Origin of the sequence: Microbispora sp. NPDC088329, from assembly GCF_040685655.1 — a bacterium.
GTDB lineage: Bacteria > Actinomycetota > Actinomycetes > Streptosporangiales > Streptosporangiaceae > Microbispora.
In genome coordinates this window covers 170,395-228,065 of sequence record NZ_JBFBIP010000011.1, presented here as the reverse complement: position 1 = coordinate 228,065, position 57,671 = coordinate 170,395, and the positions used below count along the sequence as shown (strand labels likewise).

The window sequence follows — 57,671 nt, the reverse complement described above, 5'->3', positions numbered from 1 at the left end:
CGTCCAGCGAGCGCAACTCGGCCCGCTTGGCCTCGATCAGCCGGTCCACGCCGTACAACGCGACCCGCCGGTAGTCGCCGACGATGCGCCCGCGGCCGTACGCGTCCGGCAGCCCGGTGATGATCCCCGCCCGGCGGGCGGCCCGGATCTCGCGGGTGTAGGCGTCGAAGACGCCGTCGTTGTGCGTCTTGCGATACTTGGTGAAGATCTCCTTGACCCGGGGGTCGAGCGTGTACCCGTAGGCTGCCAGTCCGTTCTCGACCATCCGTAGCCCGCCCGTCGGCATGATCGCCCGCTTCAGCGGGGCGTCGGTCTGCAGGCCGACGATCAGCTCACGGCCGGAGTCGACGTAGCCGGGCCGGTGCGAGGTGATCGAGGAAGGCGTGGCCGTGTCCACGTCGTACACGCCGCGCCGGCGCTCCTCGGGGAACAGGTCCGACACCTTCGCCCAGACCGCGCGGGTCCGCTCGGTCGGGCCGGCCAGGAACGACTCGTCGCCCGCGTAAGGCGTGTAGTTGGCCTGGATGAAGTCGCGCACGTCCACCCGCCTGCGCCAGGTCGCGCCGCGGAAGCCGCGCCATGCTCCATGTGCGGTCGTTTGTGCGCCGACCTCTGTGACCGTCATCGCCCACCCCTTCCGTCGGTGTCCGCCTCCACTGTCGTCTCCACTGTCGTCTCCGCCGTCGCCTGCCTCTCGGAGCAGAGGTCACCGATCACGGGGACCAAAGTCATCCGCGCGATGAAAGGGGACGGGCGGGAGCCCGGCCGGCTCCCGCCCGTCTCGTCCGCCCTCCGGTGATCGCGAGGACCTGTCTTGCGGTCAGCTACCGGTTCGACCGGAGCGGCGGCGCAGGGGCTGTTGCGCCTCTGTCTCCCGGCACTTACGCCTCTACGGCCATCCCCGCGGACCCGCCCGGCGGCCGTGAACATCTGGCCGAAGGTCCCTCGCCCGGATGCCTTTGGCCCACGGTCTCCCCGTACGTCCGGGTGATCTGCTGTTGAGCATGGAGACCACCGTGCGGGAGCCGATCGGCCTGAGCGAGAAGACGGCATCGGAGCGGCTGGCCGAACACGGGCCGAACGAGCTCCCGCAGCCGAGGCCGCCACGCCTGCCCGTCCGCGCCGCCCGCCAGCTCGCCGACCCCATGTCGATCCTGCTGCTGATCGCCGGGCTGGTCACCCTGGTCGTCCTGGGCGAGGTGCCCGAGGGCGCGGCCATCCTGATCATTCTCCTGGTCAACGTGGTCATCGGGGTGAGTCAGGAGGCGAGGGCCGATCATGCCGTACGGGCGCTGCGCACCCTCACCGCGCCCATGGCCAAGGTCGTCCGCGGCGGCGTCGTACGGAGGATTCCCGCCGCCGAGGTCGTACCGGGTGATGTGGTGCGGGTCGCGGCCGGGGACCGCGTCCCCGCGGACGCGCGGGTGGTGCGGGCGGACGCGCTGGGTGTGGACGAGGCCGTGCTCACGGGGGAGTCGCTGTCGTCCGACAAGCGGGCCGGGGGAGCGGACAAAGCCGGCGGCACGCTCGCCGACCGCCGCACCGAGCTGTTCGCCGGGACGCTCGTCGTCCGGGGCTCGGGCGTGGCCGAGGTGACCCGGACCGGCGCGGGCACCGAGATGGGACGCATCGCCTCCGCGCTGGGCGCCGGAGTCAAGGGACCTCTGACGACGGAACTCGCCCGGGTGTCGCGGCGGATCGGCCTGGTCGCCGTCGTGGCGGGCGCCGTGATGATCCTGATCGGGCTCACCCGGGTCCAGCGGGGCGAGGCCGCGCTCCTCGACATCATTCTGGCCGGGGTGGCGCTGGCCATCGCCGCTGTGCCGGAGAGCCTGGCCGCAGCCGTGACCACGGCGCTGGCGCTCGGCTCACAGCGCATGGCGCGGCTCGGCGTGATCGTCCGGCGGCTGCCGGCCATCGAGGCGCTGGGCGCGACCACCGTCATCGCCACGGACAAGACAGGCACGCTGACCACCGGGCACCTGACCGTGACCGACCAGGTGACGGTGTCAGGAAGCGACCTCTGGCGGGCCGCGCTGCGGTGCAACGACGCCCGCGACGGGCTGGGGGACGCGGTCGACGTGGCCCTCGCCGTGGCCGCCGGCCGGCAGGGCGTACGGCTGCCGCCCGGAGAGGAACGCCTGGCCGCCCGGCCGTTCGACGCCGGCACGCGCTCGATGGCCGTGATCACGACGGCGGCCGGGGGCCCGCCACTGCTGACGGTCAAGGGCGCCCCGGAAGTGGTGCTCGCGCGCTGCGTTCCCGGCCCGGAGACCGAGCGGCTGGTGCGAGCGGTGCCCGGTCTGGCGGACCGGGGCCTGCGGGTGCTCGCGCTCGCCGGCAAGCACTCAGACGACCCGGACGCGGCGGGACTGCGTCCGCTCGGCCTGGTGGCGCTTCGCGACGAGATCCGCCCCTCGGCGGCGCGGGCGGTGGCGGACTGCCGTGCCGCGGGCATCCGCGTCGTGATGGTGACCGGTGACCACGCCGACACCGCCCGCGCCATCGCCGGGGAGGTGGGCATCGACACCGACCCCGTCGTGACCGGCGCCGCGCTCCGGGACCTCGCCGAAGCCGACGAGCCGGCCGGACGATCCGCCCGGCTGCGCGAGGCGGCCGTGCTGGCCCGCGTCGACCCCGTCACCAAGCTCGACCTCGTACGCGCCCTGCGCGAGGACGGTCAGGTCGTGGCCATGACCGGCGACGGAGTGAACGACGCCCCCGCCCTGCGCAACGCCGACGTGGGGGTGGCCATGGCCGGGGAGGAGGGAACGGACGTCGCCCGGGAGGCGGCCGCCGTGGTCGTCACCACCGGTGATCTGGGCACGATCGTCGCAGGAGTGCGCGAGGGACGACGCCTCCGGCACAACGTGGCCTCGATGGTCGGATATCTGCTCACCGGCAACCTCGCGGAGATCCTGATCGTCCTGACCGGCCTGCTCGCCTGGCCCGATTTGGTTGTGCCGCTGCTCCCCGTGCAACTGCTGTGGATCAACCTGGTGCTGGACGGCATTCCCGCCATCGCGCTCGGCGCCGACCGGCCCGCCGGCGACCCCCTGGCGCTGCGCCCGCACACCGGAAGCCTGCTCTCCTGGCCGGTCCTGACCCGGATCGCGCTGCGAGCGGTGGCCGTCGGCGCGCTCGTCTTCGCGGCCGTCGAGGCCGCCCGCCGCCTCGGCTGGAGCGAGCAACAGGTCCGCAGCCAGGCCGTGCTCGCTCTGGTCTTCGCCCGGCTGACCCTCGCTTACGTCGTCCGGGCCCGCCGCCGGACCTTCGAGCGCGACTGGTGGCGGGGCCGGACCGTACTCGTCGCGGTGACCGCCACCGCGGCGCTGCAGGCGCTCGTGACGGTGGTCCCTGGGCTGGGCGCGCCGCTCGCGCTGGTGCCGCTGCCGCCCGCCGGCTGGGCGATGGCGCTGGGCGCCGCCGCACTCGCGGCACTGGCGTGCGACATGGTGCGCTCACCCGCGAACGGCGGCTTCGCCACGCGGCGCCGGCTCCCTCAACCATGACTTCTAGCGAAGACGGCGCCGGAAGGGGGAGGGGAGAGGCGGAGCGGGTGCGAGCCGTACGCGCACGTCCACGGCCACCGCTGAGTCCGGCGTGACGATGACGGGGTTGAGGTCGAGTTCGGCGATGTAGGGCTGGTCGTCCATGAGGCGGCCGACGCGCACGATCTGATCGGCCAGCGCGCGGATGTCGGCCTCCGGGCGGCCTCGGTAGCCCCGCAGGAGCGGCGCGCAGCGCAGCTCGCCGATCATGCGCCCGGCCTCGGCCCGGCCGATCGGCGGCACACGGAAGGCGCGGTCGGCGAGCAACTCCGTCGTCACCCCGCCGAGCCCTGCCATGATCAGCGGCCCGAACGTCTCGTGCGCGACGCCTCCGATGATCATCTCGACGCCCTCGGCGGCCATGGCCTGGACGATCGCGCCGGTCATGGCGGAGCCGAGGCGGGCGGCCATGTCCCGGTAGGCCTGCCGGACCTGCTCGTGTGTCCGCAGATCAAGCCGGACGCCGCCGACGTCGGACTTGTGGACGATCCGGGGTCCGGTCGCCTTGAGCACCGCGGGCAGTCCGGTGAGCGCGGTGGCCTCGGCCGCGGCCTCGGGCCCGTCGACGGCGACGGACTCGGCGACGTGGACGCCGTAGGCCGACAGCAGGCGGGTCGCGGTGCGTTCGTCCAGCCAGCGGCCCCCGGGATGGGCGGCCAGGTCCGCGGCGACGATCCGCCGGACGGCGGCGAGGTCGATGCCCGCGACGTCCTCCGCGGGGCGTGCCGGCCGGGCCCGCCATGTGGCGTGGGCGGCGGCCCGGGCGAGGGCGTGCACGGCCTGCTCCGGGAAGGCGTAGGCGGGCACCCTGCCGTCGATGAGCGCGTCGTGCCCGGCCAGGCAGGCGAGCACGGGCTTCCCCGTGCCCATGGTCGCGGCCGTGATCGCCCTCCTCGTCGCGTCCAGACCGGACCCGAACGGCGGCGTGTAGACGATCAGGGCGGCGTCGGCGCCCTGGTCGGCGAGGACGGCCGAGATCGCGAAGGCGAAGTCCTCGGCGCCGGCCTCGGCGGTGAGGTCGACGGGGTTGCCGACGGCCGCGGCCGGGCGGAGCCGTGCGCGAAGCGCCTCCATGGTGGCGGGGGACAGGTCCGGCACGACCAGGCCGAGCCGCTCGCAGGCGTCCGCGGTCATCGCCTGCGGGCCGCCGGAGTTGCCCACGATCGCCACCCGGGGGCCCTCCGGAAGCGGTTGGAAGGCCAGCAGCCGGGCGGTGTCGAGCAGGTCCTGGACGCTGTCCTCCCTGATCGCGCCGCAGGCGCGCAGCAGGGCGTCGACTGCGACATCGGGGGTCGCCGCGGCGGCGGTGTGCGAGCGGACCGCCCGGCTGCCCGAGGCGCTGCGCCCGCTCTTCACGACGATGATCGGTTTGCGGGCGCTGATCCTGCGGGCGATCCGGGCGAACCTGCGAGGGTTGCCGAACGATTCGAGATACAGGGCGATGACGCGCGTGTCCGGATCGTCTTCCCAGTATTCGAGCAGGTCGTTGCCGCTGACGTCGGCCTTGTTCCCGACCGAGGCGAAGGAGGAGACACCGAGGCCGAGCCGCCCGGCGCGTTCGATCATGGCGGCCGCGACCGCGCCCGACTGCGACATCAGGCCCAGCGGACCCGCGGGCGGGCGTCCGGGCAGGAAGCCGGCGTGCAGGCGGGCCGCGGTGTTCACCACGCCGAGGCAGTTGGGTCCGATCAAGCGCATGCCCGCCTCGCGGCAGACGCCCAGCAGTTCCCGTTCCGCATCGCGGCCTCCTGCTTCGGCGAACCCGGCGGTGAGGACCACCAGGGCGCGCACCCGGTGACGGGCGCACTCGCGGGCGACGCCGAGCACGGCGGGGGCAGAGACGGCGATCACCGCCAGCTCGGCCGGGCCGGGCAGCGAGGCGACGTCGGGGTATGCGGGCAGGCCACATACCTCGTCGGCCCGGGGATTGACCGGGTAGACCGGCCCGGGGAAACCCGCGTCGACCAGGTTGCGCAGCACCCGGTGCCCCACGCGGGCCGGATCGCGGCTGGCCCCGATCACGGCCACCGAGAAGGGGGCGAACACGTGTGCCAGAGAGTTGCGCTCCGCCTCGTGCGCCCGGGCCTCGATCTCGGCCACGAGCCTCTCGGTGGGGCGCGTGGCGATGCGGACCTCGACCTGCCCCTGCTCGTAGCGCCTCTCCACCGGCAGGCCGAGATCGTTCAGCACGCGCAGCATCGCCCGGTTCTCCGGCAGGACGGTGGCGACCAGGTCCTCGACTCCCGCGTCCGCCGCGTCCAGCGCCAGGTGTTCGAGCAGCAGCGTGCCGAGCCCGTGGCCGTGCACCACGTCGTCCAGCAGAATCCCGACCTCGGCCTCCCGCCGGTCCGGGCCGGGAATGCACTCGGCCACGCCGACCACGAGGCCGCCGACCAGAGCGACCAGGGCCTGCCCCGGATAGCAGGGGCCGGTGATCCGGTCCATGTACGCATGCGCAGAGGCGGTGCCACCGGTGAAGAACCTCAGATACGCCGAGCGCGGGAAGGACCTGGTCACCAGCGCGTGCAGGGCGTCCCGGTCGGTCGGGCACAACGGGCGGATGTGCGCCACCCCGCCATCGCGCAGTAGGACGTCACAGGCCTCGGCCACGGTTCGAGCCATGCGTCCAGCCTCGTCGACCGTCTGGCACGTCATCAGGGGCGTCCTTCCCTTTCCGCCGGGACCCTGGTCCCGAACCATGCCGCAGCTCTCCGGGGTGCGAGTGACTTTGGTCCCCCATGCGTAGGGAGTCCGTCACTGCCGGGCAGGGGCCCGCATGACCAGGATGGCGGTATGAGCGAGACCACGGCCGAGGTGGACACGGCGTGGCACGTGGAGGTGCGAGGTGTGGTCCAGGGGGTCGGGTTCCGGCCCTTCGTGTACCGGCTCGCCACCCGCCTCGGTCTGCGCGGTGACGTACGCAACGCGGGCGGACACGTGACCATCACGGTGGCGGGGGCGAGGACGCGGCTGGAGGACTTCGTCGCGGGGCTGCGCACCGGCAAGCCCGAGGCGGCGGTGGTCGACGACGTCGCCGTCACTCCCGTCCACGGGCTCACCGCTCCCGCCGGGTTCCGCGTCCTGGAGAGTGTTCCTGACTCCGCCCGGCGCCGGGGGATCCCTCCCGACCTGCGTACCTGCGCCGACTGCGTACGGGAGCTGTTCGATCCCGCCGACCGCCGTCATCGGTATCCGTTCATCAACTGCACGGCCTGCGGTCCCCGGGCGACGATCATCGAGGCCCTGCCGTACGACCGGGAGCGGACGACCATGCGGCGCTTCCCGATGTGCGCCGGCTGCGCTCGCGAGTATCGCGATCCGGCGGACCGCCGCTTCCACGCCGAGCCGATCGCCTGTCCCGAATGCGGTCCGCGGCTGCGCTGGGGCCCGGTGACGGGGGAGGAGGCCCTCCGCCGTGCGATCGCCGTGATCTCCGTCGGCGGCGTCGCCGCGGTCAAGGGCCTCGGCGGTTACCAGCTCGTCTGCGACGCCACACACGAAGGGGCCGTCACCCGGGTCCGCCGGGTGAAAGGACGGCGGGCCAAGCCGCTGGCGGTGATGGTCCCCGGCCTCGGCTGGGCGCGCCGGCTCGCCCGCCTCACCCCGGAGGATGAGAGGCTGCTGAGCGGCATCGTGGCACCGATCGTCCTGGCGCCCGCCCTGGACGCGCACCTGGCGACCGGCGTGCGCTGCGGCATGCCGGACATCGGGCTGTTCCTTCCCTACACTCCGCTCCACCACCTGCTGCTCGCGGCGCTGGCCGGGCCGGTGGTGGTGACCAGCGCCAACCGGGCCGACAGCCCGATGCTGACCGAGGACGACGAGGCGATCGCCGTCATCGGCCCGCTCACCGACGGAGTGCTGGCGCACGACCGGGTCATACTCAACCGCTACGACGACTCGGTGTCGCGGGTGGTCGCCGGGCGCACCACACTGATCCGCAGGGCCCGCGGCCAGGCCCCGGCGTCGCTGCCGCTGCCGGTGGCGGCACCGGAGCCGCTGCTGGCCGTCGGCGCCCAGCTCAAGAGCACCTTCACGCTCGCCTCCGGAAATCTGGCGGTGCCCGGTCCGCACATCGGCGACCTGGAGGACGCGGACACGCTCGAGGCGTTCGAGACGGCTCTGGCACGGCTTGCGGCCGTGCACGACATCCGTCCCCGCCATGTGGCCCACGACCTGCACCCGGCCTACCTGTCCACGACCCTCGCCCGGACCCTGGCCCGCCGCCTGCCGCCCGGGCGCCTGCTGGCCGTGCAGCACCACCACGCCCACATCGCCGCAGTGGCGGCCGAGCACGGGCTGACCGGACCCGTCCTCGGGGTGGCCTACGACGGCCTCGGGCTGGGCGACGACGGCACCTTCTGGGGCGGAGAGCTGCTGCTCGCCGGCTACACCGGTTATCGGCGGCTGGGCCGGTTCTCCCGCGCGCCGATGCCGGGAGGCGCCGCGGCCGTACGACGGCCGGTCCGGATGGCCCTGGGCTACCTGTTCGGCGCCGAGCGGTTCGGTGCCGGGTGGTTCGGGGCCGGGGCGGACGCCCTTCCCGATCTCGCGGACGGCATGGTGCGGCGCATCCCGCCCCGGGAGGCCGAGCTCGTCCTGCGGATGATCACCCGTGGGATCAACAGCCCGACGGCGTCGAGCGCCGGTCGCCTGTTCGACGCGGCGGCGGCGCTGCTGTCGCTGTGCGACGACAACGGCTTCGAGGGAGAGGCGGCGATGCGGCTGGAGCAGGCCGCCGAGGGTCACCCGGGCACCGCGCCTCTCGCCTGGCGGGTCGAGCGGCGGGAGGGACTGTGGGTGTACGACGCCGCTGTCACCCTGCACGACCTGCTGACCGCGCGGGCGGACGGCGAGCCGGGTGGACGGATCGCGGCGGCCTTCCACGCCACGATCGCGGCGGTCACCGCGCTGCTGTGCGAGAGAGCCGCCCAGGAGACCGGGGTGAGCGTCGTCTGCCTGTCCGGCGGGGTCTTCCAGAACCGCCTGCTGGCGGCACAGGTGCTGCGGCGACTGGAACGGGCGGGATTCGACGCGTACATCGGGGAACGGGTGCCGGTGAACGACGGGGGCATCAGCTACGGGCAGGCGGCCGTCGGGGCGGCTCGCCTGGCCGCCCTTCGGCCACCACGTCATCAGGCTCCCCGGTCCGCAGGGAAGAGCAGGTGAGCCATGTGCCTGGGCATTCCCGGACGGATCGTCGAGCTGGCCGAAGGGCCGCCTCCGATGGGTGTGGTGGACTTCGACGGCGTGCGACGCCAGGTGTGTCTGGCCTACACCCCCGAAGCTCGCCCCGGCGACTACGTGATCGTCCATGTCGGTTTCGCGATCTCCCGGGTCGACGAGGAGGAAGCGGTCCGCACCCTGGCGGTGATCAGAGCGATTCCCGGGGGCATGGATGAAGTATCTGGATGAGTACCGCGATCCCGATCTGGCCCGGCGCCTCGTCGCCGAGATCCGGGCCGTGGTCACCCGGCCCTGGTCGGTCATGGAGGTGTGCGGCGGACAGACGCACACCATCGTCCGCCAGGGCATCGACGAGCTGATCCCGGTCCGCATGATCCACGGTCCGGGCTGCCCGGTCTGCGTGACCCCCCTCGAGATGGTGGACCGCGCTCTGGAGATCGCGGCCCGGCCCGAGGTCGTCTTCACCTCGTACGGCGACATGCTGCGCGTTCCGGGGACGACCGCCGATCTCCTGGCGCTCAAGGCGCGCGGCGCCGACGTGCGCGTGGTCTACTCCCCTCTGGAGTCCGTACGGCTGGCTCGTGAGCACCCCGACCGCCAGGTGGTGTTCTTCGCGGTCGGGTTCGAGACCACCGCCCCGGCCAACGCGATGGCCGTGCTGCGCGGCGCCGAGGAAGGGCTGGCGAACTTCAGCGTGCTGGTCAGCCACGTCCTCGTTCCACCCGCGATGACCGCGATCCTCGATTCCTCCGGCAACGAGGTGCAGGCGTTCCTGGCGGCCGGACACGTGTGCGCCGTGATGGGCTGGACCGAGTACGAACCCCTGGCGGAGCGATACCGGGTCCCCATCGTCGTCACCGGGTTCGAACCTCTCGACCTGCTGGAGGGCGTCCTGATGGCGGTCCGTCAGCTCGAAGAGGGCCGCTTCGAGGTGGAGAACCAGTACGCCCGTGCCGTACGGCGCGGCGGCAACCCCACCGCGCTGCAGACCATCCGGCGGGTCTTCCGGGTGAGCGACAGAGCATGGCGCGGAATCGGTGTGATCCCCCGCAGCGGGCTCGAACTGACCGCCGAGTTCGCCGCCTTCGACGCGGCGGCCCGGTTCGGCGTCGCGGACGTCACCGCCAGAGAGCACCCCGCCTGCATCGCGGGCGAGATCCTGCGTGGCACCCGGCTGCCCACCGACTGCGTCGCCTACGGCACGCTCTGCACGCCGCGCCATCCCCTCGGCGCCCCGATGGTGTCCGCGGAGGGCACCTGCGCCGCCTTCCACAACGCCGGCCGCGCCGCCTTCCACAACGCCGGCGCCCTGGGCCCCGGCACACAGCGATCGCAGGGAGGCCCGCGATGACGCCGATGCCCGACCCGCAGGCCGCCACCTGCCCGGCGCCGCGCGCCGAGACCGAACGCGTCCTGCTCGGCCACGGCTCGGGCGGGCAGCTCATGGCCGAACTGCTCGGCGACCTCACGCCACGGCTGGGCATGAACGTCCTGGAGGACGCGGCCGTCGTGCCCGTGGGCCAGGACGAGATCGTGGTGAGCACCGACGCGTTCGTGGTGACCCCGCGGTTCTTCCCCGGCGGAGACATCGGCTCCCTCGCCGTGCACGGCACGATCAACGACATCGCCATGATGGGAGCCCGGCCGGTCGCGCTGAGCCTGGCCTACATCGTCGAGGAGGGACTGTCGCTGGCCGAGCTGACCGCGGTGACCTCCTCGGTCGCGGCCGTGGCCGGAGCCTGCGGCGTCCCGGTGGTCACCGGCGACACCAAGGTGGTCGGTCACGGAGCGGCCGACGGCCTGTACGTGATCACCAGCGGGTTCGGCGTCCGGCTGCCCACCGCCCGCCCGTCGGCCACGGGCGGCCGTCCCGGCGACGCCGTCCTGCTGTCCGGCCCGATCGGCCTGCACGGGGTGACCATCCTGAGCACGCGCGAGGGACTGGGCTTCGACACCGAGATCGCCTCCGACACCCGCCCGCTGCACCGGCTGGTCCACGCGATGATCGACGCCGGCGGACCCCACGTCCATGCGATGCGCGACCCCACCCGCGGCGGCCTCGCCAGCGCCCTCAACGAGCTCGCCACCGGCATCGGCGTGGAGCTGGACGAGCCGGCCATCCCCGTGCCGCACCAGGTGGCCGCGGCCTGTGAGCTGCTCGGCCTGGACCCGCTGCACGTGGCCAACGAGGGCTGCCTGGTCGCCTTCGTCGCGCCCGAGGCGGCCGGCCGGGTGCTGGCCGCGATGCGCGCCACACCGGAAGGGGCGGCGGCCTGCCGCATCGGCGAGATCGTGGCCGGCCACCCCGGGCGAGTGACCATGCGGACCGTCGTCGGGTCGACCCGGGTGGTCGACATGCTCATCGGAGAGCAACTGCCGCGCATCTGCTGACACACGAGGGTGGGTGACGATGACGCGGGGCAGGGCGCCGCTCCCGCTCACGGTGCTTCCGCTTCCCGAGTCGGCCCGGTCGCCGGTGAGCATCACGACCCGCTCGATTCCGGCGGCTCGGAGCCGCCGCAGCGTACGGCCCGCATCCCCGCGGACGGCGTCGCGCAGCAGGATCACGCCGCTCACCTGGTCGTCCACCGTGATCCAGACGGTCATCGCGCCGTCGAGGGCGGCGCGTGCGCGCTGAGCGGCCTCCCAGGGGGAGGGGCGCGCGCCCGTGGCTTTGCCCACCTGGACGCGGCGCCCCTTGACCAGCGCCGATGTGCCCGTGCCCGGCACCTCGGACACGTCCTCGGGAGCGGGCAGGGCCAGCCGCCGCCCGTGTGCGGCGCGTACGATGGCGGCGGCCAGCACGTGTGAGGACATCTGGTCCACCGCGGCCGCCAGTCGCAGGACCTCGTCGGGGTTCCCGCCGGGGACCGCGGCCACGTCCACCACCTGCGGGCGGCCCTCGGTGAGGGTGCCGGTCTTGTCGAGGACGAGCGTCCGCGCCCGGCCCAGGGTCTCCAGCGCCCCGCCGCCCTTCACCACGACACCTTGCCGCGCGATGCGCGACAGGCCGGAGGCGATGGCCGCGGGCGCGGCCAGCAGCAACGGGCAAGGAGAGGCCACGACGAGCACGGCGACCGCCCGCACCGCGTCCCCCGAGATCAGCCAGGCGCCTGCGGCCGGCAGGAGCGTGGCCGGCAGGAACCAGGCCGCGAACCGGTCCGCGAGCCGGACGACCGGGGCGGAGCCCGCCTCCGTCTCCCGCGCCAGCCGCACCACCCCCGCGTAGGCGCTGTCGCCGGCCGTCGCCGTGGCGCGCATGTCGAACGCCTGCCCGGCGTTGACCACGCCACCGGCCACGCTTTCCCTCGTCCGGCGCTCGACCGGCAGCGACTCGCCGGTGAGCGCCGACTCGTCCAGCAGCGCGGTGCCGGACTCGACGACGCCGTCGACCGGCACCAGCTCGCCGCCGGGCACCAGCAGCCGATCACCCAGGCGTACCTCCCCGGCCCCGATCAGGCGGGGGACGCCCTCCTCGTAACGTCGGGCGGACCGCGGCGCCCGCTCGTACAGGGCGGTCAGATCCCGGCGTGCCCGGCGCAGCGCGTAGTCCTCCAGGACCCTGCCGCCCGCCAGCATCACGGCGATCAACACTCCGGCGAGGAACTCCCGTACGGCGAGCGCACCGGCGAGGGCGAGCACCGCGATCGCGTCGACGCCGAGCCGGCGGCGCGCAGGGCGGAGGCCACCCACCAGGCGGCGGGGGCGAGCGCCAGGACGGTGCCGCCCGCCCAGACGGCGTCACCCGCGGGGCCGGCTCCGAGAAGGTGGAGCACGCCTCCGGCGATCAGGGCGCCGAGCGCGCCTGCCAGAAGGGCGATCCGCTTCACCCGGTCAGACTCTCTCCGAACGGATGCCGGATGTAGGGTCCCTGTTCCCTGGGACAGGGCCGAAAGACCGTGCCCGGCCGTCCATGTCTCTGACCGGCGCGTCATGTGGGATCTTGCCGGAATCTCTCCTCCAGCTCCCGCGCCAGAGCGTCGATCGCGGACAGCACGGGCGGCGTGATCGGTGCACCGGTCGTGAAGTCTCCGCCCTCGACGCCGATGACGATCAGCCGAGCCGGCATGCGGCCGAGCGCGCGGCCGAGATCGACGGCGTCGCCCAGGCCGAAGGAGTGTGAGCTGCCGTGCCAGGACGCCCTGTCCGCGACGCCGGCCCGGCGATGCACCGTGCCCGGCGCCACGCCGGAGGAGACGGCGTCGATCACGACGACCAGACGGGCACCGGTCCAGGCCTCGACGAGCTGCGCGGGATCTCCGGCGCTCTCCACGATCGCGACGGACGGCGGGAGACAGGCGCGCAACCGCCGTGCGACCTCGATGCCGGCCGCGTCGTCGCCCCGGCCGTCCCCGCCGAGGCCGATCACCACATCCTTACCGCGCGTCGACATGGAGGTCGAGGAAGTGCGCCGAGCAGGAGATGCAGGGATCGTGGTTGCGGATGGCGCGCTCACACAGCGCGGCCAGCTCCTCCTTGGGCAGGTCGAGCCGGGGCTCGATCAGGTGCCGTAGATCCGCCTCGATACGCGCCTGGTTCTGCGAGGTCGGGGGCACGATGCCGGCCTCGCCGATCAGGCCGCCGGTGTCGATCCGGTAGCGGTGGTAGAGCGTCCCGCGCGGGGCTTCGGACGCGCCGTGGCCGGTGGCGGCGCGGGGCTCGACGGCCACGTACGGCGCGTCGGGCTCGGCCAGATCACCGATGATCCGCAGGGCCTCGTCGCAGGCGTGCACGATCTCCACCGCCCGCACGACGATGCTGCGGAAGGGGTTGCGGCAGACGGGCCCGAGATCCGCCGCCGCGGCCGCCTCCCGCGCGAGCGGCGACAACTGGGCGGAGCCGAGGCTGTAGCGGGCCATCGGCCCGACCAGGTAGCCGGGAGAGCCGTCGAGCCGGGCGTGCAACGCCGTCGAGTGCGGCACCTGCTCCTCGGTCACGTGCTCGGGCCATCGCCGTACGTCGAAGCTCCCGCCGTCGCTGGTGATCACGGCCCCGGACAGGATCGCGTACTCGCCCGGATGGTGGAGGGCCAGGAAGCGGTAGTCGTGTTCGACGTCGGGGAAGTCGAATCCGGCGACCCAGGAGACGGTCGCGAGGGCGATCTCACGGGCACGGCGCAGCCTCTCGGCGACCGGGGCGAGCTCGCGGCGGGAGGGCACTCGGTAGAAGCCGCCGACGCGGACGTTCACCGGGTGGATGGGCCTGCCGCCGATGGCCGCGACCAGGTCGTTGCCGGCCTTCTTCAGCGCCAGCCCCCGCTGGACCAGGTCCCGGTGGTCGGCCGCCATCGCGATGCCGCTGTCGTAGCCGAGGAAGTCGGGCGCGTGCAGCAGGTACACGTGCAAGGTGTGCGACTCGATCCACTCGCCGTAGTACAGCAGCAGCCGCAGGTCACGCAGCGGCCCGGACACCTCGGCCCCGCAGGCGGCCTCGATCGCCTGGCAGGCGCTCATCTGGTAGGCGACGGGGCAGATGCCGCAGATCCTGGCGGTGATGTCGGGCGGCTCGGTGTAGGACCGGCCGCGCAGCAGCGCCTCGAAGAACCGCGGCGGCTCGTAGATCCGCAGCTCCAGGTCCTCGATGCGCCCGTCGTGGGCGCGTACGAGCAGGGCGCCTTCCCCCTCCACCCGGGACAGGCCCCCGACCGTGATCGTCTTGTGGCTCACCGCCGGCCTCCCCGCTCCTCGCCCGGTGCCGTGTCGCGTTCGAGCAGACCCGGGTCGGCGTCCTCGGCGGCCTGCCGGAAGGGTTCCTCGGTCGCGTTGAAGGTCCGGTAGACCCGCACCAGCTCGGGCGTGCTCATGCCCAGCTCGCGCAACTGCCGGTTCAGGGCACGCGCGTTCGGGCTCTCCATGGGCCCGAAGCAGCCGTAGCAGCCCCGGTTGAACGCCGGGCACAGCGCCCCGCAGCCGGCCTGGGTGACCGGGCCGAGACACGGCGTGCCGTGGGCGACCATGACGCAGGCGTTGCCCCGGGCCTTGCACTCCACGCAGACGCTGTTCGGCGGCACGACCGGGCGCCGCCCGGCCAGGAACGCCGAGACGACCTCCAGCAGTTGCCGCCTGTCGATCGGGCAGCCGCGCAGCTCGAAGTCCACCGGCACATGGGCCGAGATCGGCGTCGAGCGGTCCAGCGTCGCGATGTAGCCGGGCTGGGCGTACACGACCGAGAGAAACTCCCGCACGTCGGCGAAGTCCCGCAGCGCCTGGATCCCGCCGGCCGTGGCGCAGGCCCCGATCGTCACCAGGCGTTCGGACACCCGGCGTACGTGCCGGATGCGCTCCAGGTCGTCCGGTGTGGTGATCGATCCCTCCACCAAGGAGAGGTCGTACGGGCCCGGGCCGGGGGCGCTGGAGGCCTCGAGGAAGTAGGCGATCTCCACCTGGGCGGCCACCGACAGCAGTTCGTCCTCGCAGTCGAGCAGGGTGAGCTGGCACCCGTCGCACGAGGCGAACTTCCACACCGCCAGCCGGGGCGGCGCGGCGCCCCGCTCGCCCGCCGGCGTTCTCCTCCCGGGCGCGCCCATCACAGCTCCTCCACGGCCAGCAGGCGTGCCGCCCGCTCGTAGTCCAGCACCGGGCCGTCCAGGCAGACGAACAGCGGGCCGAGCTGGCAGTGGCCGCACCAGCCGAGGCCGCACTTCATGTTCCGCTCCAGCGACAGCTCCACGCGGCGAGCGGCCACCCCGCGCCGCACCAGGTCGTCGGCCGTGGCCCGCATCATCGCCTCGGGGCCGCATACGAAGGCGAACGTGCGCCGTGGTTCGAAGACGATGCGGTCGAGGAGCCGGGTGACCAGGCCGACCTGGCCCTTCCACACGTGATCGGGGTGGTCCACGGTCACCTGGACGTCGACGCCGTGGCCGCGCCAGAGCGCCAGCTCCCGCGCGTAGACGAGGGTCGTGGGCGTGCGGGTCCCGGCGATCACACTGATGCGCCGGTACCGCGCGCGATGGCGCACCAGCTCCCGCACCAGGGGGCGCAGCGGGGCCAGACCCAGCCCGCCGGCGGCGACGACCACGTCCATTCCGGCGGCGGCCGGGATGTCCCACCACGTGCCGTACGGCCCGCGCACCCCGACGACGTCTCCGGGGCGCTTGCCGCACAGCGCGCCGCTGACCGCGCCGACCGCGCGGATGGTGTGGACGTATCCACCGGCGCGCGCCCAGCCGCTGATCGACATCGGGACCTCGCCGACGCCCGGGGCGTACAGCATGGTGAACTGGCCGGGACGGTACGGCGGGCACCGGCCGCGCACGGGCGTGAGCCTCAAGGTGACCGTGTCCACCCGGTCGGCCCGCCGCGATCGCACCCGGTACAGCTGCGGCGTCATCGGGCGTGCCTCGTCGCTCACCGGACCGTTCGCGGGGCCTGGGGACGAGCCGGCTCTCGCCCGGCACGGTTCGTCCGGCTCGGCGAGCGGCTGGCGCGTCCCGGCCTTCATGGCAGGTTGGCCAGTTCCTCGGTGACGTCGATCCCGACGGGGCACCAGGTGATGCACCGCCCGCACCCCACGCAGCCCGAGGTGCCGAACTGGTCGAACCAGGTGGAGAACTTGTGCGTGAGCCACTGCCGGTAGCGCGCCGCCCCCGACCCCCGCACCGGCGCGCCGCCGGCCTCGCTGAACCCGAGCGTGAAACAGGAGTCCCAGCGTTCGATCCGCTCGGCGGCGCCCTCGGCGAAATCCGTGGAGTCTTCCACGGTGGTGCAGAAACAGGTGGGGCAGACCATGGTGCAGTTGGCGCAGGTGAGGCAGCGGGAGGCCACCTGCTGCCAGCGCGGCGAGTCGTGGGCGCCGGCCACCCGCTCCTTGATCCCCTCGGTGTCCACCCGCCGTCCCATGTGCTCGGCGGCCGTACGGGAGACCTCCTCGGCCGCGTCGAGATCGGCCTGTGCGGCCGGAACGCGGGGGAGCGCCCGCAGGATCTCCGCGCCGTACGCGCTGCCGGCCTCGGCGACGAACCGGTGGGGCCCGGCGAGCTCGGTCAGCGCCAGGTCGTAGCCGGCGGTCGCCTTCGGACCGGTGCCCATCGACACACAGAAGCATGTCCCTCCGGGCACGGCGCAGTTCACCGCCACAAGAAACAGCGCCTCCCGCCGTTTCCGGTAGTCGGGATCGGGATGCCTGCCCCCCAGGAACACCCGGTCCTGTACGGCCAGGGCGGCCAGGTCACACGCACGCATGCCCAGCAGGGCGACGCGCGGCGCCTCCGCTTCTGGCTCCTCGACGGTCTCGCCCCGGATCCGGAAGAGGGTGCGGCTGGACGGCTGCGTGTAGCGCTTGGCGGAATCGGGACTCGCCGCGAAGCTGAACAGCATCTCGTCGTCGCGCTCGCGCAACCGGTACCGGCCGGGCGCCTGCTCGTCCCCATGCCCTCTGGGCAGCTCGCTCTCGGAGACGATCTCATCCATCCGGATGACCTTTTCACGGATCTTCGGCGCGGCGACCGTGAAGCCTCGCGCACGCAACACCGCGATCAGCGGCTGCAGCGATCGGATGACGACGGCTTCCATGGGCGACCCCCCTCGCCCTGTGGGCGCCCCCCCGGGCGCGTCTCCTCCACGCTACGCCGATGCCGCCGTCCGCGTGTCAACGGACGCACCGGGATGGGGAACCCCTGGGTGACCTGCCGGGAACGCGGCGCTGCCCCGCCGTCGAGTACGACGGTTCCTCCGGTCCGTTCACGGCGTACCGATGCGCCGACGGGGCCACGGAACAGGGGCGGAGGAACAGTGAGAGGATTGCGAAGGTGACGGCAAGAACCAGTGACATCGAGAAGGCGGCCGGGGTGCTGCGCGCCGGAGGCCTGGTGGCCTTCCCGACCGAAACCGTCTACGGCCTGGGCGCCAACGCCGAGGACCCCGCCGCTGTCGCGCGCGTCTTCCAGGTCAAGGGGCGCCCGCCCTCCCACCCACTGATCGTTCACATCGGCGGCGTGGAGCACCTGGGCGACTGGGTGGAGGACGTGCCCGCGACGGCACGCCTGCTGGCCGAACGCTTCTGGCCGGGGCCGCTCACGCTGGTCCTGCGGCGCGGCCGCCGGGTGCCTCTGGAGACGACCGGTGGCCTGGAGACCGTGGCCGTGCGGGTGCCCGACCACCCCGTCGCCCTCGCGTTGCTGTCGGCCTTCGGCGGCGGTGTCGCGGCCCCGTCCGCCAACCGCTTCGGCTCGGTCAGCCCCACGACGGCGGGTCACGTCCGTGCGGAGCTCGGTGACGCCGTCGACTTCGTGCTGGACGGCGGCTCCTGCGAGGTCGGCGTCGAGTCGACCATCGTCGACGTCACGGGCGGCACCCCGAGCGTCCTTCGGCCCGGCGGGGTGACGCGCGAAGACCTCGAAGCGGTGCTGGGGAGCCCGCTCGCGGTCCCTTCGACGAGCCGCATCCGGGTGCCGGGCCAGCATCCGTCGCATTACGCGCCGCGCGCGCGGGTCGTCCTCGTCGAGCCCGAGAAGGTCGTCGCCGAAGCGGAGCTCGCGCAGGAGCTCGGGCACCGGGTGGGCGTCTTCCTGCCCCCCTCCTTCGCCGACGCCGAGGTGAAGGCGCACGCCGTGGTGGCGCTCCCGGATTCGATGGCCGCCTACGCGCACGGGCTGTACGGGTTCCTGCGCGAGCTCGACCAGCGGGGGTGCGACCTCATCGTCGCGTCCCTGCCGGTGGAGGAGGGTCTGGGACTCGCGATCGCCAACCGGCTGCGCCGCGCCGCCGGGCCCCGGCCTTCCGAGTGACCCGCACCGGCGCCTCGCGGCTCTTCCAGCCGATCAGGGCCATGGGCTGCCGCGGGACAGGCGGCCTCGAGCGGGGGAGGCCCGCCGGAGCTCACCCGCCGGTCCCCGCCTCCGGCGTTCCGCCGCGGATGCCGTTCTCGAGACTGCGCAGCACCGAGTGCAAAGCCTGGTGGCGAGGGACGCGCCCCTTGTGCACCGCGTCGCAGCCGGCGTACAGAAGGGCCCAGAACACGCCCTGAATCCAGGCGCCGCTCACCTGCGGGTCGAACGCCCCCTGGGCGCGGCCCCGCTCGATCAGGTCGGCGACGGGGTCGGCCCCGGCGGCCGGTTCGCCCAGGCTCTCGAAGGTGGCGCGCACGCCCGGATCGCTGAAGAGGAACAGCAGATGGTCGCCGACGTCGAGCATCACGGCGACCAGCCGGCGCATCGCCTCGACCGGATCGCCGTCGTCGAGCCTGGCGTCCCGCACCGCCCGGCTGATCACGCTCGCGGAGTCCCTGACGACCGCGTTGATCAACGTCTCCCGGTCGGGGAAGTAGCGGTGCAGGCTGGTGCGGCCCACGTCGGCGGCCTCGGCGATCTCCGCGAGCGTCGCGGCGCGGTTCCTGGCCAACAGGGACGCCGCCGCCGTCAGGATGGCGCGACGGGTGCGTGCGCGGACCCGGGACTCCGCGGGCGTCGCCTCCGGGGACGTGGTGCTCGACATGACCCGAGCCTAATAAGTGACCGCTGTGGCGTTCCCGCCGCTGTCCGCCAGAGCCGCGCGGGGCCGGCGCAACCCTCGGCGCCGCCCCGGAGATCGGGTCGCGACCCTCCTCGACGGCGGGCCGGACCCAGGGCGTGCCGGACACGACGCGGGCGCCGGGCCGATGTCAACGGAAGTCGTGGGCATGGTCCCGCGCCCACTGCGCGAACGTCCTGGCGGGCCTGCCGGTGACCGCCTCGGTCGTCGGCATCTCGACCGGGGCCTCATGCCGCCACTTCCCGTGGGCGTCGGAGGGGTCCACCTCGACACCCGAGTAGTCCTCGAACCCGAGCAGGAAGCCGGCGTTGGCCGCCGCGAACCCGCCCTGCTTCCTGTAGATCTCGCGGGCCCGGTCCGGGGTGACCCGCTCGAAGCGGATCTCCTCGCCGAGGGCCTCCGCGATGACGCGGACCTGCTCCCGGTTGTCGATCGGCGCGGGTCCGCACAGGGTGTAGGCCCGGCCGGTGTGCCCGTCCTCCAGCAGGGCCGCGGCGGCCACGTCCGCGATGTCCATCTCATGGGTGGGGTATCCGGCGGCCATCGGATAGGGGTCTCGTACGACCCGTTCAGCCCGGATCGAGGGTCCCCACAGCCAGAGCTTGTTGAGCGCGAACTCGCCGGGACGTACGTGGGTCCACTCCAGGCCGGAGGCCTCCACGGCCCGTTCGACGGGGAGATGGAAGCCGGTGTCGTGACCGGTGGTGACGGCTCCGGAGGAGAGCACCACGATCCGCCGTACTCCGGCCCGCTCGGCCAGGCCGACGACCTCGCGCGCGGTCCGCGCCACGGGGAAGAGGTACATGCGCCGGACACCGTCGAGCGCCTCGGTCAGGCTTTGCGGCCGGCTGAGATCTCCGGCGACGACCTCGACGCCGGCGGGAAGGGCCGCGGCGTCCGGGTCGCGGGTCAGCGCCCGTACGGTCACTCCGGCCTCGACGAGCCGATCGACCACCAGGCGGCCGACGTTGCCCGTCGCTCCTGTCACGAGGATGGTCACGCCATCTCCCCTCGCCGGCTCCCGAAGAGCCTTCGACGTCAGCATGTCGCTTCTCATAATGGGACGTGGGCGCATGATTTTGGAATACCAGTGTTCCATATCAGCCCACCGCGACGCGCGGAAGGGCCGGGACGGCCGGTCTCATGCGGTCCGCCGTCCCCGGCCTCGCGGCGATGCGCCACAGGCGATCGCGGGTGCTGAACGTTTCAGCGGCAGGTGCGCGTACGAAGCGGGACGGGACACGTGTGCGCTGATGGCGCGGGGTGTAAGAGGCGAGGTCCATGCGGAAGGGCGGGGCGTTCTTGACGGGCCGGTCCGTGTCGTATTTGCTCCGCTGCACCACCATCGGGCTGAGGGGACGCCGAGAAGGGAGATTGTTAACGCTAACAATACGGGGGTGCCCGCACACAGCATCCGCATCCTGGAGGGCCGAAATGAAACCGCCCAACCATCCGAAGCGACCGGGCCGGTCACGAGGCCGCGCCCGCGGTCTGGCCGGCGGTCTGGCCGCCGCCCTGGCCGCGGTCACCGCCGCCGCGGTCGGCCTGGCGATGCCGGCCCAGGCGGCGTCCACGCTGAAGGCGTCGGCCGAGGCCAGGGGGAGATACTTCGGCACCGCGCTGACGCGGGGCGACCTCGGCATCAGCGCCGAGGTCAACCTCGCCGCGGCCGAGTTCGACATGGTGACTCCCGGCAACGAGATGAAGTGGGACGCCACCGAGCCGTCCAGGGGCTCGTTCAACTTCGGGTCCGGTGACCAGATCGTCTCCTTCGCCCAGTCCCACGGGATGCGGGTGCGCGGGCACAATCTGGTGTGGCACGCCCAGTTGCCCGCCTGGGTCGGCGGCGTGCAGCTGAACCAGGTCCAGGGCGTGATGGAGAACCACATCACCACCGTGGCCACCCACTACAAGGGCAAGGTCTACGCCTGGGACGTCGTCAACGAGCCGTACAACGAGGACGGCACGCTGCGCCAGGACGTGTTCTACAAGGCGATGGGCGCCAACTACATCGCGAACGCGTTGCGGGCCGCGCACGCCGCGGACCCGAACGCCAAGCTGTACATCAACGACTACAACATCGAAGGCATCAACGCCAAGAGCAACGCGCTCTACTCGCTGGCTCAGTCGCTGCTGTCCCAGGGGGTTCCGCTGCACGGCATCGGTTTGGAGAGCCACTTCGTCGTCGGGCAGGTTCCCTCGTCCCTGCAGGCGAACATGCAGCGCTTCGCCGACCTGGGCCTGGACGTCGCCGTCACCGAGATCGACGACCGCATCCCGATGCCGGCCGACAGTTCCGAACTGCAGCAGCAGGGCGCCGACTACGGCAAGGTCGTGAACGCCTGCCTGGCGGTCTCCCGCTGCGTCGGCGTCTCACAGTGGGGCGTCGACGACGGCCATTCCTGGATCCCCGGGACGTTCCCCGGCTATGGCGCCGCCATGATGTGGGACTCCGGCTACAAGCCCAAGCCCGCCTATACCGCGGCCCTGAACGCGCTCAACAGCGGAACCTCGTCCCCGTCGGCCTCTTCGTCGCCCTCCTCCTCACCGTCCTCCTCGCCGTCCGCGTCTCCCTCCAGGTCTCCGATCGGTGGCGCGTGCTCGGCGACCATCAAGACGGTCAACAGCTGGGGAGGCGGCTTCCAGTCGGAGGTGACGGTGCAAGCGGGCAGCGCGCCGGTCAACGGGTGGACGGTGAAGTGGACCTGGCCGGGCGGGCAGACCATCAGCAGCCTGTGGAACGGCACGCAGAGTGTGTCCGGCTCCTCGGTGACCGTTCGCAACGCGTCCTACAACGGCTCCCTCGCGGCCGGAGCGTCCGCCACCTTCGGCTTCACCGCCAACGGCGCCGCCGCCACCCCCGCCCTCACCTGCGCCAGCCCCTGACCCTCTTCGCGGAAACAACGCGAGCTCGGGCCGGGACCCCCATCCCGGCCCGACGCGGTCACCTCGCAACGCCGGGGACCGGGGGGTTGATCTCTCGGGCGCAGGCGCCGCCCCACCGGTGGCGGCCGCGTGCGATCGCCTCCGTCGGCCGGGCCCCGGCGACAGGTGAACAGAGTGGCGGCGTTCTCGCCATCGTGGCGGCCTCGGTCACCGTCGCGACCGGCAACTGACCGCGTAGCGACGGCGGCGCCGGCTACAACCTCGTGTTGTTTCCCCCGATGTACTGTGCCGCCTCGGCCCTCGCCATACGTCCCCTGCGCCGCAACTTCAGGAAGGTCTGAGAAGGCGGTCAGGAAAGCCGGTCCTCCGGCAGTCCACCGCTGTCGCCTCAGCTGAAAGACGCCGCTCCACGGCCGCGGTAGTAGTCGTGGATGCCGTCGTAGTGCCGGCGCCAGAACAGGAATTTCTGCTCGAAGGAAGGCTTCGGAGTGAGTAAGCCCAACTCGACGGCGAGATTGAAGAAGCCGGGGCCCGCATCGGGGGAGTCCTTGTAGAGAACCAGCGCCGAAATCATCCATCCGGTCTCGGGCCGGTTCCTCTCCACGATCTTCCCGAGGAGATGGCCGATCGCGGCGCGCTCGTCTATTCGCTCGAAATCGAATCCCGGCAACCCGGTGCGCTCGACCAAGGCCGCGTTCAGATCGGTATAGGTGGTCGTGCCGCCCTTACTCGCGACCTCGGCCAGGAACTCGAGCCCCGCATCGACGAGCAGATCCCAGGTTTCGTCGTCTCGCCCGTACATCGCCATCCCATCGCCTCCGCTCGGAGGATAACCGACGTATTCCCTGCTCGCAGGGAAACGCGGTGCATGCCGGGCCGGCGGCGCGGTCGGAGCGCGAGACCACGGCATCCCGGTGCGTCCGAAGAAACCTTCCGATCATCGCCGAATTCAATTATCCGTGGTGGGCGTGGTCGTCGCCGTCCGGGCCGGGGCCGTGGGAAACCACGCCCCGCGGGAGAGATGGATCAAAAGCTGGGCTGTATCCCTCTGCCGGCCGCCCGCCCTTGCGCTTGTTCAATCCAGCGAGATCATGACGTAGCCCCGCGAGAATCGACCGCAGGCGTTGTTTCACGGCACTGACCTCCTTGCGAGCGCCCTCCTGGAACCGTACAGGGCTCAGCGCCGGTTGACGTCCGGATGTTCCTCGACCCCGTCGGCCTCCAGGCCGCAGACCGTGATGTCTCTGCGGTCCGCGCTGCCGAGTCAGCCGGGCCGGCTGCGGATATGTGCGATATGTACACTTGTACGTATGATGCCTGACGCGGACAGCCGGTCGATGCGCGAGCGGATGCTCGCCGGTGACCTCTACATCGCCGACGACCCGGAGCTGGCCGAGCACCACCTGCGGGCAATGGACCTGATGGAGGCGTTCAACGCCACCCCGGCCCGCGACTCCCGGGAGCGCCGCAGGCTGCTCGCCGAGTTGCTCGGGGAGATCGGTGCGGACACCTTCATCCGGCCGCCGCTGCGGGTGGACTACGGCAGCCACATCCGCATCGGCGCCCGGTCGTTCGCCAACTACGGGCTCGTCGCCCTCGACGTCGCGCCGATCACGATCGGCGACGACGTGCAGATCGGATCGAACGTCCAGCTGCTCACCCCGACGCACCCGGTGGATCCGGAGCTTCGCAGGGCCAAGTGGGAGGCGGCCGAGCCGATCACCATCGGCGACAATGCGTGGCTGGGCAGCGGGGCGATCGTCCTGGCCGGGGTCACCGTCGGGGACAACGCCGTGGTCGGCGCCGGTGCGGTGGTCACCCGCGACATCCCGGCGAACGTCGTCGCGGTGGGCAACCCCGCGCGGGTGATCCGTACGATCGGGCCGGACACGGCGTGAGCGGTCCTGCCACCCCGCGGCAGCCCGTCCCGAGGCGGCCTCGCCGCCACGACCCCGGACGACGGGACCGGCTCATCGACGCCGCACTCACCGTCATCGCGGACCGGGGCGTCGCCGGGACGACGCATCGGGAGATCGCCCGTGTCGCCGACGTGCCGCTGGGGTCGATGACCTACCACTTCACGTCCCTGGAGGAGGTGCTCGCCGAGGCGTTCACCCGGCACGCCGAATCGGTGGCCCGCGTCTTCGACGAGCGCATGCGTGCCGCCCACGACCGGGAGGCGGCGGTCGAGGCCGTCATCGCGCTGGTGTCGGACGATCTGCTCGGCTCACAGCGCGACCTCATCCTCGCCGTGGAGCTGTACCTGGCCGCGGCGCGCGAGCCGGCCCTGAGGGCCGTCACCCAGGCGTGGATGGCGCGCAGCCGCCGGGCGCTGGAACGCCACTTCGACGCCACCACCGCCAGGGAGCTCGACGCGCTCATCGAAGGGCTCGTGCTGCACAGCGCCCTGTCGACCGACCCGATGACGCCCGCGCAGATCCGCCACGCCATCCACCGATACCTGGGCTGACGCCGCCCCCACCCCTCCACCGCACCACTGTGATCGGAAAGCCCATGTCCGCCGCCGTCCCCCTGACCGCACCCACCCGCCAGGTACGCCGGGCCCGCGCCGCCGTCGCCGCGCTGTTCCTCACCAACGGCGCCGTGTTCTTCAACATCGTCCCGCGATATCCGCAGATCAAGGCCGACCTCGGCGTGAGCAACGCCGTGCTCGGGGCGGCGCTGGCCGGGACTCCGATCGGCGCGTTGCTGGCCGGGCTGCTGGCCGGCGCCGCGATCCGCCGGTTCGGTTCGGCGCGCGTGGGCGCGTTCGGGATCGTCGTGACCACCGTCGCGACGCTGGTCGTCCCCATCGCGCCGAACTGGATCGCCCTGGGCGGCGCGCTGTTCGTCGTGGGCGCTCTCGACGCGGTCGTGGACGTCGCGCAGAACGCCCACGGCCTGCGGGTGCAACGCCTTTACGGGCGGTCCATCCTCAACTCGCTGCACGGCCTGTGGAGCGTCGGCGCGGTCATCGGCGGCCTCATGGGCTCGGCCGCCGCCGGACTCCACATTCCTCTCGCGCTCCACCTCGTCATCTCCGCGACGGTGTTCAGCATCGTCGCCCTCGTCGCCCACCGGTTCCTGCTGCCCGGTCCCGAAGACGCCGAACGTGCCGCCGAGGCCCAGGACCTCGCCGCCGCCGACGGCCACGCGGCCGCCCCGCCCGCCCACGGAGGCCGGCGCTCGTTCACCGGCTCCGCCGTGCGGATGCTCGCCGCGCTCGGGACGCTCGCCGCCTGCGGCGCTCTGGTCGAGGACGCCGGCGCGTCCTGGGGCGCCATCTATCTCAGCGCTGACCTGCACGCCGAAGCCGCCACCGCGGGCCTGGCCGTCGTGGCTCTCCAGACCGCCATGACCGCCGGCCGCCTCACCGGCGACCGCGTCGTGGACCGCTTCGGCCGGCGCGCCGTCGTCCGCGCCGGCGCGGCCCTCGCCGCGCTCGGCATGGGCGCCGCCCTGGCCGTGCCGTCGATCGCGACCACGCTGGCCGGCTTCGCCCTCGCGGGGCTCGGCGTCGCCACCCTCGTCCCCGCCGCGATGCACGCCGCCGACGAACTGCCCGGGCTGCCCGCCGGCACCGGCCTGACCATCGTGAGCTGGCTGCTGCGCGGAGGATTCCTGCTGTCGCCGCCGCTCGTCGGCTTCGTCGCCGACCTCGTCGGCCTGCGCGTCGGACTGCTCTCCGTGGTCCTGGCCGGGGTCGTCACCGTCGTCCTCGCCCGAGTGCTCGTGGACCGCACGCCCGCCTGAGTGAGGAATCGTCAAGCGAGATGCGCGCGGGCCACCCAGTGATGGTCGTGGGGCGGGCAGAGACGTCCGGGGGGAGAGGGCAGCCATCCGCACGCGCCCGCGGAAAGCTCCCTCAACGTGTACGCCTCCGCCTGCCAGCCGTGCTCCCGGAGAAAACCGCCGAAGTCCTCCAGCCCGAGTTGGAACGCCGATCCCCGCGACTTCATGAACGTCAGGAACCTCTCGTTGGCCGGATCCCGGTAGAAGTCGGCGTGCGGTGCGTCGATCAGCAGGATCGAACCACGGCTCGACATCTTCGTGACGTTCGCGATCAGCCCGGTGAAGTGGTCGAGCCGCAGGTACGGAAGCAGTCCTTCGATGATCCACACAGCGGGTGAGCCCGGATCGTAGCCGGAGGCCACCAGCCGCCGCGGCCATGTCTCCTGCCGGAGGTCCTCCCCGAGGCAGACGCGGCGGCAGGTGAGCCGGTCCTCGACCGGGGCGAGCAGCTTCTCCTTGGCCTCCAGCTGGCCGGGCAGGTCGACCTCGAAGAACCGGACGTGCGAAGGGAGACCGAGACGCCAGGCCCGCGTGTCACCGCCCGCCGCGAGGCAGACCACTTGTGCGATCCCTTCGTCGATCGCCCGGGCGAGCGCGATGTCACCGAAACGGGCTCGCACGATCACGGACCCGATCGTGCCGCCGGCGGCCAGCGCCTCGTCCGCCATCGTCTTCGACCGGGGCGTGACCAACAGCGCGGCATAGGGATCCACCACGTACGGGTCGGCGCGGTCGTTCTCCATGGCTCGGATGGCGGCGGTGATGAAACTGGTCTCCTTGACGGCCTCGGACCTGTCGTCCCGCCGAGAGGTGTCTGTCACTGTGCACTCCAGGTTTCTCGCCGCATGTCCGGCTCATGACGTCGGTGGACAGTCAGTGAGGGCCGTGAATTGACCCAGTCCTGATCGAACTTCCCCGTCTGGGCATAGCCGCGGGATATCTCCGCGAGTTCCTCCTCGCTGAACACGTCCCGTACGTCGTCGAATCCCCGCGGAGCCCTCTCGTGGGCCAGGGTGATGACTCTTTCCGGCCCCATGGAGCGGTTCGCCTTCTGGAGTTCCGTCATCTGCGGCCGGCGTTCGTTCTCGTACGCGCGCAAGGCGTCGCCCGCGTCCGGATGCCCGGCGAGATGCCAGGCGAGCACCCGGGCGTCGACGACGGCCTGTGTGGCTCCGTTGGATCCCGCGGGATACATCGCATGGGCGGCGTCGCCCACGAGCGTCACGGTCCCGAACGTCCACCGCGGGAGGGGATCTCTGTCGATCATCGGGTATCGGTGGATGTCCCGCGTGTCGTCGAGCAGGCACGTCAGGTCCAGCCCGGGGGGCGCCCAGTCGCCGAACTGACGCAGGACGGTCGTCCGCATCTCCGCGGCACCGTCCGAGGACGGCCGGCGCCTGTCGTCTTCTCCCTCGGGGAAGGCGGCCACCCAGTTGATCAGGACCTTGCCCGCCGCCTCGTCCCTGTCTATCGGATACAGGACGAGCCGCCTTCTGTCGTCTCCCAGCACGGCCATCGAGCTTCCGGTCAGGAACGGGTCTCCCCACGCGGTTCCCCGGTACATCGTCACGCCGTTCGTCGGGGGAGGGCCCTCCTCCGGGTAGAGCGCCGCACGCACGGCCGAATGAACGCCGTCCGCGCCGATGAGCACGTCCGTCTCCACGGTCCGTGTGGAGCCGTCCCGGCCGGTGAACACGCCGCACGTCGTGCCGGGCTCGACGCGCAGCCCGGTGAGCCGGGTGCCGGTGACGACGGCTCCGGCGCCCAGGCGGCGCCGCACCTCCGCGGCCAGGACCTCGACGAGCGGCGAGCGGGATATCGAGAGCTGGGGCCATCGATAGCCCGCCACAAGCCCGCGATCCTCCCGCCACACGAGATCGCCGTGCGGGTTGTACATCGCCAGTTCCCGTGTGCGGACGGCCCGCTGCTGCAACTCCTCCAGCAGTCCGAGTTCGGCGAGCTCACGGACGGCGTTGGGCAGTATGTTCAGCCCGAGCCCGAGCGAACGGATCCGGGAATCGGCCTCGAAGACGGTGACGTCCTCGAAACCGGCCGCGTGAAGACTGACCGCGGTGGCCAGCCCGGCGATGCCGGCCCCGACAATCGTGATTCTCATCGCCGGCATTCCACTCCTGTAGGTCACGTCACGACATCCGGACTCATCGCGGGGTGGCCGCGGTTATCATGGCTCCGTTTTGTCTGGTGAGGGCGAGAATCTCTTCGAGCAGTTCGACCCGTGCTCCGCCGCTGCCCATCTCGTAGAGCCGGATCTCCTCGTGATAGGCGCGCCGCGCCATCACCAGATGTTTTCCGCGAAACGAGATGAGCGACCGCAGGGCCTGCCGCAGACCCCGTGCGCTGGACTCCGCGTTCGCCGCCTCGGCCGGCGATCGGAAACCGTCGAGAGCCGCGGTGACACGAGAGGTCACGGACGGCGTCCTCATCCACTCGGAACACCATTCCTGCCAGTGCGGGAGAGTGTGCGAGGCGAACTCCTGGCAGAACTTCAAATATTCTCCGCTGCTTCGGTCGGACGCCCACAGCAGTACGTCGACGAGGAAGATCGGAATATGGGCCGCCGCCGGGCCCATGTACGTGTGGCCCGCTATGTCGACTTCTTCGAAGAACGGCCTGAGGACCTGTGCGAAGAATTCGGGTGTGACCTGGGCGATGACATCACCCATTGCTCTGTCTGCCGCCGCTATGTACGATGCGAGAGAGAAAATCTTGTCGGAATAGGAAGAATCGGCCGGATCCTCGCCCTGTAATGAGCGGCCGACTTCGACGGCATATGCCAGATCCGGCACGCATGTGCGTATCGCATCGATCAGGCAGCGCTCCATCTGATGCCCGGTGTAGAGCCGCTCACGTTCGCCCACGGGGTTCCAGCACGTGTAGTGGTAGACCGTGTCACGCGGAATCATCCGGGTGCGCTGCCCCAGCAGCTCCAACGACCTCGCGGCGCCGGGGACGACGTCGAAGGGGGACACGCCGTGCCTCTTGATGCTGCCCAGATACATGCCCAGATCGCGCATGGCGGCGAGGCATTCCGCCGGGGTGAATCCGGCGACGCTCTCGTCGGAGGGGACCGCCCCGCCGAGGACTCGCGCCAACGCGGCGACGTCCGCGGTCTCATTCATTTTCGGCAGTGCCCGGAGGTCTTCGTCCAGCCGCAACGGGTCAAGCCGCCTGACCTTCTCATTGCGTTCCTCGGAGGTCACATCGATATCTGCCCTGCCGCGCATGTGAACCAGCTCTTCCGGTGAGGATCCAATTTCACTTGACGTCGGAGAAGTGAGGAATCAGCCATACGGAATCCGGTCGCCGCGCCGAGCGGCCCGGCGGGAGGCGACGGCCGTGCCGTTCGGCGCTCCCGGCCCGCGGTTGCCCGGGGGAGCTACCGTTCCGGTAGCGGGCGCCGCGGTAGCGATCGGCGAACTCGGGCGGCCACGGCAGGACCCCGTCCACCGTGCGTTCTCCTCTGCTGCACGCCCTCAGGTTCGGGCAGGAGCGCAGAAACTGGGTCGAGTCCGACAGAGTTTTGACAGATTGCCGCGTACGCACCGAGAGCCGCGGTGCGGCTCGGTGGTGAACCGCGGACGAATAGTGACCGTGTTCACCGGAATTTCGCTGTCGGCCGGGTCGGGAACGCGAAAAGGCCGCCATCACGATCGCGATGGCGGCCTTTGCCGGCTACGCGCGGCCCTTCACCCGCCCGTGCCCTTGACCCTTGCCCTGCACCGGCGGCCGGGTCCTTCGCCGCGCTCCGGGCCACGCGCGCGGCGCCCGGGCGGCCTCGGTCAGACGAGCACGAGCTCGGCGGCCGCGGTGACGGCGCCGGGGTCGCCCGCGTACGAAGCGGCCTCGATCACGGCGGCCGGCGAGGCGGGGACGAACCCGGTGGCCGTCCACCTCCGCAGGGGCCGGATCGAGGCGGGCACGGTGACCCGGGCCGACGCTCCGGCCGCGAGGTCGACGGTCGCGAAGCCGAGCAGGACCCGAGTGGGGAAGTCGTCGGCGACCGCGTCGACGCCCGTGGGCCGTCCGTAGAGCTGCACGACGTGGCGGCCCGCACGCGAGCCGGTGTTGGTCACGGTCACGACGCCCGTGAAGGAGTCGCCGTCGGGAGCGCCGACAGTGAGGTCGGCGAGGGCGAAGCCGGTGTAGGACAGCCCGAACCCGAGCGGGAAGGCCGGCGCGTGGCCGTCCCGGTCGAGCAGCCGCTGACCGAACCACTTGTCGTAGGTGATGGCGGTGGCGTCGCGGTCGAAGTACGGCAGGTGCTCCTCGGCGGCCGGGATCGCGTACGGCAGCCGCCCGGCGGCGTCGGCGTCGCCGAGCAGCACGTCGGCGAGGGCCCGGCCCCCCTCGCAGCCGGAGTACCACGAGATCAGCACGGCGGGCACGGCGTCGCGCCACTCCTCGGTGATGACGGCTCCGGCGGTGACGATCACCACGACGGTGCGGGGGTTGGCCGCCGCCACGGCCCGGATGATGTCGGCGTCGACGGGCCGCAGCCGCAGGCTCGCGCGGTCGCCGCCGGCGCTTCCCCCGCTGATGGAGTCCACCGCGCCGGGCTCGGCCAGGAAGGCCGCGAACGACCGCCCCGCGGGGTCGTCGCCCGGGGGAGGGAACAGCGCCAGCAGCTCGGGATCGGCCAGCACGTCCCCGCCGACCCACTCGCCCTCGTCCGCCGCGGTGTAGCCGGCGACGACGACGGCGACGTCGGCCTGTGCGGCCGCCGCGGCGGCCGCGGCCGGGTCGTCGCCGGCCACGTGGGTGATCCGGGCGTCCGGGAGCGCCTCGGTCAGACCCCGCAGCGCGGTGATCACCTCCGGGGCGCGTACGTCGGAGGAGCCGTTGTCGCCGGTGTTGGGCATGTCGGCCAGGCGGCCGATCACCGCGAGGGAGGACAGGGCGTCGCGGTGCAGCGGCAGCAGGGGCGCGTCGCCGACCGGGTCGTTCTTGAGCAGCACCATGCCGCGGGTGGCGACCTCGCGGGCCAGCGCGCGGTGCTCGGCGCTGAACACCACGTCGGCCGCGGGCTCGTCCCCGGCCCGTGTGGCGTAGTGGCGCAGCTGTACGGCGAGGATCCGGCGAGCCGCCCGGTCGACGTCGTCCCAGCTCGCCCGGCCCGCGTCCAGGTCGGCGGGCAGGTGCTCGGCACGCTGCTGGCGGAAGGGCTCCTCCACGTCAAGCCCGGCGCGCAGCGAGGCGGCCGCGTCGCGCAGGCCCCAGATGAAGTCGGAGACGGTGACGCCCTCGAAGCCCCACAGGCCGCGGAGCACGCCCTCCATCAAATGCTCGTTCTGCCCGGCCCACTCGCCGTTCACGGAGTTGTAGGCGGTCATGACGCCCGACACGCCCTCTTCCACCACCCGCCGGAAGTGCGCCAGGTAGACCTCGTGCAGGGCCGCGTCGGCGGCGGTGACGTCGACCTTGAAGCGGGCGTTCTCCATGCTGTTGAGCGCGAAGTGCTTGACGACGGCCATGGCGTTGCGCTGCACGCCCCGGGTGAGCGCCGCGCCGAACTCGCCGAGCAGGACCGGGTCCTCGCCGTACGTCTCCTGGGCCCGGCCCCAGGCGGGGTGGCGGGGCAGGTTGACGCACACGCCGCCGAAGAAGTTCGCGCCCTGGGCGCGCATCTCGAGCCCGATCGCGGTGCCGACCCGCTCCTCGAGTTCCACGTCCCAGGTGGCGCCGCGGGCCATGGAGACCGGGAACGCGGTCGACTTCCCCATCACCACGCCGCGCGGGCCGTCCGAGAACAACAGGCCGGGGATGCCCAGCCGTTCGACGCGGCCCATCGGGATGGGGGTGAGGTTGTACCCGTTCTGCATCATGTCGGCCATGCCGGACCAGAACGGCAGGTCTCCGTCCAGCAGCCACAGGCGTTCTTCCCGGGTCATCTGCGACAGCAGTTCGTCGACCGCCTCGGCCAGGGGCCGTCCGGCGCGCACCGCGTCGACGGCGGCGGAGAAGGCCGTGGGAGAGGCGACCGGAGAGACGGCCGGGGAAGAGGGTGTCGACATGCGCACACAACTCTCTGAACAGGCGCGACAGCGCTATCTACCAAACGGTAGATAAATTAGGCTGGTATCGTGATCGAAATCAACCCCCGTGTCCGAGGAGCCAGGACGGCATGACCCCCGCATCGGGGCGGCGCCGGCTGCCGCCCGCCGAACGCCGGGAGGAGATCCTCAAGGCGGCCACCGAACTGATCGCCGTCTCCGGATTCAAGGGCGTCACCCTCGAGGCGTTCGCGGCGGCCTGCGGGATGACCAAGGCGGGGCTGCTGCATCATTTCCGCTCGCGGGAGGACCTGCTCATCGCGGTCCTCGAACGCCGGGACGAACTCGATCTCGCAAGCGTCGTCGACACGCTGGAACCGGCACCCGACCCGGCCACCGCACGTGCCGTCATGTCGGGATTCGTCCGGCGCAACCTGGAACAGCGGTCACTCGTGCAGTTGTACACGGTGCTGTCGGCCGAGGCGCTGGACCCCGCGCACCCCGCGCACGCCTACTTCGCGACCCGGCTGCGCGAAGGTCGCGCCATGCTCGAGCGCTACCTGCTGGCCTGGCATCCCCGGCCCGGCGAGGCCGCGGTGGACCTGCTCGCCTTCCTCGACGGCCTGCAGCTCAACTGGCTGCGTGACGCCGGCATCGATTTCCCGGCCCAGTGGGAGGCCTTCGCCGACCGCTTCTTCGCTCCGTGACTGAAGCGGGCCCGCGGACCGAGGCCGGTCCGCGGGCGTGTCACAAGTTCTCCTCCTCGCGATCGGAGGCCGCCGCTACGGGCGGCCGTGTCCTGTCAGTTGCGGCTCCACTGCTGGTTGCTTCCGCCGTTGCAGGCCCACAAAATGATCTTCGTGCCGTTGGCGGTGCCGGCGCCGTTGGCGTCCAGGCAGAGCCCGGACTGGGCACCGGTGACGGTGCCGTCGGCGTTGAGGTTCCACTGCTGCGCGGCCCCGCCGGAGCAGCCGTTGATGACGACCGCGGCGCCGTTGGTGGTGCCCGCTTCGAGGCACTTGTTGCCGTACACCTGGAGCTGCTTGCCGGAGGTGTAGGTGAACTGCTGGTTCGCGCCGCCGTTGCAGTCCCACAGCGCCACCTGGGTGCCGTTGGTCTGCGACTGGTTCGGCACGTCGACGCACCGGCCGCTGGCCAGGCCGCGCAGCACGTTGCCGTTGCCGCTGGGGCCTCCCTGGCCCGGCGTGATCGTGAGGTTGTCGAACTGGGCCGTTTCGGTGGTGCTGGTGCCCAGGCCGATCTCTCCCGCACCCCAGGTGCCGTCGGTGACCGAGGCCACCTGCGTCCCGTCGATGCTCGCGGTGATCGTGCCGCCGGAGAAGCCCAGGGCCAGGGTGTGCCAGCGGCCGGTGCCGAGCCCGGCGACGCTGCCGCTGCGGATCGTCGTCATGGCGTTGTCGACGTTGTTGCGGATGATCTGCCAGGCCCCGCCGTCGGTCACCCGCAGGTAGTAGGCGTTCAGTCCCTCGGGGCCGAAGGAGTGCTGGGCGCCCGCCCGGCCGATGAGCTCGACGTAGCCGCTCTGCTCCAGCATCACGTCCGCCGAGACGGTGTAGTTGCTCCAGCTCAGGTCACCCAGCAGGGCGTACGGGTGGGAACCACCGGTCCACAGGATCGGCTGGCGCGGGGCCATCTGGCGCACGCACCGGCCGGACCGGCCGCCGCCGCAGCCCACGATCTCGAACGACCCCTGCATGTCCGAGAGGTACTTCGCCTCGCGGCCCACGGCGTAGGAGTCGAAGTCGTCGGAGTACGGCAGGGACATCGTGCCCCGGGCCGGGCTGGTCGCGGTGCCCTTGCCCTGGCCGGTCGTGGTCGTGATCGAGTACACGTACCCCGGCTGGACCGTCAGCGAGAAGGCGCCGTTGGACGGGGTGATGTCGCTGGAGTGGACGAAATAGTCGGCGGAGTTCCCCGAGTTGAGGTTGGTCGCCCACACGTGCACCTGCCCGGTGGACAGCCCGCCGGTCACGGTGAAGTTGAGCGTCTGGGCGCTGGTGGCGTCCATCGTCTCGATGATCGTGCTGTAGTCGGAGCCGCTGGGCGACCTCAGCGACACGTAGCTGCCGTTGTTGCGGTTGCCGCCGATGTAGCCGCTGGAGGAGTCCAGGTACTTCCAGCCGGGAGCGGTGACCTGCGTGGTCTGCGCCATGACCCAGGCGCTCTTGCCGATGGCGTAGTAACCCGACCAGGGCTGCGGCGCGACCGCCACGCCCATCGTGGCGAAGGGCAGGTTCGGGGCGATGGCGGCGATGACCGGCCAGTTGATGTAGGCCGTCATCTTCCCGTCGATGTAGTCCCGGTTGATGCCCCGGGCCAGCGCCTTGGCCCCGTCGTTGTAGTCGTCTGAGCCGTTCTCACTGGCCCACAGCGCCTTACCGGAGTTGATCGCGTTGGCGGAGCTGGGACAGTTCGTCTGGGGACCCCGGTAGCCGCAGACGTAGTGAGACCCGTACACGTCGACCGCGTTGCGGAAGGCGGCGTTGTTCACCGCGTCGTCGGCCATGCCCCAGCCGAAGTTGTCATCGGCGATGATCTTCACGTTGGTGAAGCCGCGGGAGTCGAGGGCCGAGTTGAGGTTGACGTACCAGCCCGTGTTGCGGCCCTTCTCGTTCCAGCCGCCCAGGTAGTCGATGGTCAGGTTGTGGCTGTTCTTGGCGCAGCCCAGCCAGTCGACCAAGTAGTTGATGGTGTCCTGAGACCAGAAGTTGCCGTTGCCGAGCCAGCCGGGGGCGCCCCAGGCGAGGCCCACCAGCTTGATGTCGGGGTTGCGGGCCTTGGCCTGTTCCATCAGCCACCATTCGTAACCGCGGTTGCAGTCGAGGTCGCCGGAGGTGTGCCGGTGGCTGGGCTCGGCGCCGTCGGTGGAGTTGGTGTCGCCGCCGATCTCGACCTTGAGGATCTGCATCGACGCGCCGTATCCGGGCTTGAACAGGTAGTCGAGGATCTGGCTGCGCTGCGGCTCGGGGTAGTCGACCAGCAGGCGGCTGTTGCCCCCGCCGCCGCTGATCGCGCCGACACCGTCGAAGGTCCGGCCGCCCGAACCACCGTTGATCGTGATCCCGGTCGCCGCCTGAGCCGGGGAGAGGGCCATCAGGGACGTGGCGACCGACAGGAACGCGACCACGACACTCATGACGAGTCGCGCCGTGCTTGTTCTTCGACGGCTCATGGGGGGTCCTTTCGGTGAGGGGGAGCACGTCTGGGGAAGCCGCGGAGTAGGTGTCCGATCGTGCACCCGGCCCGCCCCGGGCCCGGCGCCTCGCCGCGGCGGGGGGCCGGGCGCGGCGGGACGCGGGAGCGGGCCGGGCTGTGACAGCCGGCGGCCGTCACACGCCCGCGATGGTCCACTGGTTGTTGGTGTTGTTGTTCGGCGCCCACATGCCGACGGCGGAGCCGGCACTGGTGTAGCCCATCCCGTCGAGGGCCGTCCCGGTGCCGCGGTTGATGATCTGGTAGCGGCCGTTGCCGAGATCGTTCAGGCGCCACTGCTGGTTGTTGCCGCCGTTCCAGGCCGACTGCCTGGCGTTGGCGCCGTTGGCGGTGTTGCCCCAGCTGTCGATGACCATGCCGTTGGTGCGGTTGACGATCCGGTACCAACCACCGCCCAGGTCGACCAGCTGCCACTGCAGGTTGGTGCTGCCGTCCCAGTTCCACTGCTTGAGGTTCGACCCCGACGCCACGTTGCCGCCGCTGTCCAGCACCAGCCCGGTGCTGGCGTTGACGATCCGCGAGTAGGTCGACGGAATCGGCGTCGGTGACGCCGACGGCGACGGCGACGGCGAGGAGGTGGTGCCGGAGCCGGTCAGGCGATAGGTGCGGCCGGCCTGGCCGGGCAGCGCGATGACGTCGGCCTCCGGCTTGGTGACGGTGACGGCGCCGCCGGTCTCGGCGTCGACCACCTGGTAGGTGCCGGTGAAGATCCGGCTGCGCACGTTCACGGTACCGGCGCGGTCGAACTTGACGAGGATCTCGGTGATCGCGCCGGAGCTCCAGGTCGCGCCGACGGTGTAGCCGCCGCGTCCCCGCAGGCCCTGCACCTTGCCGGTCGGCCACGCCGAGGGCAGCGCGGGCAGCACATGCAGCTCGCCGTTGTGGCTCTGCAGCAGCATCTCCGCGATGCCGGAGGTGGCGCCGAAGTTGCCGTCGATCTGGAACGGCGGGTGCAGGTCGAACATGTTCGGCGCGAGCCGGTCCGTCCTGATCAGGAGGCGGATCAGGTTGCGCGCGCGGTCGCCCTCCTCCATCCGCGCCCAGTAGTTGATCTTCCAGGCGAGGGACCAGCCGGTGCCGTCGTCGCCGCGCAGTTCGAGGGTCCGGCGGGCGGCGTTGTAGAGCGTGGGGGTGCCCCGCTTGGTGATCTGGTTGCTGGGGTGCAGGCCGTACAGGTGCGAGATGTGCCGGTGCTGCTGCTCGGTCTCCACCCAGTCGTACAGCCACTCCTGGATGTTGCCGCGCGAGCCGACCTTCATCGGAGGGAGCCGGTCCCTGGTGGCCAGGACCTGACTCCGGAAGCTCGCGTCCACGCCGAGAACCTCGCTCGCCTTGGCACAGCCGTTGAACAGGTCGCGCAGGATCTGGTTGTCCATGGTCGGACCGGCGCACACGCTGACGCCCGAGTGGTGGTTGAGCTCGGGGGAGTTCGACGGGTTCGTCACCAGATATCCCAGGCTCGGCTCCTGGACGAGCGTCTCCAGGAAGAACTGCGCCGCGCCTTTCATCGCCGGGTAGTACTGCCGGAGGAAGTCGACGTCGCCGGTGAAGAGATAGTGGTCCCAGATCATGGTGGCCAGCCACGCGCCGCCGGTCTGCCACATGCCCGCCGACGCGAAGTCGACCACTGACGAGCCCCGCCATCCGTCGGTGTTGTGGTGGGTGACCCAGCCGCCCGCGTTGTACTCCACCCGGGCCGTACGGGCCCCGGTGACCGTGAGGTCGTTGATCATCCGGAACACCGGCTCGAAGCACTCCGGCAGGTTCGTCGTGTTGGCCGGCCAGTAGTTCATCGGCAGGTTGGCGTTGAGGGTGTATTTCGAGTCCCACGCGGGCGTCAGCGAGTCGTTCCAGATGCCCTGCAGGTTGGCCGGCTGGGTGCCCGGCCGTGAGGAGGAGATCAGCAGGTAGCGGCCGTACTGGAACAGCAGCACCGACAACTGCGGGTCGTTGGTGTTCGCGTGCTGCGCGATCCGCACGTCGGTCGGCTGGTCGGCCGCCGAGGTGCGGCCGAGGTCGAGCGTCGTGCGCCCGAACAGCCGCTGGTAGTCGGCGACGTGCCGGGCGCGCAGGTCGTCATAGGTCCTGTCGTCGGCGGCGTCGAGGTAGCGCCGCGCGATGCCCTGGTAGTCGCCGCTGGTGTCCTTGTAGTTCACGTAGCTGGAGCCGATGGAGATCAGCACGGTCACGCTGTTGGCGCCCCTCACCTGGAGGGTCCCGCCGGAGCTGCTGACCGTGCCGCCGTCGGCGACGGCCCGGGCCAGCGCCAGGAACCTGACCTTGCCCGCCAGGCCCCGCTGGTCGCCGGAGACGCCGTCGAGTGCCACCGTCGTGCCGTCCGGGCTGGAGCGTGTGGTCCGCTGGGGACTGTCGAACGTCGCGGAGAACGTGATCGAGCCGCCCCTGTCGGCGGTGAGGCGGATGGCGATGACCTGGTCGGGCCCGCTCGCGAGCACCTCGCGCCGGTACCGCACGCCGTTCTGCAGGTACGACGTGGTCGTGGTGGCCGTGGTCAGGTCCAGGAACCGGTTGTACTCGGAAACCCCGCTGGCGCTGCCGAAGGTGAGCCGCAGGTTGCCGACGGTCTGGTATGACAGCTGGGCCGAGGGGTTGCCCAGCATGTTCTGGTCGATGAGGGTCTGGGCCTGGCCCCACTGGTTCTGGAAGACCGCCTGCCGGATCTGCCCCAGGGCCCCCGCGCCCTTCGGATTGCTCTGGTCGTACGGCCCGCCGGCCCAGATGGTGTCCTCGTTGAGCTGCAGCCGCTCGGTGTCGACGTTGCCGAACACCATGGCGCCCAAGCGGCCGTTGCCGATGGGGAGCGCGCGCAGCCACTCCGTGCCGGCGCTCGCGTCGTACCACAACGCCAGATCGTTCGCGGCGCGGACCTCGGGAGGCGCCACCGACGCGGCTCGCGCGGTCGCCGTCCACTGCATCGGCAGCAGCGCGGCTCCGGTGCCAACCGCGCCGAGCTTGAGCATTTGCCTTCGCGATAACTCGGACACTCGGTCCTCCAAGCGTGAGGGAGGGGGGATGCCTCGAATCGGTTCGACCACAACCACGGCATCAACGAGACGCAACGGGCATTTCGGTGTGACCTGTGACGAAGAGGCTTTGAGCGGGTGCCGGTAAGGCTACAAACATGTGATCAATGCAGTCAATGGGCGTGTCGAACTCCCCGAAAAAGCGGGAATTCTGGCCCGATCGCCCCTGAAAGGTGGGATCTATTTTTGGCGAGCTTGTTCCGTCGTATTCGTGGAATGCTCGCTGGTCCGAGCCTTGGGAAGCCGGGCCGGCGGCGTTGCCGTCCGGCCGTCGCGGAAGGCGGAAGCCGTCGCGAGCCCCGGGGTCTTCATGAATCTTTCAGAGCGACCGCGCCGGCTGATGGGATGTCCGCCGGCTTCGGGCCGTGCCGGGATCCGCTCCGGCGGCGGCCGGTGGTGTGGTCACTTGTGGGGGTTGTGTGGTGGTGTCGGTGAGGGTGTGGCCGAGGTTGTCGCGTAGCCAGGTTTCCCTGGTGCTGACATGCATGAGGGCGGCGGCGTGGGCGAGTGGGGCGTCGTGGCGCGCGTGAGCCGTCGCCGGGGCGATGAGCCGCCCCGGCGACGGCGATCGTCACAAGCTGCCGGACGGCGTCAGTCGGCGTCAGGCGGCGTCGGACGGTGTCACACGCGGGTCCATTGCTGGTTGGTGCCGCCGTGGCAGGTCCAGATGTGCACCTTGGAACCGTTGGCGGTGCCGTTGTTGGACACGTCGAGGCACTTGTTCGCGCCGACGGCCGTGATGGAGCCGTCGGAGTTGAGGCGCCACTTCTGGTTGTTCTGGCCGTTGCAGTCCCAGATGATCACACTGGTGCCGTCGGCGGTGCCGCCGCCGTTCACGTCCAGGCACTTGTTGCCGTAGACGCGCAGCTCACCGGCGCTGGTGGAGGTCCACCGCTGGTTGGCCTGGCCGTTGCAGTCCCAGATCTGCACCTGGGCGCCGTTGTTCTGCGAGGCGCCGCTGACGTCCAGGCACCGGCCCGACCCCACGCCCTTCAGCGCGCTCGTGCTCCCCGTGCCGCCCGTGGGGGAGGCCGTCGGAGACGGTGACGGGCTGCCGCCGCTCCCGAACTGCGTGAAGAAGTTCCACACCACCGGCCTGGTCCAGGAGTTCTCGCCGGGTTCGAGGTCGCCGGGCTTCCCGTCCACGGGACCGGGGGTGTGGCCCGCGTCGAACGCCGCCCACGCGACCGGATACCCGGCACGGCATCCCGAGTAGTAGGTGACGACGTGCGTCAGGCTGCCCTGCGCAGGCTCCGGCGGGTTCTGCGCCGTGCAGCCGTTGTTCCGCACGAACCTGTCGCGCAGCGACCGGCCCGTGGAGATGTTGAGCACCGGGTCCCTGAGGCCGTGCAGCCCGATGTAGGCGATGGGATCGTTGCCGCCGCTGCACCCGCTGAGCTGCGCGCCGGAGTAGACCGCCACCGCGCGGAAGACCGACGCCCGGGCACAGGCGAGCGCGTAGCTCATTCCGCCGCCGTAGCTGAAGCCCATGGCGAAGCGCTGGGAGGTGTCGACACAGAGGTCCGCCTCGATCCGCCGGATCATGTCGTCGACGAAGGTGATGTCCTCACCACCGGAATTGGCCCAGCCGTTGTTGAAGCCCTGGGGCGCGACGAAGATCGTGCTGTTGTTGGACAACGCCCGCAGCCCGTAGTAGGACCAGGGATATCCGCTGGTTCCGCCCGAGTCGACGTCGTTGGCGGTGCCGCCGTTCCAGTGGAACCCGAAGATCAAGCGATAGGGGGTGGTGTTGTTGTAGTTGTCGGGAATTCTCAGGATGTAGCTGCGATTCTTCCCGCTGGTCGTGATCGACTGCGTCCCGCTTCTCAGCGTCGGGGTCTTGCCGCATCCCGCGGTGGCCGCGAGGGCGCTTTTCGCGGTGAGAGACCTGGGCGCGGTGTCGCCCAGCGCCGCCTGCGCCGTGGACAGGAGGAGCAGTGCCGTAGTAGCGATAGCGGTGAAGAGGGACCGATGTCCCGGCATCACGCAAGCTCCCTTCTCATGAGGACACACGCAAATGGGGAAGCCGTTCTTCCGGCCTTTTGCGAAAGTGGAGGTGTCCGGCCGGTCGGCGTATCCGGTCTCTGACCCGGCGGATTTCCGGTTCGCCGGCGCCGACGTCTTCTGCCGTTGGAACCCGCCGGACCGGCATTCAGCGGCCGACCGGTCGAGTCGTCAGGTGTTAGCGCTCACAACGCCGCCGCGATCGGTTCTCCTTTCTTCCGGAGGGCTTCCGGTGGCTTCCGGGCGGCTGGAGGCGATAACGCTGCGGAGCAAATATGACGGCGGCGAGACCTGTCAAGGCGCTGCCTTCCGGACGCCGGGGGGCCTCGCCCGAGACGAGCCGGTCCTCCCGTCGTCTGGCCAGGGAAAGCGGCCGCCGTCACCGTTGACGGACCGCGATGAAACTTTCACCGTCCGCCGATCGAATCGTTTCCGGCATCCGGGCGGGCGATCGGCCAGGGATCTGAGGAGTGACCTCTTAACGCCGCAGCCGTACGGGGTCGGCCGGTCCGTTGCGGCGGACGATCCAGGCCTCGGTGATGTGATTGAACATCGCTTCGGCGGCGCCGTCGGGATCGTGGGCGGCGATGCGTTCGTAGATGCGGCGGTGGCCGAGGTTCGACGCCACGCACAGGGCCCGCTCGGTCCGGCCCGTGTACCTGGCGGTGTGGATGACCTGCTGCTCGAGCGCCCGTACGACGCCGCGTGCGATGCGATTTCCCGACGCCTGCATGATCGTGTCGTGGAAGGCGCGGTCGCTGTCCGCGTAGGTGACGTGGTCGTCCACGAGCTCGTCCATCCGGTCCACCAGCGCGCGCAACCGCTCGACGGTGTCCGGGCCGGCCAGGCGGGCGGCGACGTTCGCCATGTCGGACTCCAGCACGCGCCGTGTGACGACGACGTCGTCGAGAATCGCCAGGCTCTCGTCCTCGGCGATGGTCGCCGCGAGGACGAGCTCGTCCAGCATGTCCCACATCGCCGGAGGGGTGACCATGGTGCCGGCGCCCTGGCGGACCTGCACCAGCCCCTTCTCCTGCAGGATCTTCACGGCTTCCCTGACGACGGTGCGGCTCACGGAGAAGGCTTCGCACAGCGCGGGCTCGGGGGGCAGTGACGTGCCCGGCGGGTGCACGCCGCGCACGATGCGCTCCACGAGCTCGGCCGTCACCGCCCGGGCGAGGCTGGCCGGGCGTCGTACCCAGGCCGGGGAGGCCGGGATACCGCCGGCCGTTTCCTGCGATGCCGTCATATCCCCCTCCGGTGGCCCTGGCACGAAACAGCGCCACCGCGTCAGTATAGGTGACGACTGTTGACGTAATACGTCATACGAGTTACGTTTCGCCGAAGACGGCCGGGCCCATTCGGCCGCTCCGGAGAGAGAGCAGCGATGAGACAGCAGCGGTTGTGGGCGGTCTTGACGGTCGCCGGACTGGCCGTCGCAGGCTGCGGAAGTGCGGCACGGACGCAGTCGTCGTCCGGTGGCTCGCAGCAGAAGCTCGTGGTCTGGGACTGGAAGTCCGGCGAGCCGGCCGCCGCCGCCTACATAGAGAAGGCGAAGGCCGACTTCGCCACGCAGCATCCCGGGGTCACCGTCGAGTTCGTGGCCCAGCCGTTCGATCAGTACTACACACTGCTCGGCACGGCGATCCAGTCGGGCAAGGGGCCCGACGTGATGCTCTTCAACGGTGGCGGGCAGATCCGCGACCGGGTCGACGCGCTCCTTCCGCTGGACCAGTACGTGGCCGAGGACAAGAGCCGGTTGGCGGGCTGGGACGCGTTCACCAAGGACGGCAAGATCTACGCCGCGCCGGTGACCCTGCAGGGACACCCCATCTACTACAACAAGACGCTCTACGAGAAGGCCGGTCTCGACCCGGCGAACCCGCCGAAGACGTGGGACGAGCTCGTCGACGGCTGCGCGGCCATCAAGAAGGCGACCGGCGCCAAGTGCTTCGCGCTGGGCAACAAGGAGGGCGCCGGGATCCAGTTCTTCATGTCGGGTCTCGGATCCGGCATCCTGACGCCCCAGGAGTACGACGACTGGATCGCCGGCAAGCGTGACTGGACCTCTCCCCACGTGCGGCGGATCTTCGAGCTGTGGAAGGAGGCCCAGGACAAGGGGCTGAACACCGACGGAGCCAACTCCACCGCGATGTTCAGCGACATCTTCACCGTCTTCGAGACCGGCAAGGCCGCGAACATCATCGGGCTGATGTCGGACATCGGGCACTGGAAGGACTTCGGCGAGTTCCTGCCCGCCGACAAGATCGGCGTCATGCAGGCCCCCGTCGACACCGACGGGGCCACCCCGAGCCTGCCGTACGACGGCGGTATCGGCTACGCGGTCGCGAAGTGGACGAAGGACCCGAAGCTGGCCGCCGATCTGGTGCGATCCTTGACCTCGACCGGCGCGCTGACCGCGTTCTACTCCAAGGCCGGCGCGATCGCGTCCGACACGACGATCGACGTCTCGCAGTCCGGTCCGGCCGTCACCGCGATCGTGCAGGAGATCAAGACCGGCAAGCCCGCCCTGCACGTCGCGTTGTCCTCCAAGACCCTCGACCTGATGGGAAGGCTGTCCCAGCAGCTCCTCAGCGGGTCGACCACGGTGGACAAGGCGGTGGAGCAGCTGGCCGCCTCCGACCGGGCGGGCTGATCGCGTGCCGGTCAAAGATTCGCCGTCGCCGGTCCGCCCGGCCGGCTCCGGGCGGTCCGGCGCGGCGACGGCGAAGCGGCGGGGACGCGGCGGGGAGGCCCGCACGCCCACCCGCGGGGCGCTCGCCGAGCGCCTCGCGCCCTACGTCCTGGTGGCCCCGGCCGTACTGATCATCGTGGTGCTGCGGCTGTGGCCGCTCGTCCTGGGCGTCAACTTCTCCTTCACCGGTGACGGCGAGCTCAACGGGACCCCCGTCGGCCTTGGAAACTACCTGGAGCTGGCCGACGATCCGTTGTTCCGCACCGCGATGCGCAACGTCGGGCTGCTGGTGCTGCTGCTTCCCGTGGCGGTGGCGATTCCGGGCCTGCTCGCGACCTTCATCTATCTGCGCGTGCCGGGTCACCGGGTCTACCGCAGCGTCTACTTCTTCCCGGCCGTGCTCTCACCGGTGATCGTCGGCGCGATCTTCAACCTCATGCTCGGGTTCGACGGCCCGGTGAACGCCGCTCTCGGGGCGATCGGCGCCGGTCCGATCGACTGGCTCGGGGATCCGGGCATCGCCATGTTCACGGTCGTCGGCGTGCACATATGGGCGACGTTCGGGATGGCGCTGGTGGTGTTCCTCGCCGGGTTCAGCACCCTGGACGCCTCGTTGCTGGACGCCGCCCGCGTGGACGGCGCGTCCCTCGGCCGGATCATCTGGCATGTGATCATCCCAAGCCTGACGCGCACCATCCAGTTCGTCTTCGTGACCACGATGATCGGGATGCTGACGTCCATGTTCGGCCTGCTCTTCGTCATGACCAGCGGGGGCCCGGAGGGGTCGACCTACCTGCCGGAGTACTACATCTGGCACGAGCAGGGACAGATGAACCGGCCGGCGCTCGCCTCGGCCGCCTCGACGGTCCTCTTCGTCGTCATGCTCGTGGTGGGGCTCCTGCAGATCGCTCTGCTCCGCCGCTCGGGAAGGCAGGACTGATGCCCGGCATGCGTGTGGCCAGGTGGGCGGCCGCCGTTCCGATGGCCGGTCTCGCGCTGGCGACGATCTATCCTCTCGTGTTCACCGCCAACGTCGCGATGAAGACCCGGCGCGACTACGTCCTCGACCGGTTCTCCCCGGCGGGCTCCCTGCGCTGGGACAACATCGCCGAGGCGTGGGCCGGAGCCGGGATGGCGCGATACTTCGCCAACTCCTTCATCGTCGTGGCCTCCGCCGTGGCCCTGCTGCTTCTGCTGGGGTCGATGGCCGGCTTCGCGCTGGCCCGGCTGCGGTTCCGCGGTTCTTCCATGATCTTCCTGGGCTGTCTCGCGGGGCTGTTCATCCCGTTCCAGGTGATCATGGTGCCGCTCACCGTGGTCATGGCCGACAGCGGCCTCGTCGACACCTACCCGGGACTGATCCTGGCCTACGTCGCGCAGTTCCTCCCGTTCACCGTCTTCCTGATGACGAGCCACTACAAGACCATTCCGGCGGAGATCGTCGACGCGGCCAGGATCGACGGCAACTCGGTGTACGGCGTGTACCGGCGCATCATGCTCCCGCTCGGCGTGCCGGCGCTGGTGTCGGTCGGCATCCTCGACACGCTGTTCTGCTGGAACGACGTGCTCATCTCTCTGCTGATGATGCCGTCGCCCGAGCATCGCACCCTCATGATCGGGGTCAACTCGCTGCGCGGACAGTACTCCGACGACATCCCCACCTTCGCCTCCGGGGTCCTGATCGCCGCGATACCCGTGCTGATGATTTATCTGTTCCTCCAGCGCCAGATCGCCGACGGCGTCACCGCCGGTTCCACGAAGGGCTGACATGCGGATCACGGGGTATCGCACGTTGACGACGGTCCAGGAATGGGGACGTCCCGTCGGTGACGCCAACGGCGTCTTCGCCGACGGAGTCGTCCCGGTGTCGATCGTCCTGGTGGACACCGATGAGGGGATCACCGGCGTCGGTCTCGGCCCGCAGGTGGAGATCGACGCCGTGTTCGCCGCGATCGAGGGCGAGGATCCGCGCGCCGTGACGGCGCTCTATGACCGCATGCTGCGGCAGACCTTCAAGGCGGGCCACGCGGGCGCCGTGTTCGGCACGATCGGCGCGCTCGACACCGCCCTGTGGGACATCAAGGCGCAGGCGGCCGGTGAACCGCTGTGGCGTCTGCTGGGCGGACGTGACCGGCGGGTCCCCGCCTACGCCTCGGGCCTCGACATCGGCCTGACCGACGACGAACTCGTCTCGGCCTATCAGGTCTACGCCCGGTACGGGCTGCGCGCGGCCAAGATCAAGGGCGGCCTCGACATCGAGCACGACCGGCGCCGCCTGACACTGGTACGCGACGTCCTGACCGAGGCCGGGCACGGATCACGGCCGGGCCTCATGCTCGACGTGAACGAGGCCTGGACGCGAAAGCAGGCCGTCCGGCACGTCTGCGAGCTCGAGCGCTCCCTGGATCTCATCTGGATCGAGGAGCCGGTCCGGCGGTGGGACGCCGAGGGCCTGTCCGCCGTCGGCCGTGGCGTCCGCGCCTCCGTCGCCACGGGGGAGAACCTCACCGGGCTCGAACAGTTCCGCCCGCTGCTGGCCGCGGGGGCCGTCGACGTCGTCCAGACGGCCGCGGTCTGGGGGGTGTCCCACTTCCTCCGGGTGTCCGCCCTGGCGCACGCCCACGACCTGCCGGTCAGCCCGATCGGCAACACGCCGGTCGGGCTGCTGCACGCCGCGACGTCGGTGCCGAACCACATGGCCAGCGAGTTGCAGGACCTGCACCCGCCGCTCGGGCTGTCACTCGACCTGTACGTCGAGGACGGCGCGTTCATCCTCGGGGACTCGCCGGGGCTCGGCATCACGATCGACGAGCACGCGATGAAGGGGGTCACCCGCCGGCCGGACGACGGGGCCGCGGCGGGCCCCGGCGTCCGGCCGGAACACGCCGGACGACGGCTGCTTTCCGTGGCCGGCCATGAGCATCTCGCACAGCCGCACCAGCCCGCCCCTCGCACGCGGCCGGACGACGAGGTGACTGGCGCCGTCCGGCGCTGACCGTCCCTGCGCACGCAGTGCCGGAAGAAAGGAAGAACCATGCGTCCGTCACCTGTGCCGCATGAACGACCACACGGTAAAACGACGGCCGCGGCATCCGCCGCCTTACTCGTCACCGCCGGACTGCTCGCCGCGCCGGGCGCCGCCCGGGCGGAAGCGGCCGGGGCCGCCGCCATCGTGGTGGCGCCCGCCGGAACCAAGAACGCCGACGACAACGGCCCGGGCAGCAGGGGCCGGCCGCTGGCCACCCTCGGGGAGGCACAGCGACGAGCCCGCGCCGCGGCGGCGCAGGGGAAGCACGACGTCACGGTCGAACTCCTGGACGGGACCTACCGGCTGACCTCGCCGCTGCGGTTCGACGCCGCCGACTCCGGCCGCAACGGGCACACCGTCACCTGGAAGGCCGCGCGCGGGGCGACGCCCGTGCTGAGCGGCGCCACGCCCGTCACCGGCTGGGAGGTCGACGACGCCGCCACCGGCGTCTACAAGGCCCACGTCGGCGCCGGGTTCGACACCCGCCAGCTCTACGTGGACGGGAAACCCGCGCAGCGCGCACGGATCAGCGTGGCGCGGTCCGACATCACCCTGACCCCCACCGGCTTCACCATCAGGAACCCGGATCTCGCCTATCTCGCCACGCTCCCCGACCAGAAGCGCATCGACTTCCAGGCGATGCTGTCGTTCACCAACCGGTTCGCGCCGGTGGAGAGCATCTCCGGCTCCACCGTCGTCATGCAGCAGCCGGCCTGGGACAACAACACCTACGGGTACGACGCCATCCAGGCTCCGTTCCGTACGCCGAAGTTCTTCCTGCTCAACTCCAGGAGATTCCTGGACGAGCCCGGCGAGTGGTATCTGGACTCCACCGCTGGAACGCTCTACTACAAGCCACTTCCCGGGCAGGACATCTCCACGGCGCGGGTCGAGCTGCCCCGGCTGGAGACGCTGCTCCAGGTCGGCGGCACCTACGACGAGCCGGCCCGCAACCTCCGGTTCGAGGGCCTGACCTTCACCGGCACCACGTGGCTGCACCCGGGCACCTCCGACGGCTACGCGAACCAGCAGACCGGCGCCTTCATCAGCGGCGTCCAGCCCCACCGGCCGCCGGACGCGTTCACCTCGTGTTCCTCCGGCTGCAAGGGATTCGAGGCGGCGCGCAACAACTGGGCGCAGGCGGCCGCGGCGGTGCAGGTGTCGGCCGCGGAGGACATCGCCTTCGTGGACGGCACCTTCGTGAACCTCGGTTCCGTCGGGCTCGGCATCGGCAACGACGCCAACGCGCACGCCACCGGCGTGGGACTCGGCGCGCACAAGGTGTCGGTCGTGGGAAGCACGTTCACCGCGAGCGCCGGAGGCGGCATCGTGGTCGGCGGCATACGCCCGGACGCGCACCACCCGTCCGATCCCCGCATGGTCAACAGCGACATCCTGCTGCGTGACAACCGCGTCTACGCGACCGCGCTCGAGTATCTGGACCAGGACGCGATCTTCGCCAGCTACGTCACCCGGCTGGCCATCGAGCACAACTACGTTTCCGACATGCCGTACACGGGCATCGGCATCGGCTACGGCTGGGGTGCCAACGACCCGGGCGGCAGCCCGGAGTACATCAACCGCGGGCTGTACGACTTCCAGCCGCTCTACGACACGCCGACGACTCTTAGTGACGTCCGCGTGGTGGGCAACCACGTGCGCAAGGTCGTGCAGACCATGTTCGACGCCGGCTGCATCTACACGCTGTCGGCGATACCCCGCGGCACGATCGACGAGAACTACTGCGAGAGCAGCGGACAGCTCGGTCTGTACTTCGACGAGGGTTCCCGGTATGTGAGGGCGAGCCACAACGTGTTCGCCGGCACCGCCGCGCAGTGGGCGCACGCCAACAACCAGAACGGCAACCACACCGGTGACCTCACGCTGATCGGCAACTTCTCCACCAACCCCGCGATCACCGGCCTGGTGAACGGCCAGCGCGGGAACGTCGTCAGGGACAACGTGACCATCAGCGCCGGCAACATTCCCGCCGAGGCCGCCCGGATCGTCTACGAGGCGGGTCCCACCGGGAAGTACCGCGGCGAACCCGACCCGCAGCGCCCGCCGCTCGGCGTCTCTCTGACGGCCGACCCGGCCGGGGTGAGCGCCGGTGGTTCGGCCACCGTCACCGCCACGGTCGCGAACGTGAGTGACGGCCGGGCCGCCGGCCTGGCCGTCTCGATCACCGTCCCCGAGGGCTGGCAGGCCGAACGCGTCGGCAAGCCGGTGAAGCGCGGGCTCGCCGCCGGCGCCTCGGCCACCGAGACGTGGAAGATCACCGCACCCGGCTCGTTCACGACACCGGTCAGCCGCGCGGCGGTCAAGGCGTCGGTGAGCTTCAGCGCCGGCAGGACCGGCTACACGGTGGACAGGTCGCTGACCCTGACCGCGCTCAACCCGCTGACCTCCCTGAAGGCGCACGGCTCGGTGCCGAGCCGGTTCGCGGAGGCCGGATCCGAGTACGCCATCCTCACCGAGGGAACCGACATCTGGCAGGACGCCGCCGGGTCCTTCGACGAGTACGGCGTCGTCTACCGGGACGACGCGGCCGGGAGCACGTCGACCGTGACCGCGCGGGTCACCCAGATGGACAACACCAACGCCTGGGCCAAGGCGGGGGTCGTCCTCCGCAACGACGTCACCGGCACGGGCTCGTCGCCCGGATACGCCGTCATGGTGGTCACGCCGGGCAACGGGGTCGCCTTCCAGTGGGACTCCGACGGCAACGGCTACCTCGACTCGTTCAGCGGGGTCTCGGGGATCAGGGCGCCCGCCTGGGTCCGCCTCGTCCGCTCCGGCGACCAGGTGAGCGGCTACTACTCCACGAACGGCACCGCCTGGACCAAGGTCGGCCCGACCGCGACCCTGCCCGGCATCGCCGACAGGCAGGACGCGGGACTGATCGCCACGTCCCACGCCGCGGGCGTGACGGGTCAGTTCGGCTTCGCCGACTTCAGCGTGAGCTGATCCGGGCCCTGCCCGGGCTGTGTGTCCGGCTCATCCGAGCCCGGACATGACCGGGGCCGGCCGCGGTGGCGGCCGGCCCTTGGTCGTCGGCCGTGCCCCGAGGTGTCCCGCCTCCGGGGCACGGCGTCCGGGTGCGGTTCGGCTCCCGGCCGGGAGCGGGTCAGCGGTAGCCGGCGGCCACGATCTCGGCCTGGACGGCGTTCTCGGTGGCGTCGGAGGGGTAGCCGGCGACCATGGCGCCTTCGTAGAAGGTGCCGGCGCTGAGGTTGGCGCCGCCGTCGGGCTTGCAGCAGTCGCCGCCGCTGCCGAGGATGATCGCGCCCTGCTTCTTCATCGGGCTGTAGCCGCCGGGCAGCGCACCGTCGTAGAGGGTGTACAGGGTGCCGGACTGGGCGTTGCTGCCCTTCATGGCGAAGCGGGAGGTGCCGTTGTTCTTCAGCGTGGCGGTGACGAACTTGCTCGTGAAGGCGCGCTGGTTGGGGTTCCAGGATTGGCTGCCGCCGGGGTACAGGCCCCATTCGAGGTCGGCCTGCACCCAGGGGCCGCTTCCGGAGCAGCCGCCGAACCAGCACTGCTTGCTGAAGTTGATGGCGTCCATGGCTCCGGCGGCGTCGGCCTTGCGGGTGGTCTCGCTGTTGCCGTAGTCGAAGCAGCAGCCGCTGTTGACGTGGGTGCCGCTGGTGACCATGTACATGCCCTCGGGGGCGCTGCCGGTGGGGACGCCGGTCAGGTGGCCGTCTCGCCAGTAGCTGTTGCCGGGGTTGATGTAGAGGGAGTAGGCCTTGTTGCCTCCGACGGTGAGGGACTCGGTGGTCGCGACCGCGGGCTTGCTCTGGGGGGATCCGGGAACCACGCTGGACCCCTGGTACCACAGGTCGTTGCCCCGCCCGGACTGGTCGTACACGACGGTGATGACACACGTGGTGCCGGTGCAGAAGGAGTCCTGGGCCGCGGCGTCGGCGACGCCGCCCGCGGTCAGGACGGCGATGTTGCGGGTGGTGTTGTCCGAGGAGCGCCTGACCTGGTACAGGTTGCCGCTGTACGAACCGTAGAGGGCCCGCGTGGTGCTGTGCGCGGCCACGCACGGCGTGCCGCCCGACGCGTAGATGTCACACGGGCGCGCGCCGGGCGGCGGCGGGGTCGGCGACGAGGGCGGCGTCGGGCTGGGCTCGGCTCCGGTGGTCCACTTCTGGTTGGTGCCGCCGTGGCAGGTCCAGATGTGGACCTTGGATCCGTTGGCGGTGCCGTTGTTGGACACGTCGAGGCACTTGTTCGCGCCGACGGCGGTGATGGTGCCGTCGGAGTTGAGGCGCCACTTCTGGTTGTTCTGGCCGTTGCAGTCCCAGATGATCACGCTGGTGCCGTCGGCCGTGCCGCCGCCGTACACGTCCAGGCACTTGTTGCCGTAGACGCGCAGCTCACCGGAGCTGGTGGTGGTCCACTGCTGGTTGTTCTGACCGTTGCAGTCCCAGATCTGCACCTGGGCGCCGTTGGCCTGCGAGGCGCCGCTCACGTCGAGGCACCGCCCCGACCCGACGCCGACCAGTGGCGTGGTCGCCGCCGAGGCAGGCGCCGACCATGTCAGGGCGGCGGCCAGGAGGGTCGCCAGTACGGCTACGAAAGATGCGGCGACGGCCGCCGGTGAGCGCCGTCCACGCGTCGTACGGCGTGGTAAGGGAACGGATGAAGGCTGCAATGTCGTACTCCTTCGGGGGTGGGGCGTGGCGGAGACGGCCGCGCCCGGACAGCCGCGGGGCGTCGCAGGAGACGGCTGGAGGCGGCGCGCGCCGACCAGACCGGTGCCGGGGATCTCCCGGTCGTGAACGGCGCGAGAGGCCCGGGGTGGCCGGTCGCCACGGACGACGCGAATCGATTCGCCACCATGCGAACCCCGCTGGGGAGGGGAGACGGCGGTGTACAGCGAAGCACACACGACGCGCGGACCGCCTGTCAAGGCTCCGCCCGGCCGACCGCCGCACGAAAACCCCTCACCGGGCTCTCGAGATGGGCTCTTATGGCGGGCTCTCGTCGGCGGCGCCCGCCCGCACGCCGAGCCGGCCCGATGCTCGCGGGGCCGGTTTCGCGTGTTCCACGCTATCGAACCGGTTCGGTTGGCCGACGGCCGGCCGGGATCACCGGGACGAGGAGAAGAGGCGCTGCTGGATCTCTCTGCGGTAGTCGTCGAGAGTGTTGTCGATGTGCGTGGCGGCGGCCTGGGCGGCCGCTTCGGGGTCGCCGGCGCGGATGGCCTGGGAGATGGCGTCGTGCTCCTCGACGGCCTTGGCGGCGTGCCCGCCCACCGAGCCCCGAAGCCCGATGAGACTCGACTGGGCCTGCAGGCGCCGGGCCTCCTGCACCGCGATCTGCAGGAACATGTTGTGGGAGGCGGTGGCGATGGCGGTGTGGAAGGTGTCGTCGCCCTCGTTGAACAGGTCCTCGCGTCCGGTCTCGAAGCCGTGCCGGCACATTCCGGCCGCCTCCTCGATGGCCCGCAGCTCGGCAGGGGTGGCGCGGCGGGCGGCCAGCCGGCTGGTCTCCATCTCCTGCGTCCGGCGGAACTCGAACAGCATGTAGACGTGGTCCAGGTCGGTCGGGAGGAAGAAGGTCGCCCGGCGCCCGGTGCCGAGCATCCCCTCGTCGTCGGCCACGTACAGGCCGCGCCCCTTCTGGGCGCGCACCCGTCCGAGCGCGGAGAGTATCTTCACCGCCTCGCGTACGACGGTGCGGCTGGTGCCCAGCTCCCGGGCCAGGTCGTTCTCGGTCGGCATGCGGTCCCCCGGACGCAGGCCCAGCCGGACGATCAACTCGAGCACCTGTTCCGCGGCCACCTCGTAGCCCGGCCGGTATCCGCTCTCACGGGGGGTGTCGGTCACCGTGCTCCCTCCTCGCCGTTCCCTGCAGAGTATGACTGATCGGAGTTGTCTCCCCGCGGGGCACGTACGTCCGATCAGTACGACACATATGAACGATTCATTGGGGATGGTTGGCACCGGCGAATACGCCGGCGGACGTAACCACAGGTGAACGAGGAGAAAAGGATAACTGTGGCCCGGGCGCCGATGTGCGCACGGTGAAATAAGTGGGCTTAAGGTCTTGACGGGCATCAGCGCTCCGATCGTAATTGGTAGCGAGATCCCGGTGGGAGAGCTCGTTCCGGAATCTCCGCGGCTGGATCACATGGGCGGGGTGCGGAGGCGCTGCGCGGCCCTCCGCACCCCGGCCGGCCACGTCGACGTCCACAGCCTTCGCTTCACCAGGCGTTCCCTCGTGGCGCCGCCGGTGAGGCGGCCGGCCGCCGTCGTACCCCTCACCGTTCGGCGACGGCCTCCACCTCGGGAGGGAGTGACCTGCCTGAGGAGGGCGTGACCTGACCACCCCCCTACCCCCCAAAGGAACCACCGTGCAGTCACCTTCGCTCGTCACGGCGCGGAGACCGGTCCTGGCCGGAATCGTCGCCGCGACGCTGGCCGCGGCGTCCGCCCTCGTCGCCTCGGCCGCTCCGGCCCTCGCGGCCACCACCACCCTTTACGCGTCCCCCTCCGGAACCGGCACCGCCTGCACCTCCGCCGAGCCCTGCTCGCTGCCGGCGGCGCAGACGGCGGTGCGGTCGCAGAACAGCGCCATGTCCGGTGACATCGTCGTCGAGCTCGCCGACGGCGTGTACCGGCAGACCTCCCCGTTGAGGTTCACCGCCGCCGACTCCGGCACGAACGGCTACAGCGTCAAGTGGCAGGCCGCGCAGGGCGCCCGCCCGGTGATCAGCGGAGCCCGGGCGGTCACCGGGTGGTCCTTGGCCGACTCCGGGAAGAACATCTGGCGCGCCGACGTCGGCACGGGGATCGACACCCGGCAGCTGTACGTCAACGGCGCCCTCGCCACGCGCGCCCGCACCCAGGTGAACCGGAACGACTTCACCGCGACCACCACCGGGATGAGGTTCAGCAGCAGCGCGCTGAGCTACCTGAACAATCTCGCCAACCAGAACCGGGTCGAGATGGAGAGCGTGGGCTCGTTCACCGACCGGTACGTGACGGTGCAGAGCATCAGCGGCAACTTCATCACGATGCAGCAGCCCGGCTGGAACAACAACACCTTCGGGTACGACACCTTCAGCCAGCCGCACCGGGCGGGCGCGCTGTACCTGGAGAACGCGTATGAGTTCCTGGACTCCCCGGGTGAGTGGTACATCAACCCCGGAACCGGCGTCCTGTACTACATCCCGGCGTCGGGGCAGAACATCAACAACGTCGCCGTCGAGCTGCCGGTGCTGCAGTCGCTGGTCGACGTCGGGGGCACCTACGACTCGCCCGCGCACCACATCACCTTCAGCGGCATCACGTTCACCGGCACGACGTGGCTCGGCCCCAGCAGCAACCAGGGCTTCGTGGACCAGCAGACCGGCGCCTACATCGCGGGCAACTACAACTGGCCCGGCGACCGGCTGACCTCCTGCCAGGAGGGCTGCCAGGCGTTCGAGTCCACGCGGCCGAACTGGTACCAGATGCCCGCCGCGGTCCAGGTCTCCGCCGCGAACAACATCACCTTCACCGACTCGCAGTTCGTCAACCTGGGCCAGACGGCCATCGGCATCGGCAACGACGCGAACGCGCACGCCAGCGGTGTGGGCCTGGGCGCGAGTGACATCACGGTCACCCGGTCCGAGATCGCCCGCAACTCGGCCGGCGGGGTCGTGGCCGGCGGGGTGCGCGCCGACGCGCACCACCCGAGCGACCAGCGGATGGTCAACCGGAACATCACGGTCAGCAACAACCGGATCCACGACCTCGGCCTGGACTACCGGGGCGTCGTCTCGGTCCTGACCACCTACGTCACCACCTCGAACGTCTCGCACAACGAGGTCTACAACCTGCCGTACACCGGCATGTCGATCGGCTACGGGTGGGGCGCCAACGAGCCCGGCGGCAGCAACAACTACGCCAACCGCGGGCTGTACAACTACCAGCCGCGGTACACGACGGCCACCACCGCGTCGGGCAACAAGCTCGTCGGCAACTACGTGCACGACGTCATGCAGCAGATGACCGACGGCGGGTGCATCTACACGCTGTCGTGGAACCCGAACGCGGTGATCAGCGACAACTACTGCCTGCGGACCAACGGCTGGTTCGGGCTCTACTTCGATGAGGGCTCCAAGTACTTCACCGCAAGGAACAACGTCTTCTCGAACACCGGCACCTGGGCCACCGCCAACTACTGGGGCGGTGAGAACATGGGCAACTTCACGGTCACCGGCAACTGGTCGACCAACGGCAGCACCAACATCACCAACGGCGACCGGGGCAACGTCGTCAACAACAACGTCACGGTCGGCAACGGCAACTGGCCGTCCGGCGCCCAGGCGGTGATGGCGTCCGCGGGTCCCCAGAACGGCACGTCACCCTCGCCGTCGCCCTCGCCCACGGGTGGCACGGGGAGCACGAGCGCGCTGAAGGGCGTGGGGTCGGGGCGGTGCCTGGACGTGAGCGGCGCCTCCCAGGCCAACGGCGCCCAGGCGCAGATCTGGGACTGCAACGGCCAGGCCAACCAGCAATGGACGTCCACCGGTTCCGGTGAGCTGCGCGTCTACGGCAACAAGTGCCTGGACGTGAACGGCGCCGGCACGGCGGACGGCACCGGCGTGATCATCTGGGACTGCAACGGCCAGAACAACCAGAAGTGGCGCCTCAACTCCGACGGCAGCATCACCGCCGTGGGGGCGAACAAGTGCCTGGACGTGTCCAACAACGGCACCGCCAACGGGTCCAAAGTGCACATCTGGACCTGCCATGGCGGCACCAACCAGAAATGGACCCGCGCCTGACACTGTCCGAGACGCGCCCTCGCCGCCATCGGCGAGGGCGGCACCCTCCCTGACCGCATCGATTCGACCGCATCGATTCGACGAGCCGGCTTCTCCGCGCGACGGCGGCCGGCCACCGGAACCTCCCTCAAGACCGGCCGCCGACACGGCGGCCGGGACGAGGGAACCAGAGGCGGCACCCCTCTGGGCACGACGCACTTTCGGCAACAGCGCGGCGGCGCGCGCCTTGCCCTGACTGATCTCCATATGTCAGGAAGGAAACGTTTATGTCCCGACGTTCGTGGCTCACATTGGCGGCCACGATGGCGCTGATCGCTCCCGGAGCCCTCACGCTCACCGCCTCCGCGGCGAACGCGCTGACCATTCCCGCGTCCGACTACCAGCAGGTGTCGCTCGCCTCGGGCGGCTCGGAGCTGGGTGAGGCGATGTCGCTGGCGGTGTTGCCGAACAGGTCGGTGCTGCACACCGCCCGTGACGGCACGCTGCGGATCACCGACGTCAACGGCACCACGAAGGTGGCCGCCAAGCTGAACGTCTACACCCACGACGAGGAGGGGTTGCAGGGGGTCGCGGTCGACCCGAACTTCGCGACCAACCGCTACGTCTGGCTCTACTACTCGCCGCGGCTGAGCACGCCGAACGGTGACGCGCCCAGCAACGGCACGCAGGCGCAGTTCGACCAGTGGAAGGGGCATCTGAACCTGTCCCGCTTCACGCTCAAGTCCGACGACACGCTGGACCTGAGCAGTGAGAAGGTCGTGCTGGAGGTGCCCAACGACCGGGGCATGTGCTGCCACGTGGGCGGTGACATCGACTTCGACGCCGCCGGGAACCTCTACCTGACCACGGGCGACGACAGCAACCCGTTCGAGTCGGCGGGGTATTCGCCGCTGGACGAGCGCACGGACCGCAATCCGCAGTACGACGTGCAGCGCACCGCGGCCAACACCAACGACCTGCGGGGCAAGGTGCTGCGGATCAAGCCGCAGCCGGACGGGTCGTACACGATCCCGAGCGGGAACCTGTTCGCGCCGGGCACGGCCAAGACGCGGCCGGAGATCTACGCGATGGGGTTGCGCAACCCGTTCCGGATGAGCGTCGACAAGGCCACCGGGGTGGTCTACCTGGGCGACTACGGACCGGACGCGGGGTCGACCAACTCCAACCGCGGGCCGCAAGGGCAGGTGGAGTTCAACCGCATCACCAGCGCCGGGAACTTCGGGTGGCCGTACTGCACCGGGTCCAACAGCACGAACGAGACCTACAACGAGTGGAACTTCGCCACCAACAGCACCGGCCCCAAGTACAACTGCGCGGGCGGGCCGACCAACAACTCCTTCCGCAACACCGGGCTCACCACGCTCCCGGCGGCCAAGCCGGCCTGGATCCGGTACGGAGGGGACGCCGGTTCGCCGCCGGAGTTCGGCGGCGGGTCCGAATCGCCGATGGGCGGCCCGGTCTACCGGTACGACCCGAACCTGAACTCGTCGGTCAAGTTCCCCCAGGCGCTGGACGGGCGGTTCTTCGCCGGGGAGTACGGCCGCAAGTGGATCAAGGCGATCGAGGTCCGCTCCGACGGCGGGTACGGCGAGATCAGCGCGTTCCCCTGGTCGGGCACGCAGGTGATGGACATGGCCTTCGGCCCGGACGGGGCGCTGTACGTCCTGGACTACGGCACCGGAAGCAACAACCAGGCGCTGTACCGGATCGAGTACATCGGCAAGGCCAACCGCAACCCGATCGCCAAGGCCGCCGCCGACAAGACCTCGGGACCCGCGCCGCTGACCGTGAGCTTCTCCTCCGCGGGCAGCTCCGACCCCGAGGGCGGCTCGCTGACGTACTCGTGGAACTTCGGCGACGGCACCACCTCCACGGCGGCCAACCCGAGCAAGACCTACACCGCCAACGGCACCTACACCGCGACGCTGACCGTCCGTGACCCGCAGGGGCTGACCGGCACGGCGAGCGTGACCGTGAACGTGGGCAACACCGCGCCGTCGGTCACGCTCACCTCGCCGGTGGAGGGGCAGTTGTTCTCCTTCGGCGACACGGTGCCCTTCCAGGTCACCGTGTCCGATCCCGAGGACGGGACGATCGACTGCTCGGCGGTGACGGTCACCTACTTCCTCGGGCACGACAGCCACGCCCACCAGATCACCTCCAAGTCCGGGTGCTCCGGGTCGATCGCGGTGCCGGTCGACGGTGAGCACGACTCGGCGGCCAACATCTACGGGGTGCTGCAGGCGTCCTACACCGACAAGGGCGACCTGACCACCACCGTCGTTCGCACGCTGCAGCCGCGGCACCGCCAGGCCGAGCACTTCGGCGCCCAGCAGGGCGTGCAGACGGCCGACCACACCACCGCCGAGGGCGGCAAGACCGTCGGCTACACCGACGACGGCGACTGGATCTCCTTCACTCCCTACAACGTCTCCAACGCCACGCGCATCACCGCGCGGGTGTCGTCCGGTGGCGTCGGCGGCCGGCTGGAGGTGCGGGCGGGCTCCGCGACCGGCACTCTGCTGGGCACGGTGAACGTGTCGCCCACCGGCGGCTGGGAGACCTTCGCCGACGTTTCGGCGAACCTCAGCGGCGCGCCGGCCGGGACGACCACGCTGTATCTGGTGTTCCGCGGGGCGACCGGGCAGGGATACCTGTTCGACCTGGACGCCTTCACCCTCGACACCGGCACCTCCACCTCGCCCTCCCCGCCGGTGTCACCGTCGGCCTCGCCCACTCCGCCCGCGGGGAGCACGACCGCGATCAAGGGTGTGCCGTCGGGCCGGTGCCTGGACGTCAACGGCGCCTCCCAGACCAACGGCGCGACGGTGCTGATCTGGGACTGCAACGGCCAGAACAACCAGAAGTGGACCTCCACCAGCGCCAGTGAGCTGCGGGTCTACGGCAACAAGTGCCTAGACGTGAACGGCGGCGGCACGGCGGACGGCACCAGCGTGATCATCTGGGACTGCAACGGCCAGA

39 protein-coding genes and 1 pseudogene (2 of these 40 only partly in view) are annotated in these 57,671 nt (G+C 70.9%); 18 read left to right on the top strand and 22 right to left on the bottom strand.

Annotated elements, in window-relative coordinates; translation table 11 throughout:
- Positions 1 to 625: the start of a formate C-acetyltransferase gene (gene pflB, locus AB0O28_RS22065; RefSeq protein ID WP_363642942.1), read on the bottom strand. Its footprint begins 1,637 nt before the window's first position; 625 of the gene's 2,262 nt are visible here — the first part of the coding sequence; it begins with the start codon at positions 623 to 625; its stop codon lies beyond the left edge, outside the window.
- Positions 626 to 1,004: 379 nt separating this feature from the next.
- On the opposite strand from pflB, the gene AB0O28_RS22060 reads away from it, so the two are divergent.
- Entirely contained in the window at positions 1,005 to 3,512 is a 2,508-nt protein-coding gene (locus tag AB0O28_RS22060) for a cation-transporting P-type ATPase (RefSeq protein ID WP_363642940.1), read from the top strand.
- 3 nt (positions 3,513 to 3,515) lie between these two features.
- On the opposite strand, the gene AB0O28_RS22055 is transcribed toward AB0O28_RS22060, so the two are convergent.
- Positions 3,516 to 6,173: a GNAT family N-acetyltransferase gene (locus tag AB0O28_RS22055; RefSeq protein ID WP_363642938.1), complete on the bottom strand. Its 2,658-nt coding sequence runs from the start codon at positions 6,171 to 6,173 to the stop codon at positions 3,516 to 3,518.
- A 171-nt stretch (positions 6,174 to 6,344) separates the two neighbouring features.
- Between AB0O28_RS22055 and hypF the strand changes: the two genes are divergently transcribed.
- Genes hypF through hypE form a run of 4 tightly spaced genes read left to right on the top strand, consistent with a single transcriptional unit; the run spans position 6,345 to position 11,129 of the window.
- Entirely contained in the window at positions 6,345 to 8,720 is a 2,376-nt protein-coding gene (hypF, locus tag AB0O28_RS22050; RefSeq protein ID WP_363642936.1) for a carbamoyltransferase HypF, read from the top strand.
- Positions 8,721 to 8,723: 3 nt separating this feature from the next.
- Positions 8,724 to 8,966 (top strand): HypC/HybG/HupF family hydrogenase formation chaperone, encoded by a 243-nt coding sequence (locus AB0O28_RS22045; RefSeq protein WP_363642934.1) that lies wholly within the window; start codon positions 8,724 to 8,726, stop codon positions 8,964 to 8,966.
- Complete coding sequence (hypD, locus tag AB0O28_RS22040; RefSeq protein ID WP_363642932.1) at positions 8,950 to 10,089, top strand: hydrogenase formation protein HypD; 1,140 nt, start codon at positions 8,950 to 8,952, stop codon at positions 10,087 to 10,089. The genes AB0O28_RS22045 and hypD overlap by 17 nt, the downstream gene beginning before the upstream one ends.
- Entirely contained in the window at positions 10,086 to 11,129 is a 1,044-nt protein-coding gene (gene hypE / locus AB0O28_RS22035) for a hydrogenase expression/formation protein HypE (RefSeq protein ID WP_363642930.1), read from the top strand. Before hypD ends, hypE begins: the two co-directional genes overlap by 4 nt.
- 129 nt (positions 11,130 to 11,258) lie before the next feature.
- On the opposite strand, the pseudogene AB0O28_RS22030 reads toward hypE, so the two are convergent.
- From AB0O28_RS22030 to AB0O28_RS22000, 7 genes and pseudogenes are all read right to left on the bottom strand, one after another.
- Positions 11,259 to 12,380 (bottom strand): annotated as a pseudogene (locus AB0O28_RS22030) (HAD-IC family P-type ATPase); the annotation flags it as partial.
- A complete protein-coding gene (locus AB0O28_RS22025; protein ID WP_363642928.1) occupies positions 12,326 to 12,568 on the bottom strand; it encodes a hypothetical protein in 243 nt (80 codons plus the stop codon). The pseudogene AB0O28_RS22030 and the gene AB0O28_RS22025, both read right to left, overlap by 55 nt.
- A 101-nt stretch (positions 12,569 to 12,669) precedes the next feature.
- Positions 12,670 to 13,131 (bottom strand): hydrogenase maturation protease, encoded by a 462-nt coding sequence (locus AB0O28_RS22020; RefSeq protein WP_363642926.1) that lies wholly within the window; start codon positions 13,129 to 13,131, stop codon positions 12,670 to 12,672.
- Positions 13,115 to 14,404, bottom strand: coding sequence for a Ni/Fe hydrogenase subunit alpha (locus AB0O28_RS22015; protein WP_363642924.1), 1,290 nt, complete (start codon positions 14,402 to 14,404; stop codon positions 13,115 to 13,117). Before AB0O28_RS22015 ends, AB0O28_RS22020 begins: the two co-directional genes overlap by 17 nt.
- Positions 14,401 to 15,264: an oxidoreductase gene (locus AB0O28_RS22010; RefSeq protein ID WP_363642922.1), complete on the bottom strand. Its 864-nt coding sequence runs from the start codon at positions 15,262 to 15,264 to the stop codon at positions 14,401 to 14,403. Before AB0O28_RS22010 ends, AB0O28_RS22015 begins: the two co-directional genes overlap by 4 nt.
- A complete protein-coding gene (locus AB0O28_RS22005) occupies positions 15,264 to 16,070 on the bottom strand; it encodes an FAD/NAD(P)-binding protein (protein WP_363642920.1) in 807 nt (268 codons plus the stop codon). Before AB0O28_RS22005 ends, AB0O28_RS22010 begins: the two co-directional genes overlap by 1 nt.
- Positions 16,071 to 16,177: 107 nt before the next feature.
- Positions 16,178 to 17,251: a 4Fe-4S dicluster domain-containing protein gene (locus tag AB0O28_RS22000; RefSeq protein WP_363642918.1), complete on the bottom strand. Its 1,074-nt coding sequence runs from the start codon at positions 17,249 to 17,251 to the stop codon at positions 16,178 to 16,180.
- 236 nt (positions 17,252 to 17,487) lie between these two features.
- Between AB0O28_RS22000 and AB0O28_RS21995 the strand changes: the two genes are divergently transcribed.
- Positions 17,488 to 18,465, top strand: coding sequence for an L-threonylcarbamoyladenylate synthase (locus AB0O28_RS21995; protein WP_363642916.1), 978 nt, complete (start codon positions 17,488 to 17,490; stop codon positions 18,463 to 18,465).
- Between the two features lie 91 nt (positions 18,466 to 18,556).
- Here the strand turns inward: AB0O28_RS21995 and AB0O28_RS21990 are convergent, their stop codons facing one another.
- Together AB0O28_RS21990 and AB0O28_RS21985 are read right to left on the bottom strand one after the other, a co-directional pair.
- Complete coding sequence (locus AB0O28_RS21990; protein WP_363642914.1) at positions 18,557 to 19,171, bottom strand: TetR/AcrR family transcriptional regulator; 615 nt, start codon at positions 19,169 to 19,171, stop codon at positions 18,557 to 18,559.
- 166 nt (positions 19,172 to 19,337) lie between these two features.
- Entirely contained in the window at positions 19,338 to 20,207 is an 870-nt protein-coding gene (locus tag AB0O28_RS21985; protein ID WP_363642912.1) for an NAD(P)H-binding protein, read from the bottom strand.
- Between the two features lie 434 nt (positions 20,208 to 20,641).
- Here AB0O28_RS21985 and AB0O28_RS21980 point away from each other — a divergent pair, with 434 nt between their 5' ends.
- Positions 20,642 to 22,093, top strand: a complete 1,452-nt coding sequence (locus AB0O28_RS21980) for an endo-1,4-beta-xylanase (protein ID WP_363642910.1) — start codon at positions 20,642 to 20,644, stop codon at positions 22,091 to 22,093.
- Between the two features lie 388 nt (positions 22,094 to 22,481).
- On the opposite strand, the gene AB0O28_RS21975 is transcribed toward AB0O28_RS21980, so the two are convergent.
- A complete protein-coding gene (locus tag AB0O28_RS21975; RefSeq protein WP_363642908.1) occupies positions 22,482 to 22,901 on the bottom strand; it encodes a hypothetical protein in 420 nt (139 codons plus the stop codon).
- A gap of 502 nt (positions 22,902 to 23,403) precedes the next feature.
- Here AB0O28_RS21975 and AB0O28_RS21970 point away from each other — a divergent pair.
- From AB0O28_RS21970 to AB0O28_RS21960, 3 genes are read left to right on the top strand one after another with little or no spacing between them, the layout of a single operon-like run.
- Positions 23,404 to 23,991 (top strand): sugar O-acetyltransferase, encoded by a 588-nt coding sequence (locus AB0O28_RS21970; protein WP_363642906.1) that lies wholly within the window; start codon positions 23,404 to 23,406, stop codon positions 23,989 to 23,991.
- On the top strand, positions 23,988 to 24,563 hold the full coding sequence (locus tag AB0O28_RS21965) for a TetR family transcriptional regulator (protein ID WP_363642904.1): 576 nt from the start codon (positions 23,988 to 23,990) through the stop codon (positions 24,561 to 24,563). Before AB0O28_RS21970 ends, AB0O28_RS21965 begins: the two co-directional genes overlap by 4 nt.
- 44 nt (positions 24,564 to 24,607) lie before the next feature.
- Positions 24,608 to 25,846, top strand: a complete 1,239-nt coding sequence (locus AB0O28_RS21960) for an MFS transporter (protein WP_363642902.1) — start codon at positions 24,608 to 24,610, stop codon at positions 25,844 to 25,846.
- Positions 25,847 to 25,857: 11 nt separating this feature from the next.
- On the opposite strand, the gene AB0O28_RS21955 is transcribed toward AB0O28_RS21960, so the two are convergent.
- The 4 genes from AB0O28_RS21955 to AB0O28_RS21940 form a co-directional block, all read right to left on the bottom strand.
- The gene (locus AB0O28_RS21955) at positions 25,858 to 26,706 is read right to left on the bottom strand and encodes an SAM-dependent methyltransferase (protein ID WP_363642900.1); all 849 of its coding nucleotides are present in this window, start codon (positions 26,704 to 26,706) and stop codon (positions 25,858 to 25,860) included.
- Positions 26,703 to 28,001: an FAD-dependent monooxygenase gene (locus AB0O28_RS21950; RefSeq protein ID WP_363642898.1), complete on the bottom strand. Its 1,299-nt coding sequence runs from the start codon at positions 27,999 to 28,001 to the stop codon at positions 26,703 to 26,705. Before AB0O28_RS21950 ends, AB0O28_RS21955 begins: the two co-directional genes overlap by 4 nt.
- Before the next feature lie 43 nt (positions 28,002 to 28,044).
- Complete coding sequence (locus tag AB0O28_RS21945) at positions 28,045 to 29,130, bottom strand: monodechloroaminopyrrolnitrin synthase PrnB family protein (RefSeq protein WP_363642896.1); 1,086 nt, start codon at positions 29,128 to 29,130, stop codon at positions 28,045 to 28,047.
- A 555-nt stretch (positions 29,131 to 29,685) separates the two neighbouring features.
- On the bottom strand, positions 29,686 to 31,917 hold the full coding sequence (locus AB0O28_RS21940; protein WP_363642894.1) for a glycoside hydrolase family 3 C-terminal domain-containing protein: 2,232 nt from the start codon (positions 31,915 to 31,917) through the stop codon (positions 29,686 to 29,688).
- A 110-nt stretch (positions 31,918 to 32,027) separates the two neighbouring features.
- Here AB0O28_RS21940 and AB0O28_RS21935 point away from each other — a divergent pair, with 110 nt between their 5' ends.
- Positions 32,028 to 32,603: a helix-turn-helix domain-containing protein gene (locus tag AB0O28_RS21935; protein WP_363642892.1), complete on the top strand. Its 576-nt coding sequence runs from the start codon at positions 32,028 to 32,030 to the stop codon at positions 32,601 to 32,603.
- 95 nt (positions 32,604 to 32,698) lie between these two features.
- Here the strand turns inward: AB0O28_RS21935 and AB0O28_RS21930 are convergent, their stop codons facing one another.
- The 4 genes from AB0O28_RS21930 to AB0O28_RS21915 form a co-directional block, all read right to left on the bottom strand.
- Positions 32,699 to 35,089 (bottom strand): ricin-type beta-trefoil lectin domain protein, encoded by a 2,391-nt coding sequence (locus AB0O28_RS21930; protein WP_363642890.1) that lies wholly within the window; start codon positions 35,087 to 35,089, stop codon positions 32,699 to 32,701.
- 157 nt (positions 35,090 to 35,246) lie between these two features.
- Positions 35,247 to 38,111 carry a glycoside hydrolase N-terminal domain-containing protein gene (locus AB0O28_RS21925; RefSeq protein WP_363642888.1) on the bottom strand — a complete coding sequence of 955 codons (2,865 nt, stop codon included), beginning with the start codon at positions 38,109 to 38,111 and terminating at the stop codon, positions 35,247 to 35,249.
- Positions 38,112 to 38,795: 684 nt separating this feature from the next.
- On the bottom strand, positions 38,796 to 40,157 hold the full coding sequence (locus AB0O28_RS21920; RefSeq protein WP_363642886.1) for a lectin: 1,362 nt from the start codon (positions 40,155 to 40,157) through the stop codon (positions 38,796 to 38,798).
- 499 nt (positions 40,158 to 40,656) lie between these two features.
- Entirely contained in the window at positions 40,657 to 41,427 is a 771-nt protein-coding gene (locus AB0O28_RS21915; protein WP_363642884.1) for a FadR/GntR family transcriptional regulator, read from the bottom strand.
- A 138-nt stretch (positions 41,428 to 41,565) separates the two neighbouring features.
- Between AB0O28_RS21915 and AB0O28_RS21910 the strand changes: the two genes are divergently transcribed.
- The 5 genes from AB0O28_RS21910 to AB0O28_RS21890 are packed head-to-tail and all read left to right on the top strand — an operon-like array spanning position 41,566 to position 48,868.
- Entirely contained in the window at positions 41,566 to 42,834 is a 1,269-nt protein-coding gene (locus tag AB0O28_RS21910; protein WP_363642882.1) for an extracellular solute-binding protein, read from the top strand.
- 4 nt (positions 42,835 to 42,838) lie between these two features.
- The gene (locus tag AB0O28_RS21905) at positions 42,839 to 43,813 is read left to right on the top strand and encodes a sugar ABC transporter permease (protein ID WP_363642880.1); all 975 of its coding nucleotides are present in this window, start codon (positions 42,839 to 42,841) and stop codon (positions 43,811 to 43,813) included.
- Positions 43,813 to 44,640, top strand: a complete 828-nt coding sequence (locus AB0O28_RS21900; protein ID WP_363642878.1) for a carbohydrate ABC transporter permease — start codon at positions 43,813 to 43,815, stop codon at positions 44,638 to 44,640. The genes AB0O28_RS21905 and AB0O28_RS21900 overlap by 1 nt, the downstream gene beginning before the upstream one ends.
- Before the next feature lies 1 nt (position 44,641).
- Entirely contained in the window at positions 44,642 to 45,868 is a 1,227-nt protein-coding gene (locus AB0O28_RS21895) for a mandelate racemase/muconate lactonizing enzyme family protein (protein ID WP_363642876.1), read from the top strand.
- 39 nt (positions 45,869 to 45,907) lie between these two features.
- Positions 45,908 to 48,868: an NEW3 domain-containing protein gene (locus tag AB0O28_RS21890; protein WP_363642874.1), complete on the top strand. Its 2,961-nt coding sequence runs from the start codon at positions 45,908 to 45,910 to the stop codon at positions 48,866 to 48,868.
- 160 nt (positions 48,869 to 49,028) lie between these two features.
- Here AB0O28_RS21890 and AB0O28_RS21885 read toward each other — a convergent pair whose 3' ends face one another.
- Together AB0O28_RS21885 and AB0O28_RS21880 are read right to left on the bottom strand one after the other, a co-directional pair.
- Positions 49,029 to 50,801 (bottom strand): lectin, encoded by a 1,773-nt coding sequence (locus AB0O28_RS21885; RefSeq protein ID WP_363642872.1) that lies wholly within the window; start codon positions 50,799 to 50,801, stop codon positions 49,029 to 49,031.
- Positions 50,802 to 51,000: 199 nt separating this feature from the next.
- Complete coding sequence (locus AB0O28_RS21880) at positions 51,001 to 51,741, bottom strand: FadR/GntR family transcriptional regulator (protein ID WP_363642870.1); 741 nt, start codon at positions 51,739 to 51,741, stop codon at positions 51,001 to 51,003.
- Between the two features lie 527 nt (positions 51,742 to 52,268).
- Between AB0O28_RS21880 and AB0O28_RS21875 the strand changes: the two genes are divergently transcribed.
- Entirely contained in the window at positions 52,269 to 54,689 is a 2,421-nt protein-coding gene (locus AB0O28_RS21875) for an RICIN domain-containing protein (protein WP_363642868.1), read from the top strand.
- A 266-nt stretch (positions 54,690 to 54,955) separates the two neighbouring features.
- On the top strand, positions 54,956 to 57,671 hold the 5' portion of the coding sequence (locus AB0O28_RS21870) for a lectin (protein WP_363642866.1). It continues 155 nt past the right edge of the window; only the first 2,716 of its 2,871 coding nucleotides appear in the window; it begins with the start codon at positions 54,956 to 54,958; its stop codon lies beyond the right edge, outside the window.

Bases quoted from the DNA above. Each gene is read 5' to 3' on its own strand.
- AB0O28_RS22060 (WP_363642940.1), top strand. From the start codon at position 1,005: ATGGAGACCACCGTGCGGGAGCCGATCGGCCTGAGCGAGAAGACGGCA.
- AB0O28_RS22055 (WP_363642938.1), bottom strand. From the start codon at position 6,173: ATGGCTCGAACCGTGGCCGAGGCCTGTGACGTCCTACTGCGCGATGGC.
- hypF (WP_363642936.1), top strand. From the start codon at position 6,345: ATGAGCGAGACCACGGCCGAGGTGGACACGGCGTGGCACGTGGAGGTG.
- AB0O28_RS22045 (WP_363642934.1), top strand. From the start codon at position 8,724: ATGTGCCTGGGCATTCCCGGACGGATCGTCGAGCTGGCCGAAGGGCCG.
- hypD (WP_363642932.1), top strand. From the start codon at position 8,950: ATGAAGTATCTGGATGAGTACCGCGATCCCGATCTGGCCCGGCGCCTC.
- hypE (WP_363642930.1), top strand. From the start codon at position 10,086: ATGACGCCGATGCCCGACCCGCAGGCCGCCACCTGCCCGGCGCCGCGC.
- AB0O28_RS22020 (WP_363642926.1), bottom strand. From the start codon at position 13,131: ATGTCGACGCGCGGTAAGGATGTGGTGATCGGCCTCGGCGGGGACGGC.
- AB0O28_RS22010 (WP_363642922.1), bottom strand. From the start codon at position 15,264: ATGGGCGCGCCCGGGAGGAGAACGCCGGCGGGCGAGCGGGGCGCCGCG.
- AB0O28_RS22005 (WP_363642920.1), bottom strand. From the start codon at position 16,070: ATGACGCCGCAGCTGTACCGGGTGCGATCGCGGCGGGCCGACCGGGTG.
- AB0O28_RS22000 (WP_363642918.1), bottom strand. From the start codon at position 17,251: ATGGAAGCCGTCGTCATCCGATCGCTGCAGCCGCTGATCGCGGTGTTG.
- AB0O28_RS21990 (WP_363642914.1), bottom strand. From the start codon at position 19,171: ATGTCGAGCACCACGTCCCCGGAGGCGACGCCCGCGGAGTCCCGGGTC.
- AB0O28_RS21980 (WP_363642910.1), top strand. From the start codon at position 20,642: ATGAAACCGCCCAACCATCCGAAGCGACCGGGCCGGTCACGAGGCCGC.
- AB0O28_RS21975 (WP_363642908.1), bottom strand. From the start codon at position 22,901: ATGGCGATGTACGGGCGAGACGACGAAACCTGGGATCTGCTCGTCGAT.
- AB0O28_RS21970 (WP_363642906.1), top strand. From the start codon at position 23,404: ATGATGCCTGACGCGGACAGCCGGTCGATGCGCGAGCGGATGCTCGCC.
- AB0O28_RS21960 (WP_363642902.1), top strand. From the start codon at position 24,608: ATGTCCGCCGCCGTCCCCCTGACCGCACCCACCCGCCAGGTACGCCGG.
- AB0O28_RS21950 (WP_363642898.1), bottom strand. From the start codon at position 28,001: ATGAGAATCACGATTGTCGGGGCCGGCATCGCCGGGCTGGCCACCGCG.
- AB0O28_RS21945 (WP_363642896.1), bottom strand. From the start codon at position 29,130: ATGCGCGGCAGGGCAGATATCGATGTGACCTCCGAGGAACGCAATGAG.
- AB0O28_RS21940 (WP_363642894.1), bottom strand. From the start codon at position 31,917: ATGTCGACACCCTCTTCCCCGGCCGTCTCTCCGGTCGCCTCTCCCACG.
- AB0O28_RS21935 (WP_363642892.1), top strand. From the start codon at position 32,028: ATGACCCCCGCATCGGGGCGGCGCCGGCTGCCGCCCGCCGAACGCCGG.
- AB0O28_RS21930 (WP_363642890.1), bottom strand. From the start codon at position 35,089: ATGAGCCGTCGAAGAACAAGCACGGCGCGACTCGTCATGAGTGTCGTG.
- AB0O28_RS21925 (WP_363642888.1), bottom strand. From the start codon at position 38,111: ATGCTCAAGCTCGGCGCGGTTGGCACCGGAGCCGCGCTGCTGCCGATG.
- AB0O28_RS21920 (WP_363642886.1), bottom strand. From the start codon at position 40,157: ATGCCGGGACATCGGTCCCTCTTCACCGCTATCGCTACTACGGCACTG.
- AB0O28_RS21915 (WP_363642884.1), bottom strand. From the start codon at position 41,427: ATGACGGCATCGCAGGAAACGGCCGGCGGTATCCCGGCCTCCCCGGCC.
- AB0O28_RS21910 (WP_363642882.1), top strand. From the start codon at position 41,566: ATGAGACAGCAGCGGTTGTGGGCGGTCTTGACGGTCGCCGGACTGGCC.
- AB0O28_RS21900 (WP_363642878.1), top strand. From the start codon at position 43,813: ATGCCCGGCATGCGTGTGGCCAGGTGGGCGGCCGCCGTTCCGATGGCC.
- AB0O28_RS21895 (WP_363642876.1), top strand. From the start codon at position 44,642: ATGCGGATCACGGGGTATCGCACGTTGACGACGGTCCAGGAATGGGGA.
- AB0O28_RS21890 (WP_363642874.1), top strand. From the start codon at position 45,908: ATGCGTCCGTCACCTGTGCCGCATGAACGACCACACGGTAAAACGACG.